Genomic DNA, 55,977 nt, shown 5'->3' with positions numbered 1-55,977 from the left:
TCAACTTTGTCGGTAATCAGCGCCAAACGACGTATAGCCAGGTATCGACCGGGTTCCAGATTCGCTCGGGCGTGCCGCTGACCGAATATGTCCAATTGGCCGCGCGGTATGGCCTGTCTTACGATCAGGTTGGCCTCGACCAGAACTCCTATTTCTCGCCGGATCCGGTCAGCGGCGTGCTCTCGTGCGACCCAATCAAGGCCGGGCGCTATTTGTGCGACGCAATCGGCAACCGCGTGACGTCATCGGTTGGTTACTCGCTTATCTATGACAGCCTTAACAGCCGTCTTCGTCCGACGGCTGGACAGCGCGCGATCGTCAGCCAGGATTTCGCCGGTCTTGGCGGCGACGTGAAATATATCCGCACCAAGTTCGAAGGGTCGAAATTCGTCAATATCGGGAGCGGCTTCATTGCGTCGCTGAACGTTGAAGGTGGCTATATCCGCTCGCTGGAGAAGAGCCGCGGCGTCGGGGTCGACAAGGTTCGTATTACCGACCGTTTCTACCTCGGCGAGCCAGATTTCCGCGGGTTCGACATCCGCGGCGTCGGCCCGCGCGTCCAGCGCATCAATTATACGACCGACGCGGCCGGGAACCAGACGCTGCTCACGGACCGAAACCAGTTCGTTGACGACGCGTTGGGCGGGCGGGCCTATTATCTCAGCAAACTCGAGCTGGAAATTCCGCTGCCATCGGGCGCGCGCGAATTGGGCTTGCGGCCATCGATCTATGTTCAGGCGGGTGCGCTGTTCGGCATCACTCGTCCGCTGCCCACGATCGGAATCTGTTCGGGTACCACCACCGCCAACTGCTTCCCGACCATTAACGGCGTCGTCCAGCCGCTGGTGACCCCGGTCCTCGCAAGCAACGGCCAGCCCTTCTACACCGTGCCTAACATCGACGCGACCAACCCGGGTCAGATAACAACCTGCCCGGTCGGCTACGCCTCCACGGTCGGTGGGTCTTGCGTCGGCACTTCGGTCAACACAGTCTATACAAATTCGACCGCGCCGTTCCTCGAGCGCTTTGCCGGTGATTCGCCGCGGCCGCGCATTTCGGTCGGTGGCGGCGTCAACTGGAACTCGCCATTCGGGCCGTTGCGCATCGATCTTGCCTATGCCTTGCTCAAGGACAAAGGCGACGACACCAAACTTCTCACTTTCAACGTAGGGACACAGTTCTAATGAAGACGTATCAGACATTCCTGCTCGGCTGTGCAGTGATTGCGCCCGCTTTTCTGATCGCGGGCACGGCCCAGGCACAGGTCGGCGGCGTGGCGATTTCCGATCCGGAAACCGTGATCCTGACCGCAAAGGCGCTTGATGCCGCCAATCAGACGATCGGCACGACCTACAAGACGCAGTTGGACCAGGCCAACGCTCGCCAGACCGCTTTGCAGGCCGAGCTTGCAACGATCGGCGCGCCGCTCGACCTGAACAAGGACAAGCGTCTGTCGGATGATGAGATCGCTGCGGCGCAGCGTTCTAACAGTCCGATCCTCGCCAAGCTCGAAGCCGCGCAGAAGGCTGGACAGGCCGACGCGACACGCCTGAGCGGGCCGGCAACGCTCGCGCAGGCCTACGCGATCGAGCAGATTTCGCAGCGCTATTCGGCTGCGGTGAAGACCGTCGTCGATGCCAAGAAGATCAGCCTGTTGCTGTCGGCCGGCACGGTTCAATTTAACGCGCCTGCGGTCGATGTGACCAACGACATCCGAGCGGCGCTGGATGCCGCGGCGCCGACCGTGCCGGTCACCCCGCCAGCCGGCTATCAGCCGAGCCAGCAGACGCTGCAGTTGCAGCAGCAATTCCAGCAGCTCGTCTATCTGGCGGCTGTGCGTCGTGCGCAGGCACAGGCTGCTGGCGGCGCGCCGGCTGCACCGGGCGCTAAGCCTGCGCCTGCCAAGCCACCCGTTGGCCGCTGAGCCGTCGCTGGTGAGCGAGACTGAGGACCGTGGCGCGCTTGGCCCGCTCGATATCGGGCGGGTCATGGCGGCGCTGCCGCATCGCTATCCGATGCTGTTGGTCGACCGGGTCGAGGAACTTATCCTCGACCGGTCGATCACTGCGATCAAGGCGGTGACGATCAACGAGCAGTTTTTCCAAGGGCATTTCCCGGGGCGTCCGATCATGCCCGGCGTGCTGATCGTCGAGGCGATGGCGCAGGCGGCGGGAATCCTGGCGGTCGAATCGCTCGGGCTCGCGGGTTCCGGCAAGCTCGTCTACTTCATGGCGATCGACGGGGCGAAGTTCCGCAAGCCGGTCGAGCCTGGCGTGCTGCTGAAGCTTGAGGTCGAATTCGTGCAGAAGCGTTCTAGCGTCTGCAAATTTGCTGGGCGCGCCACGATCGACGATCAACTCGCCGCCGAGGCGAACTTTACCGCGATGATCGCCGATCCGCCCAAGGCGGGTTGAGACGGACAAGAGTTGCGTGATGCGCGGCCCTCTGATAAGGGCCGCGCCTTCGCTGCTGGTCGGTAACCAGCGGCTTTTCGGAGAATTAGACGTGAAAAAAGGCATTCACCCCGATTATCACACCATCACGGTGCAGATGACCGACGGCACGCAGTTCCAGACCCGCACCACGTGGGGCAAGGAAGGCGATCTCATGACGCTCGACATCGATCCGCTGGCGCATCCGGCTTGGACCGGCGGGCGTGGCACGATGCTCGATGCTGGCGGTCAGGTCGCACGCTTCAACAAGCGTTTCGGCGCAATGTCGTCGATCGGCAAGAAGTAAGCATCTCGCGCGTCGTTAACGGCGCGTTAGCGATAGCGGCCTAGGATTTCCTTCTCGCGAGATGCGCGGGAAGGGATATCCCATGATCGCCGCTGAATTCGAACCCGCTCCCAAACCCGATCGTCGCCGCAGTCGGCGCACGCCGACTTCGCTCGACGCGAAGCTGGGCAGGGGCGGGCTCGATCGCGCCTTGTGCAAGGTGACCAACGTGTCGCTGCACGGCGCCAGACTCCACACCTATTCGCCGCTGGAGAAGGGCGCGTCGATCTGGCTGACCTTGCCCCGGCTGGGTCATGTCATGGCGACGATCGTCTGGGCCGACGATTTCGAAGCCGGTTGCCAGTTCGAATATCCGCTCGACGATGCGGCCTTCGCGAAGCTCGTGGGCGCGAACGCCGAGCTCGAATAGGCTGGTCGTTTTGGCGGAGAGAGTGTCCGCAGAGCTTCGATGCCCGCACGCGTCCGTAGAGGATCGTTACAGGCCAGTAAAGTCCCGCTTTTACGCCGATTATCCTACCTTACTAGGCTATCTTCTGCCCGCCCATGTCCGTGTGGGTTAGCTCAAAGCCAATACAGAACGTGGACACGAGCGTGGACATAATGGTAGGGCGTGGACATGGCCAGTTCGCTTCATCGCCTTACTGCTCGGCAAGTGGAAACGACGAAAAAGCCCGGACGGCTTGCCGATGGCGGCGGCCTCTACCTGCGCATCACCGCCGCCGGAACGCGCACCTGGGTGTTTCGAACGACTAACAACGGCAAACAGGAGGAGTTGGCGCTTGGCCTGTTTTCGGTCGTTTCCCTGGCCGCAGCGCGCCAGCGTGCGGCGTCGATCAGGCAGCGCCTTGCCGACGGCCAGTCGCTCAGGCTGGCGGCCGACAAGGACGGCGGTGCAAGCCTCTCGTCGGCTGGCCTCGCAAGCCCCGCGCCTGTGACGTTCGGCGCCTTCGCCGAGGCCTACATCGTCAGCGTCGAAGATGGCTGGAAGAACGCGGTCCATCGGCAGCAATGGCGGCAGAGCCTACGCGACCACGCTGCCGCGCTTTCGAAAAAACCGGTCCATGAAATTGACACGCCAGACGTGCAGGCGGTGCTTTCGCCGATCTGGTTGACTAAGGCGGAAACGGCCAAGCGCCTGCGCGGCCGTATCGAGAAGGTTCTGGACGCAGCCAAAGCGCAGGGTCTGCGATCCCAGGACTCGGCCAACCCAGCGGCCTGGAAAGGTCACCTGGCGGTCCTGCTGCCATCGCAGAAAAACGTGCGACGCGGCCACCATGCAGCGCTACCTTGGGAGGAGGCACCATCGTTCTGGGCGCAGCTGCGGGCGCGGGAGGCGCTCGCGGCGCGCTGCCTCGAATTCGTGATCCTCACCGCCGCACGCTCTGGCGAAGCGCTCGGGGCGGTTTGGGGCGAGATCAACCTCGACACTGCGATCTGGCTCGTTCCCGGGCAGCGAATGAAGGGCGGCAAGGCCCATAGCGTTCCCCTATCAGCCGCTGCGGTCGAGCTGCTTGGGAGACTGCGGTCGGTTGAGTCCGCGCCTGATCAGCGGGTCTTCGCGGTGGGGGGCGTCGCCCGGTCCAACATGGCGATGGCAATGTTGCTGCGCCGGATGGGCCGAGGCGATCTGACGACCCACGGCTTTCGATCGACCTTCCGCGACTGGTGTGGGGACGATACCGACTTCCCTCGCGAGTTGATCGAGCACGCGTTAGCGCATGGCATTCCGAACAAGGTCGAGGCTTCATATCGGTGCCGGACCGCAATCGAGCGTCGACGCGAATTGATGGAGGCCTGGGCACGGTACTTGGGCGCGTACGACGGGCCCTCATGAGGGGATAGCCCGCCGCCGCGGCGTCGATCAGGGCAGACGAAATCGCACGACACGGGCATCCTTCCAGCCGCCGATGACCCTCTTGGCACCATCGCGGCCCTTTTCGTCTTTGCCGCAATGCCAATGGCCGTAGTCAGGGAGTTTCTCGAAGGTCGCCCAATCGAAACCTTCCTTCTTCTGCCCGGTCGTCACCCAGAGCTCCCGCGTTCCGTTCTTCAGGAGCCTGATAAAGGCGGGAGCGTTCTCGAGCTCGGCCTTACCCATGGCCGGATCCACCTCGTTGATGTTCAGCACGTCGTGACGGGAGGCCAGTTCGGTCAGGATCGACCGAGCGGTCGGCAACTTCGGCCGAGTGCTCATATATCCCTTGAAGATACGCCAGACTGACGGAGGCTTCCGGTCGCTCGGAGGTAACACATTTAGTCGTTCAGCCATTCCACCTGCGGTGTAAACGAGCGCGAAAGGGTGAATGACGTCGTCGGGCAGTTGCTCGGTGCGGAACGTTTTGTTTGCTCGTTTGCAAAACCGGCGAAAATCTTTGTTTGAACCGCACCGGGATTGTCGGAGGCTCCAACTCCTGAGAATGCGGAGCCTGTATGAGCAAGACAACGAACAAGTTTTCACCCGGGCTTCGCGCCCGAGCGGCGCGGATGATATTGGATCACGAGGGCGATTATCCTTCGCGCTGGTCGGCTGTGGTGTCGGTCGCCGATAAGATCGGCGACATCGTCAGCGGCGGTCAGATCCGAACGCGCGCAATTGTGATGCAGCAGAAAACAGGCGACCAGTTCAGTTCGAACTGTTGCCGGACGCCCGGGCCAGTCTGCTGGCATGGCTTGAACGCCGGGGTGGCACTGTGGACGACTACGTCTTCCCGAGCCGGATCGATCACCGTGGGCATCTCAGCACCCGCCAGTATGCTCGGCGTGTCGATGAATGGCGCGCCGCAGTTGGCTTAATGCGAAGCGAATATGGCACACACTCGCTTCGGCAAACCAAGACGTCGATCATTTACAGGGCGACCGGCAACCTTCGCTCGGTCCAGATACTTCTCGGTCATAGCAAAATCGAGAATACGGTGCGTTATCTCGGGATCGACGTGGAGGACGCGCTGGCCCTTGCAGAAAACACTGAAATTTGAGTGATCGGCTCCCCGTTGGCGCCGAGGACCCGATATTACCCTGGCCGGCATGGGAACGGCGGTGATCCGAGGTCTGCCACTGACGCTCAACGTTGTGAGACCGCCCCGATCACGAACACCTGGATTTACGTGTCCGCATTGAAACTACTGACGCGTAAGAAAGTACTCTCCGTTAGCTGCGGAACGCTTGCCGGACTGCATCGCTGCGCGAGTTGACTTCAAGTTTACGGTAGATCGCCTTGACGTGGGTGCCGACTGTGTGGGGTGAGATACTCAGCGCGCGTGCGGCTTCCTTGTAGCTCTTGCCCTCAGCAAATGCGCGCAGCAATTCGGTCTCGCGCTGAGTGAGCCGGGCATCTGCATCACCCGCAGGCTCGGCTTGCGATGAAGGTGTAGGAGCGCGCAGCAGATCTAGCAAATAGACTGCCGCCGCCGGACTGACCGGCGCGCCGCCATCCAGTGTGATCCCGATGCCATCAAGGATTTGCTGCGGCGTGCTGTCCTTGAGCAGGTAGCCATCTGCACCCGCAGAAAGGGCCTTCACCACCGTTTCGCGGTCCCCGAAGGAACTGATGATCAGCACCTTGGCCGCGCACCCCGCCTTGATTTCGGGCACCAGATCATAGCCGTTCCCGTCGGGCAGGCCGATATCCATCAGGAACAGATCGGGTGCCAGGGTGATCAGCCTGCGGCCTGTTGCAAGGTCCGGGGCTATGGCGATCACATCGTACCCTTCCGCCATTCCCATGATCTGCATGAAATAGCGACGCACCGCCGGCTCATCCTCGATGATTGCGATGCGGACGGGCGCGCTGGGCGAAGGTGTCGTCATGCCGAAAATCTATCAGCCGCACGCATAGGCGCACATCCTATACCGGGAGCAAAATCATGGGATGCGGACATCAGGCAGGCTGGAGCAGGCCAAGCGTGATGCGCGTGCCTTTGCCGGGTTCGGATTGCACCGCATAATCGGCCCCCAATGCCCTTGCGCGGACACGCATATTGGCGAGGCCGCGGCCCGCATCCCCCGCTTCCGCGCCGCCGGAGCCATTATCGGCAATGGTGATAGCGACCGCGCCATCGGTATGAGCCGCTACCTCGACCGCGATCTCGCTCCCACCCGAATGTTTGAGCGCGTTGGTGACCGCTTCCTGCATGATCCGGAAAACCTGCAACACATCGCGCGGGCCAAGATCGGGGGCATCCAGCGTGGCGGGCTGGTGCCAGCGGAAGGCAAAGCCCGCCGCTTCGATCCGTGGTTGGATGCGTGCGCGGAAAGTGGCGAGCGCGGATTCGAGGGATTCGCCCACCGAATCCATCGAGTCCACCATCAGACGCATCTCGTCGATCACGCTTTGCAGACCTTCGGCAACCTTGGGCGGATCGGCCTCGCCCAGCCTTGCGGTCAGCATCATCGTCATCAACTGGCTGCCGAGGCCATCATGCAGATCGCGCATGATCCGGCGGCGTTCCTCGTCATGGGCCTGCGCGCGCACCAGTGCCTGTTCGCGCAAACCCGCCTCGGCCAGTTCGGATTCGCGCCGTGTGACCTTCTCTTGAAGCATCGCATTCAACGCTCCTTGCGACTGGAACAGCCGAAAATTGCGGGTGAGGAACGCCGCTGTCATCGCCAGCAACAAGAAGACGGCGGAATTTCCGACATTGTCCCCCGGCAATTGCAGTTCGGGAAACCATTCCAAAGCGGCATCCATCAGCAATGCTGCCGCAATTACCGTCATCAGGGCACTTTCCAGCAGGCGATCCTCAGCTTGTGTGGCAAAGTGCCAGGCGAGCCGCGCAACCACCGCCATCGCCGACGCGCCCAGATACCACACCCAGATCATGGCTGGCACATCGAAGCCTTCGGGCATGGGCACGCGATAGATATGCCAGGCGATTACCGCCATCGCAGCCACATAGACAGCTATCGTAATCGGTTGCAGCCATGGCACGGGCCGGCCCGTCCAGCTATCGACGAAACACAGCATCGCAGCCGGGATCAACTGGTAGATCGCAAAGAACGCTACCATTCGGCCCCAACCATCGATCGGCGGATCAAGCCACAGATAATAGCCCGCATTGGCCACAAATCCGGCACACAGCAGACTGAGCCAGGCAGCAAAGCGCCAGTCGTCCGATCGAAACATCATAATCGTCGCAATCAGGCCGAGCAGGCCGAGCAACCCGCCAGTGAGAAGGTAGAAGGACGACGCGAGGAACAATTGGCGAGCGGTATACTGTTCTAGGGCGGCGTAAACGGCGATTTTGGGTTCGTACACATCGGTATAGGGAAACCCGTCGCGCAAGGTGCTGATTCCGACGAAGTCGCCCCCCGTTTCCGAGATGATCGCGCCCCCTGATTCCGAGATGATGTCGCCCCCCGGAAGCGGGGCCTTGTCGGCAATGATCGTTGTTGTTTCGTTCGGTGCTTACGTCAAGCGATCTGGCTGGTTTTCGCACGCCGCATGCTATCGCCATCGAGGTCGAGCCGATGGGCGTTGTGGACGAGGCGATCGAGGATCGCGTCGGCATAGGTCGGATCCGCGATCACCTGATGCCAACTGGCGATGGGCAGCTGGCTGGTAACGATCGTCGAGCGCCGCCCGTAGCGTTCTTCGAGGATCTCGAGCAGATCGTGGCGCGCGAGTGCGTCGAGCGGCTCCAGGCCCCAGTCGTCGAGGATGAGTAGCTGCACGCCGCCGAGCTTTCGCAGCAAGCGTTCGTGACGACCATCCCCGCGGGCAAGCGCGAGGCTGGTGAACAGCTTGGGGACGCGCTGATAGAGCACCGAGCGATCGTCGCGGCAGGCCTTGTGACCAAGCGCGCAGGCAAGCCAGCTCTTACCGACCCCGGTGGGTCCGGTGATGACCAGATTGTCGTGGGCGGCGATCCAGTCGCCGACCACGAGCTTCACGACCAGCGCGCGGTCGAGCCCGCGGGGTTTGCGATAATCGATGTCCTCGGGCGAGGCCTGATGGCGCAGCTTGGCGAACCGCAGCCTGGCGGCAAGCTTGCGATCGTGACGGACGCCCCATTCGCGATCGAGGAGGAGTGCCAGCCATTCGGGATGGGTAAGCCGATCCGCTTCGGCATTGGTGGCAAGTTCGTCGAACGCCCTGGCCATACCGGCCAGGCCCATTTCGTTCAGCCGATCAAGCGTCGGATGTGCGAGCATCGTCGTGTTCCTTTCAGTGATAATAGCGTGAGCCCCGGATGTTGGGATGATCGACCGGCGGGCTCTCAACCGGAGGCGATGACGGGATCTGGTCGAGGTTCTTGTCGAGGATCGATCTGACCGAGCCGTAGGTGAGCGCACCGATATCGAGCGCGCGCGAACAAGCCGCTTCGATCCGCTTGGCACCGAAGCTGCGCGTCATGCGCATGATGCCCATACAGGCCCGGAAGCCCTGCTCGGGATGGCGCCGTTCAACGAGGATCTTCTCGCACAGCAATGCCGTACATGGCCCGATCGCGGTCGCATCGCGCGCGATCCGCTCTACTGTCCAGTCGGCAAAGCGCCGGTGCGACGAGGGCATATGCTCCGGGATCGTGGTATGGCGGCCATTGCCCGAGCCGCGCATGTGCGCGGCGATCCGCTCGCCCTTGTGGAACAGCTCGATGGTCGCCGCGGTGATCCGCGCTTCGATCGGCTCGCGTGCGAAGCGGTATGGGACGGAGTAATAATGCCGCTCGATCTCGACGTGATAATCGAGTCCTGCGCGCCTGCGCCGCCATTCGGCGTAGACATAGGGCTCGGCTGGCAGCGGCTTCAGCGCGGGCCGGTCGATCTCTTCGAACAACTGACGACGCGTCTGCCCAACCCGGCGCAGCACGCGCCGATCGTTCAACTCGGCAAGCAACCCGGCGATCGCGGCGTTCAGTTCGGCCAGGCTGTAGAAGATCCGACGCCGAAGGCGTCCGAACAGCCAGCGCTCGACGATCAGCACGGCAGCTTCGACCTTTGCCTTATCGCGCGGGCGGCGCGGCCGCGTCGGCAGCACCGTGCTGTAGTAATGCGCCGCCATCTCGGCATAGCTGCGGTTGACCTGCGGATCGTAAAGACAAGCCTTGATCACCGCGACCTTCGCATTGTCGGGCACGAACAGCGCCGGCGCACCGCCGAACATTGCGAGCGCGCGCGTGTGCGCCGCCAGCCAGTCGGGCAGCGTCTCGGTCCAGCTTCCCTCGGCATAGGTCAGGCTGGACGCCCCCAGCACCGCCACGAAGATATGCGCGTCACGCACTTCGCCCGTCAGTCGGTCGATCACCACCGCGATCTTGTCGCCCGCATAATCGACGAACAGCTTGTCACCCGGCGCATGGTTCTGACGCATCGTAACCGGCAGCTTCATCGCCCAGCCGCGATACAGGTCGCAGAATCGGCTGTAGCGATAGCCGGTCGGATGCTCGGCGATATACTCGTCCCACAACACCTGCAGCGTGACATGCTTGCGCTTCAGCTCGCGATGAACTTGCGCCCAGTCGGGTTCGGGACAGCGGCGGTGGCCGGTCTTCTTGCCCGCATCGCGGTAGAGTGATGCCTCCAGCGCAGCATCGCCGAGCGTCTCGTCCAGCGGCCATCTCAGTCCCGCATCCGCGACACGCTTCAAGGTCGCCCGCACCGTCGAGGGCACCGCACCCACGCGCAGCGATATCGCCTTGTATCCCAGCTCCTGTTCGAACCGGTATCTCATCATCTCGCGGACACGTCGCATACTCACCCTTCCCGCCGGCATCATTCACTCCTTCGGACAGACCCAAAGGAGCGACGATAACCCTGCCGGCGATCCCGGTCCGACCCACCCCGCAAGGGGGCGACATCATCTCGGAATCCGGGGGCGACTATTTCTCGGAATCCGGGGGCGGCATTATTTCGGAATGAGGGGGCGGCTTGCCTCGGAATCAGCACGCAAGGTTATGAAGGTCAGTGTGTTTGCGCCCGGCTTGAGCAACCCCGAAGGCATCCGCACCAGGGTTCGGACCTGTCCGTGAAAACTGCGATTGCCCGGCTCCATGCGCCCGCGCACGACAATCGGCGATCCATTCAGAGCAAGCTTGAAGTTGTCAGTCTGCAAGTTGGGGAAAATCCCCAATCCATCTGCCGGCACGCGATCAAGCACGAAGGTCATTTTAACCGCAAACACGGCCGTGTCGCAGCAATATGTCCACGGCAGCTCGACCGGTTCGAAACGTGCGTTTGCCGCCTCTGCAAAATTTGGCGCGGCCAGCCGAGCAACCGCGACATCGCGCACGTTTACAAGGTCCGGTTCCTTGCCCGGATCCGCATGGAACAGGGGCCGGTCGATAGCCAGCCAGTAGATCGCTTGCACCAGCAACACGGCGGCCAGCAGCTTGCCCAGCTGAGCCCAGTTAAATCCACCCATTTTGTTTATGACACGGCCCCCCGATTGTGGGCCTGCAATGGCGCAAAGCCATTTATCTGAAAAGAGGCCAAATCAGGCAGCGGCCAATATTAGGAGTAATAAGCGGATACGCGCCTGTCACAATTCGTCGGGCGGCTGGGTCGCATCCCATGATATGGGAGCCATGGCGCATGGGATGCCGCCCCGCCGCCCATCCTCCTAATCCTGTTGCCAACAAGGGTAACCGCAACAGGGAGAATGACTGATGACCCGCAATGAAAGCCGCCGCCGCCTGCTGATCGCCGGCGCACTCAGCCTCACCAACATCGCACTGGTCGCCAGCCTTGCGCTGGCAGGCCTCAGCGCCCCCGCCAACGCGCAGGGGCAGAACCAGGACATCGTCGAAAAGCCGAACCGCGCGGTGGCCTGCCCGTCGGGTTGGCGCACGCCGAATGGCAACACCGCGCTGTGCGAACCGATGGGCAGCACTTCGCCCAAGATATACTCCAAGAAGGAAAAGGACAGCTGCGCGGACGGTTACTTCGAGGTCAACCGCGTGTGGTGCTCGACCAAGAAGTAGTGATCGTGGGGCTGGCCGTCGGCTGCCCAAGATTTCTACCAACTAGTTCGGGCACTGCACTCCGGTTGCGGCGCTCGATCCAGATCCGCGGGGTCAATTGCGACCCGGTCCCGTGGAACACTTGCGGGGGCGCTGCCGCGATGCGGCGCCCTTGCATTTTTATTCTGATGCAAATCAGACAAGCAGCGCGATCCCAGAACTACCGGAGCCATCTGTGATTACGTTTCAATCAGGGGAAAATTCGATGCGTTCACTTTCATCAATGACCATGCTCGCAGCCGCCGGGCTTATGATATTCGCCGGTGCTTCGCTGGCGGTCGCGCCTCCGGCACACGCTCAGGGGCGCAATAACGGCACCGTTTCAATGCCAACAGGCGGCTGTCCGTCTGGCTGGTTCCCCGACAGTGCGCCCAGAACCTGCAAGCCCGCTGCGGCGGGGTCATCATCAACGCCCGCCATCTATGTCCGCACCAACACAAGGACGGAATGTGCGCCCGGATATTGGGTCGATAATCAGAATAACGCCGTCTGCACCACCCGCAAATATGTCAAAGGGCCAAGCGCCGAAGCCGAGCGCGGCACAGGCGGCAGGATTAAAAAGCCTGATGGCATGATGCGATGCCCGACCGGCTGGCGCACCACTGAAGAATTCACCCATTGCTACACCGAGACCAAAAACGCGCCCATCGCGCGGCCAAAAGGGGCTAAGCCTTGCGCTGCGGGCGAACTCAGCGATTGGGGCACCTGGTGCATCTCGAATTACGAAAACCTGACCTACGACGATGCTAGGCGAGCAGGCGTTGCCGATTTCAACAAGACCTATGTTTTTGCGCTGAAGAACGGGCGCGATGCCGCGGCGGTCCCCGACGATTCGATTTCGCCCGAAGCAGAAGCCTTCTTCCAGAGTGTAGGGCGCGCTCCAGCGGCCGATAGCGCATCAGGTGATGCCTCGTCTTCTGGTAGCCAACCCGCCGCCGCGCAGGCAGCCGAATGTGTCACCGGATCGGAAGTCGGCGTAGCTGTCGGCGGCGCGCTGGGCGGACGCACCGGTGCAGCCCTTGGCGGCGCGCTGGGCGGTCTTGGCAAGAAGAAGAAAAAGAACGGCTGCTGAAACAATGCCAGTGCCTGACGAGCGCTTGCGCCGGTCAGGCACTGGCACCGGGAGAAAATCGATGAAATCTTCAATATCTTGGCTGGCTATAGCACCGCTGGCTTTTGCGACGCCTGCTTTTTGCATGCCTGCCGCAACGGAGCTGACCTATTCCTTCCCCGGCGCCGGAACCATCGAACGCGAACCGGTGCCGTTTGTCCAATTGGGATTTGGCGGCGCTGTGGATATGGTCACAGTGTCAATCATCGAGCCCGATAACACGCAAACCGAACTCTACAACGCGGCCACCGACCTTGTTCCCATGAAAACAAACGCGATGTTCGCGATCACTTTGCCCACATCATTGGACGCGCCGGGCAACTATCGCATCAGCTACACCATCACTGTGCCGGGCAAAGGCACCACCGCCGAAACGAAAAGCGGCGCGTTCAGCTTCACAATTGACCTGCCCCGGCAGCCTGCTGCGGACACCCCCGAACAGGGTAAAACAAGCAAAGCGGACTGACACGCCGACAATCGCGACCCGGTGCCCGGTTCATAAGCTTGGCCATGCATCGCAAAAGAAGAGACATATGTTAAAGAAAATGATTCCGATCGTGACAGTTAGTTTGATCGCAGCTCCTGTTCTGGCGCAACCGCGATATTCGGGCGGAAACGAACCGGTCACGCTCAGCGCGTCTGAAACCGATCCGTGCAGCTACGGCGTCATCGTGGAACTTGCGCCTGAGACCACGATCAGCGTGTATCCGGGCGCCAGCGAGGAACTAGAAGCCATTGGCGAACTGGCAGAAGCCACCCCCGTCTGGGTCTGTGAAACCAGCAATGACGAACAAATGGTCGGGATCATCTATGCGACATACCACGGCGAGGACTGCGAAGTATCGTCCCCGGTCGCAGAAGATACCGACTATTTTGGGCCATGCGATTCCGGCTGGGTGATGGCACAGGATGTCGAACTGCTGGCTGGCTGAAGCCGGGACGAAGCGATTGCGGCCCATGCGGAGGCAGCGGGCTCGAAAAGGTTGCCTCTCACGACTGTATTCTTGCTCGTCAGTCGTTCGCCCGGGGGAACGCAACGGAGCCAAGGGGGCAAGCGCATGGCGGCCGCGAACGGCAGGAACAAACCTGCTCCCAATAATACGCATGAGCCAGGTTCATTATTGCGAGCGGAATGACGGCTTCGGGAGGCATCGGACACACAGTTCAGCATTCCAGAACGACCGAGTCTGGTCGATTGCTGCCGGCTGTTCGTGGGACGAAGCCGTCGTTCCCGGCTCGCTGATCGGATGACGGCTTTCGGCTGGAGCAGACGCTCCAGCGCTGCATGGGTGCCATCCTCGAATGACTAATTTCGGGTCGCGTCCCTAATCGCGGCTACCAGGGCTCGAGCCGCAGTAACCTGCCGCACTTAATCGACCTCAGCCGATTTGCGTAAAAGCATGGATTCAGAAAAAAACTGCCATCGGGACGGGCCAACAACCGATCCTCTTTAATGCTTGCATAGAGCCAGAGAGCCATTTGACGCCGAAAGTGGCTGACATATCGCAGTGCGCCTGAGGAGCTATATTGCTCTTCAACCCTGCATGGATCGAAAATGCATCGCACGGTCGACAAGGTCAGTCATGTGGTGCGCCGCATGGGTGGTGAGCGGATGCTGCGTGAAACCGGGTCGGGGGGATATATAGTCCGCCATCTGCCGCGCCATCTGCAACTGGATGTCCGACCCGTCTGCAAGCACAGCGATCAGGATATTTTCAAGCGCGATCAGCCGGATACGCAGTTGCACGATTTCGGTGTTCGTAAGATCAGGTGTATCTGAGGGAGCCGGGGGTCGCGGCGGAGCAATCGAGCCGCCTTCGTTCTCCCACCGCGAAAGCGCCTGCCGACGGATTTCGACTGGGTCTGGGCTGGAAACCGCCGTGGGTGCTGGCATCTTACGCCTTCAGCCGGATATCGTCGGCATGCGCGGGATAGGGCGCGGTCTTGCCGGGATCGAAGGGCTGGCCGCCCAGCTTGCTGGCAAAGCCGTGATTTACGTCGCGATGATGCGCCTCATCGGCGCGGACCAGCAGGACGACGTCACGCAACGTCGCATCGTCGGCCATCTTCCAGTAATGCTTGGCAATCGCTGGAGCCGCGACGTTGGGTGAGCGGCCCTCGTCGATCTCCTGCAGGTAAAGGGTGTAGCTGATCACCGCTTCTTCTTCGAAATAGCCGACCACGCGGTGCGCGGTGCGTGACGAGATCAGATAGAGGACCGAGAACAGCAGCAGGAAGATCCACTGCGCCATCAGGATGACCAGCCGCTCGAACAGCGTCGGCTTGGCAATTTCGATGAAGGTCATCAGGTGCATCCGCTCGTTTTCTGCCTCCTCCATCAGGGTGCGGATCCAACCTTCGTCATCCTTCATGCGGCGTAGGCTGGTGAGATGGGTGAACATCGCGCCGACCATGCCGGGTACCGCAGCGACCGTCTCGAGAACGATGGCGCGGTGGCCATAGCGCTTGGCGAAGAAGGTGTCGGCGGTGAAGCGCAGCAGCTTGGTGAAGCCGAGCGCGAACCTGTCCGAAAGCCCGTCTGGGGCGTGATGGATCACCGGCTGGGCATCGTGCTCGTCGGCGAGCGCCCGCCGGTCGGGAGTGAGGATGGAATTGACCATATTCGGTCCTTTCGGGGGACGCGGGGGCTGAAGCTTGGGAGGAGCCGGACGACGAGGGGTAGTTCCGGGAGAAATGCCTGATTCATCGCCTGACGGGCACGCAGCGCCAGTGGCAGCATATGACGGCGATGATAAAACGTGGTGGGTGGATGGCTGATTGCAAAGCGATGTTAGGCGCCTTGCGACCAGCCGAACACAGACTGAACGTCAGTGCGTCGACACAGAACCTCCCATAACCATGCTGGCGCCTTCGACATACAGCGCCGCTTCCTTGCCGATCAGGATCTCGGCGAGCGCCCAATAAGCTTCGCCCGAGGCCGACAGCACCTCGTCGGTGGCTGCCTCGCCCAGAATGTCGCGGATCGCAGGCCGCAGCGCATCGGCCACCATCGGATAATGCTCGGGCTTGACGCCAGTCTCGACACGCCGCGCCGCCATCCGCAGCACCGGGCCGGTCAAGGCTTCAAGCTTGTCGATGTTCTGCGCATAGGCAAGGATGGCGGCAGCAAGGCGGCGGGGCTGTTCCCCGCTTTCCTGCGCGGCCTCGTCGAACCTCGCCTTGACCGCAGGATCGACGAACAGCCGCTCGTACATCCGCTGGGTGATCTCCACGCCATGCTGCTGCAGTGCTGACGCGGTGGAATTGACGATTGCCCTGGTTTCGGCGCTCAATATTCGGCTCATTCTTATATCTTCCTCGTGGATATTCGATGGCGAAGCCGCATGCGTGCGGGCACTGGCGATTGTTGGTTCAGAACAGGCCGTGGCTGCCACCAACGGCGCCCACCAGCGTGATCACGGCCAGCGCGACCAGAATGTGGTGGACGCGCTGCATGCGCATGAAATCGACCTGCGGCGTCTGCGATTTTGCCAGGCGGCGGTGCAGGAACAAAGGCTCGACAACGAACAGCATCAGCGAGAAGACTGCCCACAACGTGACCATCGCATGCATCCACCAGAAGTGCGGATCGGCGAAACGGGCCCACATCTCGCCCCGGTGCACCATCCAGAAACCGCTCGTGCCTGCGAGCAGCACTCAAAGCTTTGCCTGCCCGGCGAAGCGTCCCTCGATCGCATGAAATTTGCCCAGCTGGTCGGTGGCGCGTTCGCTGTGCTGGATGGCCGGCATTACCACCCAAGTGACAAAGCCGACGCCGCCGATCCAGAACAGCACCGCCACGACATGGACAATCCGCGCGAGGGCAAAATCATCCATCGGTAGGCTCGGACGTTGCGACATCATCGAGCACCGGCTCCGCCCGGTAGAACTCGACCTGCAGCGACATCTTGCCCAGCGGCACCACGTAATGCGTGGCCATCGGCGCAATCGACGCAGGGTTGTCCGGCGTAACCAGAATCTCGCGATGCGGCTCGGTGAAGATCAGGCGCACCTCCCCAGTCAGGACGCGCAACAGGCCCCAGGCCCCGTCCTTGGTGCGATGCTCGTTGCGCAGCTTTTCGGGCAGCGATTGCTCGTCGAACACAGGCGAGGATGCATACGGGGTTAGCGTCATGATTTCGTCTCCAGGCGTGCGGGCGTCGGCTTGTCGGTGCGCAAGGCTTCCAGTCCGCCGCGCTCGGTCAGAACCCCGGTCAGCAGGCTGTCGGCAATCCGGTGCGCCGATATCCGGAACCGTTCGGCAGCCGCAGGGCTCGAAACGTTCAGTGCAACAGTCTCATCCCACAACACCAGCCAGCGGGCGAAATGCGCCTTGGTCAGAAGGCCCAGCGCAATATGTTTCTGCATGGGCCTGCCATTGAAGCGGCCCGGTTCGATCATGATCGATGCCCAGAAATCCTTCATCCGCGGCAGATGCTGCGACCAGTCGGCGACGTGGTTGCCAAAGATTGGTCCGAGCAGATCGTCACCCTGTACGCGGGCATAGAAGCGATCAACCAGCGCGCCGATGAGAAAATCGTCGACTCCATCGTCGGCAGCCTGCGCGCGTTTGGTTGCACGCACTTGCTCTGCCTGCGCTGTCACGGTCATCGCGTCCTGCCTGAAAAGATGCATTCGATTTGCATCGTTTATCCTGACTAGCGCTTAATAGCCATAATTCATATGCATGTATTATGAGGTTGTCGCTTCACGCCGATTATGCCCTGCGCACGCTGATGTATCTTGCGGTTCACGATGGCCACAGGTCGATCGGGGAGATCGCGCGGGCCTATGCAATATCCAAGAACCACCTGATGAAGGTGGCGCAGCGCCTGGTGACGGAAGGTTTTGTCGAGGCCGTGCGCGGTCGGTCGGGCGGGCTGCAACTGGCGCGAGCCCCCTCTCAGATCAACGTCGGGCAGGTCGCGCGCGCGCTGGAAGAAACCCGCAGCTTTGTCGAATGCTTCAACCCGGCTACCAACAGCTGCGTGATCACGCCCGCGTGCCAGATGCGCCACGTCCTTGCCGGTGGCCTTGAAGCATTCTTCCGCCACCTTGATCGTTATTCGCTCGCGGACCTCACCAAAGACCCCTCGGCAGTGCGGGAGAGCTTGCTAACACCAAGTGCAGACCCCCAACGCGAATAGCGATTACCGATACGAGCAATGCGCGTGAAGCGACCATCCGAGATCGAACCTTGCTGTGCCCTTGTCTGAACGCGATGAGGCTGAACCCAGCCACTGGTGGCTTATGGGTTCAACGATAAGGTCGGTAAATCTGTAATCTTCGGGCGACTTGCCGACCTCCCGTTTCAAAGGGCCTTATCGGCAGCTCCTGGCAGTATTGGACGTTTCGGTCGGCGTATTTGAACGACCGGCTTTGGTCGACACCCGCCGATAGTCTCGCCGCCGCGAGGACCCATAGCCGGTCATTCATGCTGTCCTCGCCGCTCCCCGTCTTCGGACATTGGCTCACGATTGCTGAGGCGTCAGCTAAGCCCCTTCTCGGCGGCTGGTACGATCCCGTCACCGCCTCGCCCGCATCGACCACCGCCACCACGCGGTGGACGATCAGCCCGCCGGTATCGGGCACCAGCGCGATGTCGAGCGCGAGAACGCAATATCCCGACAGGTTCCTGTAGCGCGCAAAGGCAAAGCCCACCCCGCGGTTGTACCCACGCGCACGTCAGCAGAATGGCGCCGGTCACATGGGGTGACGGTGCGGTCACGCGCCGGTCACGACGGGGCTGTCGGCGCGGCGCTTTGCGATACCGGCATGATCTCGATGATCTGATCGCCCGCCTCGATCCTTTCAGCACCTTCTTCCCAGAAGCCGATCGGCACGCCTCGTCGCAGCAACCGCACGCCAAGGCCTGGCCCGATCGCGCGCAGCGGCTTGCCGACTTCGGCAGCGGTGGCGACGCGTTCGTGGAGCGCGACGCGGCCATCGGCTGCGGCGAGATCACGGATATAGTCCACCGCGCCGCAATGCGTCGACGACCGCGCCAGCAAATGCCCACCCAGGCTCACCGGGTTGATGATTGACGTTGCACCAGCCTGGCTCAGCAGATCCTCATTCTCCACCGCGCGAACGCTCGCACTGATCGGGATCGAGGGGTTGAGCTGGCGCGCGCTCAGCACCACCAGCGCCGCGGTATCGTCGCGCCCGGGCGACACGAGCAGCGCGGTCGCGCAATCGACACAGGCAGCCTCGAGCGTCGCATTGTGCGTCGCATCGCCTTCGAGTGCCGTCACGCCGAGATCATAAGCGGCGGCCACCCGCGCAGGATCGGCATCAACGACGACGATCTTGCGGGGATCGACACCCTGGCGGATCAGCTCGATCACCGCCGCCTCGCCGCCCGAGCCGAAGCCGCAGACGATGTAATGCTCGTTGAGAGTGCCCTTGATCATGTGCGTTCGTATCCGATCCCAAGTCTTTTGAAAGACGAAGGAGTAGGCGGTACCCAGAAAAATTAGCCAGATGAAGATGCGGATCGGCGTCACCACGAGCGTATCGAACATCCGCGCCTGCTGCGTGACGGGGACGATGTCGCCGTAGCCGACGGTGGTGATCGTCACTGCCGTGAAATACAGCACATCAAGAAACGAGATTTGCCCGTCGAGATTGTCGCGCAGGCCATCCCGGTCGAACCAATGCCCCGCCACCGCAATCCCCATCAGCCCAAGCGCGAGCCCTGCGCGCAGCAGCAGCGACTGCCACACGCTGAGGGAACCGCGCCGCACCAGTGACAGCGGAGCCTCGGCGCTTGCCCCGGGATGGACTTGCCGGGCTGTCAGGGGGCGGTGTCGCTTCGATGCCGACACAGCGTCTTTGCGTAATTTATTGATCGGTTTGTCCCTGTGTTGCTTTAGCTGCGCCCCGCCAACCGATTCTGAATGACTTTCAGCGGGTTTCAAGCGCTCGATTTAAAATCCAGTTCCGCAAGGAAGGTGGGTCGATTTCCCTGCGCCCGCACCATTGTGAGCTGCTGCCGGTCCCATGGACACCGAGTTAGGCTACATGAGCCTGCTTCGCGAAGCCCACGGGGCTGAGATAACCCAAGGTCGAGTGGCTGCGCGTGGGATTGTAGAAGCGTTCGATGTAATCGAACACGTCCTGCCTTGCCTGATTGCGCGTGCGGTAGGTTTTGCGCGCGATCCGTTCGGTCTTCAGCGAGGAGAAGAAGCTCTCCATCGCAGCGTTGTCCCAGACATTGCCGGAGCGGCTCATCGAGCATGTGACCCCGTTGTCGGCCATCAGTCGCTGGAACTGCTCGCTGGTATATTGGCTGCCCTGGTCCGAGTGGTGCAGCAGCGCATCGGGCTTGCCACGCCGCCAGATCGCCATGACCAGCGCGTCGGTGACGAGCTGCGCCGTCATCGTGTCGCTCATCGACCAGCCGACCACCCGCCTTGAGAACAGGTCGATCACCGCGGCTGCGTACAGCCATCCTTCGGCGGTCCAGATGTAAGTGAAGTCGGCAACCCACTTCTGGTTGGGCGCGTCGGCGTTGAACTGCCGATCGAGCACATTGCCGGCAATAACCGAGCGCACACCATCGTCCTTGGGAAGGCCCCGGCGGCGCGGGCGTGCCATCAACCCGTGCAGGCGCATCAGCCGCTCGACACGATGCAGGCCACAGACGAGGCCTTCGGCCAAGAGATCGTGCCAGACGCGACGCGCACCATAAGTCCGGTAGCTGGAGATGAAGCTGGCGCGGATCTTCCCTGCATACTCTTCATCGCTGCGCGACCGGGCGCTCGGCGCCCGCACAAGCCAGGCGTGGAAGCCACTGCGCGAGACATCGAGCGCCTCGCAAATCCACGACACCGGCCAGATCCCCTCGATGCTTTGCAATGAACCCGAACCTCATATCGAGTCCCTCGCAAAGTAGGCCGCGGCTTTTTTTAGGATGTCGCGTTCGGCCTTCATCCGGGCCAACTCGCGGCGCAGCCGCTCAATCTCCTGCTGCTCCGGCTTCATCTGGCCGTTGCCGGGGAATGCCGATTGGGGATCGGCTTCCGCTTCGCGGACCCATTTGCGCAGCACGTTCTCGTGCAGGTCCAGGTCGCGGGCAGCCTGGGCCACCGCCACGCCCCGATCGCGGACCAACTTCACCGCCTCGAGTTTGAACTCTCGGCTGAACTTCCGTCGTTGCATTTACACCCTCCGGTTCCGAAAACACCTTATCTCGGTGTCCACGAAACCGGCAGCAGCTCATGTCGAGTATCGCATCAGCCAAAAGCCCCTTCAGCTTGCGCGTCAACCCTGTTGGCTTATCTGGAGTTGGCGCCCACCCGTTCAGGTGCCGGAACCCTGGGATGTCCCTAAGGATGCCCTGACCGTTTGTCGCTGCGTACCAAGTCCAGCGATCCCCAGCTCCATGACGTCGCCTATTTCGAGATAACGTGGCGGAACTTGTCCCATGCCCACGCCCGGGGGAGTGCCGGTCGAAATGACGTCGCCAGGCTGCAGGCTCATGAACTGCGAGATGTAGCTGACGATGAAAGCGGGTTTGAACACCATCGTTGTTGTACTCCCGTTTTGAAAGCGCTGCCCGTTCACTTCAAGCCACATGGAATGATTGTCGACGTCGCCGAAATCGTCGGGGGTGACGAGCCACGGCCCGATCGGGCCGAACGTGTCGCAGCTTTTTCCCTTGGTCCATTGCCCGTGACGCTCGGTCTGGAAAGCGCGCTCGGACAAATCGTTGCAGATGCAGTAACCAGCGATCGCGCGCTGCGCCTCGTCTTCGTCGGCGTAGCGCACCTCCTGGCCGATCACGAGGGCGAGCTCGACTTCCCAGTCCATCTTCGTGCTGCCGCGCGGCTTGAGGACGTCGTCGTTAGGGCCGTGCACGGCGCTGGTCGCCTTCATGAAGATGATCGGCTCCGGCGGTACGACCGCATTGGTTTCGGCCGCATGGTCGCTGTAGTTCAAGCCGACACAGATGAACTTGCCGACTTGCCCGACGCATGCGCCGAGGCGCGGATCGCCCGCGACCAAGGGAAACGTGCGCGGGTCGAGCGCGGCGATCGCCGCCAGCCGCTGCGGCAGCAAATTCGCCCCCGACACATCGGAGATGTGCGACGATAGGTCCCGGATGCGCCCATTCGCATCAAGCATCCCAGGTCGTTCCTGCCCCTTTGGACCATAGCGTAGCAGTTTCATGTCAATCGTCCTATCAGCTGTTCGACCAGCCGCCGTCGATGACGTGGCATTGGCCGGTGGTGAAGGCGGAGGCATCGCTTGCCAGATACAAGGCGAGCGCCGCAATTTCTTCCGGGCGGCCAATCCGACCCATCGGCTGGCGCGCGACGAAGGAGGCCATCGCGGCGTCATAATCGCCGGTTGCCGCAAGCCGTGCATCGAGCGAAGGCGATTGGACGGTGCCAGGGCAGATCGCGTTGCAACGGATGCCCTGTGCAACGAAGTCGGCGGCGACGGATTTGGTGAGACCGATCAGCCCCGCCTTGGTCGCCCCATAGGCGAAGCGGTTGGGAACGCCGAGAATCGAGCTGGCGACGGACGCGACGTTTACGATCGATCCTCCTTTGCCCGCGATCATCGCCGGCAAGAACGCGCGGATGAGGCGCATGGCGGACGTAAGGTTGAGCGCGACCGCGAAGTCCCAGTCCGCGTCGCTACAGTCCAGGATCGATCCGTTGTGGACCACGCCGACACAGTTGAAAAGGATATCGACGCGACCCAATTCCGCCGCCAGCGCCAGCACCGCCGCGCCATCGGTCACATCGAGGTGGCGAATTTCGCACCCGTCCAGCGTGGCCAGCGCGTCGCGGTTGATATCGAGCGCGATCACGCGCGCGCCGGCGTCGCGGAAAGCTTCCGCGACGGAGCGGCCGATGCCATGCGCGGCCGCGGTGACGAGGGCGGTATTGTGGGACAGATCGTGGATCATGACTGGCCTTCCTGCGGATCAGCGTGCTGCGGTGGGAAGACAGGATGGGCCGGTGGGGCCGAAATTCTTGTAGGTCAGGATGAACTCCTGATGGCCCAGCACTTCAGACCGGGTCGCATCGCCCGCAGCCACTGTCAGGACGCTCTCGTAGATTTCTGCGCCCAGCTGATCGAGCGACGCCTTGCCCTCGATGATCCGGCCGGCATCAATGTCCATGTCGTCAGACAGTTTGGCAAAGGTCTCGGGATTTCCGCAGATCTTTATCACCGGCGATATGGCCGAGCCGACCACCGATCCGCGACCGGTGGTAAAAAGGATCAAATGGCATCCGCTGGCGATCATCTCGACAATCTCTGCATTGTCGGAAATATTCGGAAAACCGAACCGCACTTCGCCGTCGGGCACGACGTCGAGCAGAAACAACCCCCCGGTGGGCGGCACTTCGCCAGGCCTGATCAAACCGGAGATTGGCGAGCCCCCGGACTTGGAATAGGCCCCAAGCGACTTCTCCTCGAGCGTGGTCAGACCACCGTCGGCATTGCCAGGGGCGAAGCTGCCGTAGCCAAGCGTGCTGTAGTAACGCGCCGCCTTATCGACCGCGCCCTCGAGCTCGTGGCCAAGATCCGTGGTGAGCGCGCGTGCGGCCATGATGTGTTCGCACCCGATTAATTCGCCGGTTTCCTCGAAAATGCAGGTCGCTCCCTCCTCCACGAGGCGGTCGAAACAGCGTCCGACTGCAGGGTTGGCGGAAATCCCGCTGGTGCCGTCGGAGCCGCCGCAAATCGTGCCGACGACCAGCTCGGATACCCGCATCGGCACGCGCGGGGTGCGTTCGACAATCGACCGGAGGTCTGCAATCGTTGCCAGCCCCGCTGCGATCGTCGCGGCGGTGCCACCGCTTTCCTGGATCACCAGGGTCTCGACCGGACGGCCGCTTGCCGCCACCGCGTCGGCCAGCTCGCTACGATTGAACGCCTCGCAACCGAGCGACACCAGCAGCACCCCGCCGACATTGGGATGGGTCGCCAATTGCTTCATCATCTTCAGCGCGTAGGTGTTGGGATAGCAGCCCGGAAACCCGATCAGCTGAACCGACGGATCATCCGCACGGTCGACGATGCGGCGCGCGACATGATGCGCGCACTCGACCAGATAGGCCACGATTACAACGTTGCGCACGCCCTTGCGCCCGTCGGCACGAAGATAGCCCTGCAACCGCTTCTTTTGTAGATCGATCATTGTGTCTCTTCGCGCAGATTGGCGGTTTGGCGGGTATGGCTGTCGAGGTAATCGCTACGCATGTTGTGGCCATGAACATGCCCGCCGGTGGGGACCGCCACCGTTACCGACCCGATCGGAGCGCCGTATTTCACCACGCTTTCCCCCGGGGCGAGCGGTCGCCGGGCAATCTTGTGGCCGACCCCGATCGGCTCGCGCAGCGTCTCGCAAACGCCATCGATCTGCACCGCCAGCCCCGGTTCGCAGTGCCGACAGCAGACGAGCACGTTGTCGAGCGGGTGGATCAGGATGAATGCTGGCTCAACTAAGGGCATAGAGCCTCCGCGCATTGCCGCCGAAAATTGCGTCCTGATCGGCGGCGGACAAATGTGACAGCAGATCGCGACACTGCGCGTGCCACGCGCCATACTCGCCCGCGAGCAGCACGACCGGCCAATCGCTTCCCCACAGCAAGCGATCCGGGCCGAAGCATGCCAGCAGATGATCGACATAGCGGCCGATCCGCGAAATGCCGGTATCGCCGCCGGCTTCGGTCCACAGGCCGGAAAGTTTGCAGCAAACCTGCGTCTTGCGCGCAATCCGGGCCATGGCGGCGGCCCAGTCGTCGAACGCCGCAGCCGCGATTTGCGGTTTGGCGCCATGGTCGATGACCGCCGACAGGCGCGGATAGCGGTGCAGCAAGCGCGCGAGGATCGGCAAATGCTGTGGCCGGATCAACGCGTCGAAGACGAGCCCACACTGGACCATCATGTCAAAGACCGGCGCCAGATGCGCTTGGAGCATCCAGTGATCGTCGGCGATCCCCTGGATCATCGGCCGCAGCCCTTTTAACCGCGGATTGCCTGCAAGTCGGGCGACATTGGCGCTGGCGTCGGGTCGGTCGAAGTCGACCCAACCGACGACGCCCTTCACGAACGTATGGCGCGCGGCGACTTCCAGCAGGAATTGCGTTTCCGCGGTCGTCGGCGTGGCCTGGACGAGGATCGACCCGTCCACGCCCATCGCGGCGAGCAACGGGCCCAGGTCAGCCGCATCGAAGTCGCGATAGATCAGCGCCAGATCCGGCGTGGGCCATGCATAATCGCCGCGATCGAGCGACCAGAAATGCTGATGGGAATCGATCTGCACGGTTCAGGCGCCACCGCGCGGAACGGGCGTATGCGCGGCGATCAGCTCATGTGCCTTCATGTCTTCCCAGAATGCCGCGGGAATGGCTTCCTGGAACAGCGCGATCGTCTCGGCCACGCGACCCGCGCTGCCGACGCCCGCGATCACCGACGCGACGACGGGATGCGCGAGGGGGAACTGCAAGGCCGCCGCCGCGAGTGTAACACCATGCCGGTCGGCGATCGCCTCGATCCGCTGCGTTCGGGCAATGATCGCGGGTGGCGCGGGCGCGTAATTGTAATGCATCTCGCCGCCGCCCCGCGTGCCCGTTGCGAGAATGCCGGAATTATACGCGCCGCCCAGAATGATCAATGCGCCATGCTCGCTGCATTTGGGGAAGAAGCGGTCGAGCGGATCCTGCTCGAGCAGCGTATATCGTCCCGCCAGCAGAAAGCAGTCGAACCGCCCGATCTGCATCGCCGCGTCGCAAACTTCCCATTCGTTCACCCCCAGGCCCACCGCGGATATGTCGCCGGCGGCGCGGAGTTCATCGAGGGCGCGATATCCGCCCTCCGCAAGGTCGCGGAAATGCCGGTCGTTGTCTGCGCCATGCGTCATACGGCCAATGTCGTGGACCAGCAGGATGTCGATGCGCGAAAGGCCGAGGCGATGCAGACTGGCCTCATACGATCGCATTACGCCGTCATAGCTATAGTCGAAGCGCGGTGTGAATGGCATTGGTGAGGCGAACCCCATGCGCATCTCCGATCCATCGGCGCGCGCGATCGGGTCGAGCAAGCGCCCGACCTTGCTGGACAGCAGGAATTCGTGCCGCGGCCGCGCGCGCAAGGCGTCGCCGACCCGCCGTTCCGACAGTCCGAAGCCGTAAAATGGCGCTGTATCGTAATAGCGCAGTCCGGCGTCCCACCCGGCGTCGAGCACGGCACGGGCCTCGCCGTCGCTTATCTGGCGATAAAGATTACCCAAGGGCGCGCAGCCCAGCCCCAATGCGCGCGCACCGTGATGCTGGTGCCAACTCGTACCCGGAACCAAGTTCACTCTCTCCCGCATAAGCCATATACGCAAATAGATTTCATATGTGCAAGTTTATAGTAAGCGCGCTTGAATTTGAGCGCTTTGCCCATCAGAGGACGGCCTTGTGAGGAACCCAAGGAAGGTGCGCGACGAAATGGACACCGGGAGCAAGCCGCCCACCAAACGCAAGCTCTACTCGGCACCGGCGCTGGAAAAGGGCTTGGATATCCTCGAGCTGCTTGCAGTTACGCCCGACAGCGTAGGCCTGAGCGAGCTGGCCGCGAAGCTGGGTCGATCGGTGGGCGAGATCTTCCGCATGCTCGCCGTGCTCGAACAGCGTCAATACGTTGCCGCTCAGGAAAGTTCGGACAAGTTTCAGTTAACGATGAAGCTCTTTCAGCTTTCCCACATGCATCTGCCGATCAACATGTTGGTCAACGCCGCGGCAGCACCGATGCGGCGATTGTCGCAGCATACCGGGCAATCCTGCCATTTGGCCATCCTCGACGACGCCGTTATCCGGATCATCGCGCGCCAGGAGAGCTTTGCCGATCTCAGCTTCAGCGTGCGCGTCGGAACTCAGGCACCGGTTTTCCAATCGTGTTCGGGCAATATTCTTTACGCTTTCGCGGACGCGCGCGTGCGCGAGTCGCTACGGCGGAGTGCCGGCGAAAATGCGGGCGTCGCTCTCGACCAGGACGCCACCGACACGCGTGCCGCGACGATCCGGCGACAGGGCTATTACGAGGTGACGAGCGCAAAAACCGTGGGCATTACCGATATCGGCTATCCTGTGTTCGATCACAGCGGCGCGATCACGGCGGTATTGGCGATCCCTTATCTCGATCAGGTCGATGCGGACCGCGCAGCGGGACTGGCGCGCGCCCACGCCGAGCTCGCGCTGGCCGCGCGCGAGATCTCGGAGCGGCTCGGCGCCAAATCGAACTGCTGATCGCGGCGTTGCAAATCGGCGCGCTATCGGCCCCAATGTCGCGTGGGAACCGGCGCGCCATAGCTGGCCACGGGTGCGCCAGCATCCGGTGCTAGGAAAGCGAGAATACTGCCCGACGCTCCGAACGCCCGATCATCGACCGACAGCCCGTGAGCGGCAGTGGTGATGAAAAGCGTCCGCCCCTCATCGCCGCCAAAAGCGCAGCTCGTGGGGCGCGGGCAGGGGGTCTCGAGCCAGCCGAGTTGTTCCCCGTTGCTCGCGAGGATCGCGATCCCCGCGCCGTCCCACATCGCGCACCAGATGCGACCCTTGGCGTCGATCGCCAATCCGTCCGGTTTCCCAGGGATGCCCGCGAAATCTTGCACGATGCTGCGATTCGACAGTTCGCCTGATGCCACGTCGAAATCGTAGCGGTAGAGCAGTCGCGGCACGGTATCGACGAGGTAGAAGGTCGCGCCGTTGGGGCTCCAGCCGAGGCCGTTGCACACGTCGAAGCCCGAAGCCATCACACGCAGGTCACCTGCGGCATCGAGGCGATACAGCGAGCCCTTGCCGAGCGTTCCATCGCTGGAGCGCGAACCCACCCAGAACCGCCCGGCAGGATCGCACTTTCCATCGTTGAAATGCGTGCCGTCCATGGCGGGCACTTTAAATCGCCGCAACTCGGCGGCGGCGTCGCCGAGCCAGAGCTCGCGCTCAAGGGCGGCCAGCAGGCCTCCGCTCGCCGTCGCGCTCGCCGAGCCGATTTTGGCGACGACGAGGGTTTCGCGATTTTCTCCGGTATCGGGGTCGAGGATGTTTACAGACGGTCTCACGATATCGACCCATACCAGCGTCGCCGTCGCCGCGATCCAGTGCGGTGACTCAGCCAGACCCGCTTTCACTGGCCACGCGTGCAGTAAGGGGAGGGACTCGAGACGCGTCGACATTCTAAGCCTATCTACGATCATTTCGTTGCTATAAACGATACACGCTGATAGCGAAATATCCAGCTGTGCGGAAGTTGCGGCAAGCCAACGAGCGATGGGAGAGGGAATTGGTGGGCAGCGCACGCGTAACGACGGCCGGGTTCAGGTGGATCATCGTCGCAATGTTGGCGCTCGCCGCCGTGCTCAATTACGTCGATCGCCAGACTTTGGCGCTGATGGCCGGCGCCGTCCAGCGCGACCTGGTGATCGACGACCAAGGCTATGCCGCGGTCGTCAACGCCTTTCTCGTCGCCTATATGCTCGGTGGACTGGTCGCCGCCTTTGTCGTGGATCGGCTTGGCGCGCGCTGGGGCATGATCCTCTTCGTCGGCTGGTGGTCGCTCGCCAGCGCAGGCACTGGCCTCGCGCAGAGCGTTTTTCATCTGGGCGTCAGTCGCTTCGCGCTTGGCCTCGGAGAGGCGGGCAATTGGGTGGCCTCGCCAAAGCTGGTGCGGGAGTGGTTCCCGAAGAAAGAGCGCGCGCTCGCGATCGGGCTATATTCCTCCGCGGCCCATTTCGGAGCGGCGATCTCGCCCGCGCTGATGGCGGTTCTGTTCCTGACGGTCGGCTGGCGCCTCACGTTCGTCCTCTGCGGCTTGGCCGGGCTCCTCTGGCTGGGGGGATGGCTACTGCTGTACCGGCCGAACACTGCCTTGCCAGTCTATGCGGCCGATGCGGCGGCTGACGCCGAGCCCGTTGCCACACAGGCCGAGCCGATCGATGAATCGGGTTGGCGCGGCTGGGCTGCGGTGATGCGTACCCGTGGCGTATGGTGGTACGCGCTGGCGGCGGCGCTGACCAACCCCGTGTGGTTCTTCTATCTCTTCTGGTTTCCCAAATATCTGACCGAAGAGCGCGGACTTAGTATCGCGGAGATGGGGCGTACCACATGGATCGTCTACGCCGCAGCAGGCTTTGGCGCGGTTGGCGGCGGCCTGCTGTCCGGGCGAATCGTACGCCGCGGCGTCAAGCCGGCACTCGCGCGCGTCATGGTCATGGCGCTGGTCGCGCTCGTCGCGCCGCTTGGCGCGCTCAACGCACTGCAACCGAGCGTAACAGTCAGCCTCGCACTCGGGGCAATTGTCGCCTTCTGTCACACCGCCTGGGTTACCAACCAGACCGCGCTTCCGGTCGATCTGTATCCGACGCGCCATATTGGGAAGGTGATGGGGATCGGCGGAATTGCCTCGGGTCTCGCGACGATCGCATCGACCTATATGGTAGGCCAATTGGTCGCGGTGCTCACGTATCGGCCGATGTTTCTGGTCATCGCGGTGGCCTATCCACTGGGGGTGGTGGCCGCCTATTTCGCGACGACGGGGCGATCGATGGTCGACCGGGAGAGCGGGATATGAACCGTGAAAGCTTCATCGCGGTCGAATGGGGCACCGCGAAAATCCGTGCGCGTCTGCTCACGGCCACGGGCGATATCGTGGATCAGGTGATCGAAGAGGTGCGGCTGGTCGATCTGGATCGCGCGGCGCAGGTGGCCAGAGTCGCGCACCTGCGGCAGCGGTGGCCCAGCGCGTCGGAGACGCTGTGGCTGGCCGGAATGGTCGGATCGCCAATCGGCCTGGAATCGGTCCCGCACCTGCCCTGTCCCGCGACGCCGGCGCAACTCGCCCGGCACGCGCGCCAGACCATGATTGCAGGCACGCCGTTGCGGATCCTGCCCGGATTATCCTGCACGTCGCGGTTCGGCGACTATGACGTCATGCGGGGCGAGGAAGTCGCTGCAGCAGGCCTGATCGGTCACTGCGACTTGGTCGACGCCGTCCTCCTGTCAGTACCCGGTATGCACGGGAAGTGGATCGAAATGGGCCGGGCGCGGATCGAGCGATTTCACACGTCGATGACGGCCGAGCTTCACGCCCTCATTGCGGAGCGCAGTATCCTTGCCCCATTGACCCAGGCCGCACCGCACGATGGCGACGCCTTCCGCGCCGGGCTTACGCTTGCGGCAGACGGCGGAAGTCCTGCCCGGCTCCTGTTCTCGGCGCGCTCGCGGGTGCTGGCCCAGCATCTGACCGAGGAAGACGCGGCCTCTTTCATCTGGGGCGTCCTGATCGGCAGCGATGTGCGCGAAAATCTTCCCGGGCCAGGCGACGCTGCGCGACAATATTTCGTCACGGGAGGCGGCCATGCGGCGCCCCTGTTTCGTGCCGCGCTCGCCCACCTCGGCGCGAAGGTGGAGGTGATCGACAACGACCATCTCACTGCGCACGGCTTTGCCACGATCCGGCAATTTTCGGCTGAAGGAAACACGTTCGATGACTGAACGACTCAAGGGGCATGTTGCCGTCGTCACGGGCGCGGCCGGCGGCATCGGCGGCGCGATTGCGCGGCGCTTCGCAGGGGAGGGTAGTCGCGTGGTCGCGCTCGACAGAAAGGCTTCGGCCGATGGCGACATGACCCTGCTTTGCGACCTGGGGGAAGACGCCTCGGTCGAGGCGGCAGCTCGTGCGGTGAGCGAAGCGGGCCTGTGGCCGACGATCGTCGTCCATGCCGCGGCGATCGGGGCGGGCAGCGCTACGCTGGATACCGATAGCGATTTCCTGGCCCGGATGATGAACGTCAATGTCGGCGGGGCTCTTCGTCTGGCAAAGGCGTTTGGACCTGGCATGTGCGAACGTCGGCGCGGCGCGTTCCTGTTCATCTCTTCGATCAACTCAACCTTTGCGACACCCGGGCTCGCGGCCTATGCCGCATCGAAGGCCGCGCTGGACAGTTTCACCAAGACGCTGGCGCTCGAACTCGCGCCCGACGCGGTGCGCGTGAACGCGATCCGCCCCGCGTCGATCGATACGCCCTTGCTGCGCGGCGGTTTCGACTCGCGCCCCGATCCCGACGTCGCCCGCCGGGCAAACATCGCACGACATCCGCTGGGCCGGTGGGGCACCCCTGACGACGTAGCAGCGCTAGCGCTCTTCCTATGTTCGGACGAGGCATCCTGGATCACCGGAGTCGATTATCTCATCGATGGCGGGGCCAGCATCGCTCGACGCTGACCCAGACTGCGAAAATAAAAAGGCATTTCAAATGTGGTGCACTTGACAGTGTAGCTAAGTGTGCAACAACGGCCCAACCCAAAGCACTGCTTCAAAAGCAATCGGGGAGAGGGAAAGTCATGAAATCGAACATTCTGCTGAGTGGTGTTTGTCTCGGCGCCTTGCTTGCCGGCGCACCGGCTTTCGCACAGACACAACCTGCAGCGCCAAGCACGAGCACGGACGTCAGCCAGTCGCGCGACACCCCCGATGCGCAGGCGGATACCGCCGGCGCCGACATCGTCGTGACGGGCTATCGCCGGAGCCTGGCGGAAGCGCTCGACGCCAAGCGCAACACGGATCAGTTCCAGGAATCGATCGTTGCCACGGATGTCGCAAAGCTCCCAGACAACACGATTGCCGAGTCGCTGCAGCGTGTCTCAGGCGTCCAGATTCGCCGTGCTTTGGGCGAAGGTACGAGCGTTTCGATCCGCGGGCTTCGCCAGAACCGCACGGAAATCAACGGTCGTACGCTGGTTAATCCCAACGGTCGCGGGCTCGGCATCGCTGCCGTGGCGGATTCGGATTATGGCCCGTTGTCGCTGTTTCCCTCGGAATTGATCGGACGGCTCGATGTCATCAAGCTGCAGGGTGCCGAGCGCGCGGACGGGTCGCTCAGCGGGACGGTCGACATCATCACGCGCAAGCCGTTCGACAAGAAAGGCCAGCTGATCGCAGTGTCGGGCTCGGGCGTCTATTCGGATCAGGACAAGCGCTGGGGATATGACGGGTCGGCGCTCTATTCGAATACCTTCGCCGACGACACGTTCGGGATCCTGGTCAACGCGACCTATTCGAACAAGCCGGTCAACGAGGATTCGTTCAATTCCTTCACGGGCTACACCCCGCTGACGAGCTCGTTCAACACCGTGGCCAACCCCAAGGCCAATGACCCGAACGGCGACGGCAACCCGGCACTTTACATCGCGGATTTGCGGTATCAGCGGCTGCGGGAGCGTCGCGAGCGGATCGGCGGCAACGGCGCTTTCCAGTGGCGCCCGTCCGACAGTCTCGAACTCTATGGCGACGTCGCCTATTCCCACCTCAATACCAACCGGACCCGCGACTGGTTCTCCGTGCCTCTGAGCACGGTCGCCGGTGACTATACGACCTACAAAGTGTCCACGAACGAAATCCTTACATCGGGGACGATCAATCAGGTCGCGCAGGGCAATGCAGAGGCACTCAAGGTCAAAAGCGATACCGTGAGCAGCGCGCTCGGTTTCAAGTGGAGCACCAATGACGGGCGCTTCTCGGTAAGGCCGGAAGTAAACTATTCGCGCGCCACGATGGACGTCTCGCAGACATATGTGCGCGTGACGTCGCTGAACAAATATCTGTTCAATTTTGACGTCGGCGGTGGCGGCATTCCTACGCTGAACGGACCGGCCGCGCTGAATGCGGCCGACCCAGCGCAATTCCGCTATTCCAACATCTTCGACAATTTCAATCGCAACACGGCTCAGGAAACGGCCGGCAGGATCGATTTTACCTTCAAGACCCTCAACGCCTTCCTGTCGCAAATCGACGCCGGCATGCGGTACTCCGCGCTGAATACCACGCGTGACACGATTCAACGGCAGGTTGCCTTCAGCGGAGCGACGCCTGCACAGACGTTCCCCGTGGCGAGCGGGCCCGCCGTGTACGGCGTGAGGAGCTACCCCGATCTGCTCCTCGGGGGGGCGCCTGCCATCGCGACCAAATATGTCGCGGCGTTGTCGTCGAGCCTGCCATTCGGCACGGCGTGCGAGACCATCGCGCCCAACAGCGGCCTGTGTCCTGCGCGGTTCGTCGATCCACTGCAGTCGTTCCGGATCTCCGAGAAGACAATGGCGGCCTATGTGAAGGTCGGGTTCGCAGCGCAACTCGGTGCTATGCCGCTGACCGGCAACGTAGGGCTGCGCTACACCGAAACCGACCGGGCGGCGAATGGCGCGATCAAGCGTGCGAGCGGCCTCGCCGACCCCCTGGTGGTCAAGACGCGCTTCGCTAACTGGCTGCCAAGCGCAGTGGCCAAGCTCGAACTGACGAACAAGCTCGTTTTCCGACTTGGTTATGCCAAGGTCTTGGGCTTGCCGGACTCGATCGATCTGTCGCCCGATCTCACCTTGAACCGCCTGACGCCCTATAACGGAAACGCCGGCAATCCCGCATTGCAGCCGCTCCGCGCGGACCAATATGACGCCGCGCTGGAATGGTATTTCGCGCGGGGCTCTGCGCTGACGGTCGGTGCGTTCTATAAAGATGTATCAACGTTCATTTACAGTCGCGCCAATTATGAGATTCCGACCGGAGAAGTCGCGCCACCGGATTCGCCGCTCGGGTATTTGATCACACGCCCATTCAATGGAACTGGCGGTAAGGTTAAGGGCGTGGAGGTTTTGTTTCAAACGCCATTCTACTTCCTGCCCGCACCGCTCGATGGGTTCGGTGTGGTAGCGAACTTCTCCTATATCGACAGCACGACCTCGTTGCTCGATAGACAGCGCAATTCTCTCCCATTTCAGGGACTTTCGAAAATAAACTACAATATTGTTGCTTACTTTGAGAAATATGGTTTTGGCGCGCGGGTTGCTTACAATTATCGTGACAAATATTTCGATAGCGTAGGTCCTGGAAGCACGGCAATCTATTATGCACCGTATCGGACGATCGATGCATCCATTCGCTATGAACTCAAGAATTTCACCATCTTTGCCGATGCGTCAAATCTGAACAATGAAGTTCAGCGGCGCTATGTTGAATCGTCCGAAGCAACTTCCTTCTATGGGGTGCAGGGACGACGATTCTCGGTCGGCTTCAACGCCAGATTCTAACGCGCCGGCCTTTTAGGGTGTGAATTATCGCGAGGGATCGAAGTTCGGACTTCGATTCCTCCCCCTTTCAATATTGGCGCTGCCCAAAAAAAATGCTGACGGGAATCATACATGAGTAACGCGATAGGTGGCGTTTTTCCGGTGCTGCCGACGGTCTTTGATGAAGCCGGCGAGATTGACCTCGACGGGCTTGGCAATGTCATCGAGTTTGCGCTTGCGTGCGGCGTTGACGGGTTGGTCTTCCCCGGGCTGGCCAGCGAGTATGACATGCTTTCACTCGAAGAGCGCGAGGCGTTGATCGGCTTTGTCGGCGCTCGGGTGGCCGGACGCGCGAACTTCGTGGTCGGCGCAAGCGGCGACGATGTTGCGACAAGCATACGCTTGGCGACGGCGGGCGCCGGCGCGGGAGCGGTGGCCGCTATGGTCATGACTCCAAAGGCGATCGGTCCCGACACCGGGTTGCTCGGCGCGTTCTACAGCGCGTTGGGTCGGCAGGCCGTGCTCCCGCTCATGGTGCAGAACGCCCCCGTGCCCATGGGCTTGGGTCTCGATACCGCGCAGCTGCGCGCGGTGGTCGAGGCGACCGATTCGATCCGCTGGGTCAAGGAAGAGAATATGCCGTGCGGCCAGCGGATCAGCGAAATGCTCGCCGATCCGCCGGCGCATTTGCTCGGTGTTTTTGGCGGTGCGGGCGGTCGCTACATCACTGACGAACTTGCGCGCGGCGCAATCGGAACGATGCCCGCGGTCGAGACGCCGGAGATTCATGTCGCATTGATGCGCGCGCACCGTGCCGGCAATGAAGAAGCGGTGCGCGATCTGTACGAAGCGGTGCTCCCGATCCTCATGATGCAGGCCGTGTTCCGTTGGCGACTGACCAAGGAAGTGCTTCGGCGGCGCGGCGTGATCGACAGCGCCTTTACGCGCGCAGCGGGTCCGCGATTTGATCCGGGTGACCATGCCGAATTGAGCCGGATCCTGTCGCGGCTCGAGCCGCTTTTGGGGGGGGCAGCGGTTACGTCGCTGTCCGCACCTTCGGTTCAGACCGCCACGCGGTAATCGAGCGCCGGATCGGTAAGGCCTAGTTCGGGGCCGCGGTCCTTACCGGCCTCGCGGATCTGCCGGGCGGCGTCGTGCAGCGCCTGCAGCATGTCGGGCATTGCCGCGGTCGGTATCCATCCCGAAAGCCCGATCGCAGCATAGACGGGCGTCCCGATCGTGATCGCCACGGTATGCTGTTCGAGTTCGTCCTTCACGCGAAGCCGGGCATAGCCCGCAGTACGGATTTCCTCGAGCGCGTCGAGCAGGTCGGCCAATGACGCATACCCGGGAATGTCGTGGCCAGCATAGGTTTCCTCCACCTCGAGATCGTCCAGCGCTGCGAGCAAGGCCATGCCGATCCCGCCGCGTGTTGCGGGATAGAGGCCGATGCGCCCCAGCGCGTCGGTCTCGGGCATGTTCGGCGGCGCATGGAAAAGATAGCTGACATTGTCGCGCCACAGGACGCCCATCGCAACGGTGTGCCCGAAGCGGCGCAATTGCTCGAGCGCCGGCAAGGCGCGGCGAAGCAGGCCTGAAGCAAACAAGCTTTGGGCCGCAAGCACCGTCATCCCCGATCCGGGACGGTATTTGCGGTCGCTGGTTTGCCGGGCAATGCCGAGATAGGTCAGTGTCTTGAGGAGTCGGTTGACCCGCGTGGTTTCCAAATCGACCCGACGCGCCAATTCTCGGCAGCCAACGGGCTCGGTCGATGTCGCAAGCGCCTGCAGCACGGTGATTCCGTCGATGAGGCTTTGGTTCGGCTGAGCTCCCGCTTTGACGCGCCGGGCCGTTTCTCGCATTCCATAGTCGCCTTGTTGCTGGTTCAGCCGCATCAATATCATGGGCATCAACGCTTCGCTATCGAGCACCAGACCGTTGCTGATATCGGGCTGCGGGAAGTTTGTCGAATTCGTCCGCAGGGACGTTGCTATTAAAGCTTTGTATGATAAGCCCTGGGCCAAGGCGGATGCCGTTGGAGAGGGAGCAGGACTATGTCGTTGGACAGCCGTATTGCCAGGTTGGATGTCTTCGCCGTTACCATTCCGCAAGACACGACCTATCTCGGCAGCCTCGGACCGGGCGAGCAGGTCAACAGCGCTGGATATTTCGTTCGTACCGGAAACCGAACGATTTATCCGGCCACGATGCGCTCCGCGGTGGTGCGCGTAACACTCGACTCCGGAGAAGAGGGGTGGGGCGAAACCTATGGACTCGTTGCCCCGGGCGTCATCCACGCGCTGCTTTTGGACATCGTCCAGCCGATCATCGCGGGCCGATCTCCGTTCGACGTGCAGGCGATCTGGGAGGACCTGTACGATCTGATGCGCGTGCGCGGCTATGTCGGCGGCTTCTGGCTCGATGCGCTTGCCGCGGTCGATATCGCACTGTGGGACTTGATGGGCAAACTGACCGGTCTCCCGCTGCACCAGCTGCTCGGCGGGAAGCATCGCGATCGGATTCCTGCCTATGTGTCGGGCCTGCCCGCGCCGTCCATCCCGGAGAAGGTCGCGCTTGCAAAAAGCTTCGTCGACAAAGGATACAACGCGATAAAAATCGCCGCTTCGGTCAGCTACGATGGGGTCGAGCGCGAGATTGCGGCGCTGCGCGATGGGCTCGGGCCCGACATCGCGCTGATGCTCGACTGCCATTGGATGTACACGCCTGCGGAGGCGATCGCGCTGCTCGATCGTCTGGCCCCGTACAATCTGTATTTTCTCGAAGCGCCGTGCAAGCCCGAGGACGTCACCGGCCTCGCCGACATCGCCGCCCACGCCACCGTACCGATCGCGGCCGGCGAGGAGTGGCGGACCGTCTATGACGCCCGCTCGCGCCTTGAGGCCCGCGCCGTGTCGATCGTGCAGCCGGAGATGGGGCATACCGGGGTCACGCAGTTCATGCGGATGGCGCACTTGACGCAAGGGCACCACGCCAAGGTGATCCCGCATGCCACGATCGGCGCGGGCATCTTTGCCGCCGCGAGCTTGCATGCGTCCGCCGCCGTGTTGAACCTGCCCTATCACGAATTCCAGCACAGCATCTTCCCGCATTCAGCCAAGCTGATGGATGGCCGACTGGAATGTGCGGAAGGCTATTTCGCACTGCCCGAAGGCCCGGGGCTCGGCATTACGCCCAACGCCGTATTTTGGGAGAATGCGCAAAGGCTCGGATGACCGTCTGCGCTCAGGCGGGTCATGATATCGGCCGGGGGGCGTCCCGGCGGTCGATACTGAGCGGCGAGCGGTCCGTCGCGAGTTTGATCGTAATGTCTGCCCGCCCCGGCATCTCCAAAAGGATGTGGCGCGTGAGCCGTTCGAAATGCGCCACGAACCGTGTAACTTGGGTATTCGACATGAGCGCGGCAGGGCCGGCATGGTGTCGGCCAAGGTCCGCCTCCTGTTCGATCCGCCAGTCAGGCACCACGTCGAACCCAGGCGCCGCCAGCAGTACCAGACGGTCGATCCGGGCAAACAGCGCGGCATATTCGGTCGCGAGCGCATCATTGACGAAGCGCCGCCAAATTCCGTTGGGGTCCTCGGAATACTCCAGCGCGTTGACCGGCGCAGCGAGGGCGGTGGCGGGCTGTGCGCGTGCGCCGACGCACCATCCCTCGAGCAGAAGCACGCGGGTATCCGCCGACGCACCACCCCACGATGCCCGCAGCGCACGATCATCCATGGCCTTGTCGAAACGCGGGAGTGCGGTGCGCTCTCCGTTCCGCAGGGCGCTCAGGATATTGAGGCCCAAGGCAATATCATGCGTGCCGGGTACGCCGCGCGTCGCGAGCATCGGATGCACGCGGCGCGCCAAAGCAGACCGTTCGGCCTTCGTCAGATACAGGTCGTCGAGCGACAGGACCGACACGCCCGCGATCCGCGCCGCCAGCCCGTCGGCGACGGTCGATTTGCCGCTGCCCTGCGCGCCGCACAGGCCGTAGATCAGCGGCCCGGGGCCGCTGTGGCGCGCCAGGACAGCGCGAAGATCTGTCTCAAGCAAGTCGATCAGCGCGGTCGAGCTAGGCAACACAGTTCGGCGGTACGAGTCCGGCAAAATGCGCCTCCAGATTGGCCGCCGCCTGCAGTCCCATCGCGGTGGGCGTTTCGACCGTCGCGCTGCCGAGATGCGGCAAGAGAACGATATTTTCGAGCTTGAGCAACGCCGGGGTCAGCTTCGGCTCCTGCTCGTAGACATCCAGACCGGCGGCAGCGAGGTGACCGTCGCGCAACGCGCGCGCGAGCGCGGCTTCGTCGACGACACTCCCGCGCGCGGTGTTGATGAGCACGGAACCACGCTTCATTGCCGACAGAATCCGTGCATCGATAAGATGCCGAGTCGCCGCGCCCCCCGGGAGGTGCAGCGACAGGATATCGACCTGTCCTGCCAAAGCCTCCAGCGTTTCATCATAGGCTGCGCCCAGCTTCTGCTCGATGGCGCGCTCGGCGCGTGTGCGGCTGAAGTACCGGATGGTCATGCCGAACGCGGCGGCACGCGCCGCCATCGCTTGCGCAATGCGTCCGAAGCCGACGAGGCCCAGCGTCTTGCCAGCCAGCGCCTGGCCCATCATGTGCGTGGGCCGCCAGCCGTCCCAGCGCCCGGCGCGCAGCTCGCGCTCCCCCTCGCCGGCGCGGCGCATTGCCATCAGCATCAGCAGCATCGCAACGTCCGCGGTTGCATCGGTCAGCGCGTCGGGTGTGTTCGTCACAACGATCTTTCGGTCGCGCGCAGCGGCAAGATCGATATGATCGGTCCCCGCGCCAAAATTGGCGATGATGCCGACGGTGCGGCCGGGTGTGGCGAGGAGTTCGGCGTCAATCCGGTCGGTGATGGTGGGGCAGATCGCGTCGTACTGCACCATCGCCGCGGCTAGCGCAGCGGGTTCGAGCGGGACGTCGGTCGCGTTGAACGTGACGTCGAACACTCTCGCGAGGTGCGCCTCGACCGTATCCGGCAGGCGCCGTGTGACCAGCAGGCACGGCCTCATCGATCACCTCGCACGAACGGGCTTGTCGCCTCGAAATGCTTCGATCCGAGCGCCGCGGGCATGCCGTGCCCGCAGCGATCACGCGTGTCGGGGCGCCCAATCCCAGCCACATCGTTCATGCGCACGGTGAACCGCCCGACCCGATCGACCAGGTCCTGCCATCCACTCGTAGATGATCGATCGCTGCGAAGTCCCATTCGATGCCGAGTCCGGGTGCCGAGGAAGGGTAGGCGCGGCCATGTTCGATCCGCATTCCGCTCGAGGTCAACGATTCAAGCTGCGGGATATATTCGATCCAGCGCCCCTGCGGAGTGGCGCAAGCAAGCGCGACATGAAGCTCCATCAGAAAATGCGGACAAACCGCGACGTTGAACGGCTCGGCGAGATGCGCGACCTTCAGCCACGGCGTGATCCCCCCGATCCGGGCGACATCGACTTGCACCAGGGAGCATGCGCCATGCTGTAGATACTCGCGGAAATGCTGCAGGCTGTAGATCGATTCTCCTACCGCGACCGGAAGGGTGGTCGCGTTGGACAGGCGGACATGCCCCCCCATGTCTTCGGCCGGCAGCGGTTCCTCGAACCAGGCCAGGTCGAACGGTTCGTAAAGCCGGGCGCGGCGGATTGCCTCGTCGACGGCAAAGGCCTGATTGGCGTCGACCATGATCTCGAAATCGTCGCCGACGGCGCCGCGGACGGCGTCGAGCCGGCGCACGTCTTCCTTCGGTGGACGGCCTACCTTGATCTTGGCGCCGCCAAAGCCGCGCGCCTTGACCGCCAGCGCATCCTCGACGAGCGCGCCGGCCGCGATATGAAGCCAGCCACCTTCGGTGGAATAGAGCGGCAGCGACGGCTGCGCGCCGCCCGCCTCCAAATGCAGCGGGCGAGCGCTGCGGATGCATTTGAGATCCCACAAGGCGGTGTCGATCGCTGCGAGCGCAAGTGCCGTGATCGCCCCGACCGCAGTTGCGTGGGTATGAAAGAACAGGTCGCGCCAGATCGCTTCGATCGCATCGGGATCACGCCCGATCAGGCGTGGCGCGAGGTGGCGGACGATCAGATCGACAATCGCATGGCCGCCGGTGCCGATCGTATAGCTATACCCGGTGCCGACCGCGCCATCGTCGGCATAGATCCGCACGAACGGAGTCTCCTGCGATACAAAGGATTGAATGGCATCGGTCCGCATCACCTGCGGTTTTAGATCGACCATCAGCACTTCGACCCGATCAATCCTGCTCATGCAAGGCCCCGTGATCGCCTAGGATCGTACGGTCGATCGCTGCGATTGTAGTCACGCCGGTCAGTGCCATCCCCACTCTCATCTCCCGTGCGATCATGTCGAGCAGTCGGCTGACACCGGCTTCTCCGGCTGCCGCGAGTGCATATGCCCAGGCCCGGCCGAGCAGCACGCCATCCGCGCCGAGCGCAAGCATCCGCAGCACGTCGAGCCCGCTGCGCACGCCCGAATCCGCCAATATGGTCAGCTCCCCGCGCACCGCCTCGGCGATGGCGGGGAGCATCGAAGCGGTCGACGCCGCGCCGTCAAGCTGTCGGCCGCCGTGATTGGAAACCACAATGCCGTCCGCGCCGAGGGCGCGGGCTTCGGTCGCATCGCCGGCGTCGAGCACCCCCTTGATAATCAACGGTCCATCCCATTGCTCGCGGATCCAGCCAAGGTCGCGCCAAGTGATCGATGGATCGAAGTTCGCGCCCAGCCATCCCATATAATCGCCGAGTCCGTTGTTTCGGCCGAGCACCGAAGCCAAATTGCCAAGGGTGTGCGGTCGACCGTTAAGCCCGACATCCCATGCCCAGCCGGGACGGCCGATCACCTGCATCATCCGCTTCAGCCCCGCATGGGAGCCCGACATGCCCGATCGCGCGTCGCGGTAGCGGATCCCCGGCACCATCATGTCAACCGTGAAGACCAACGCGCCGCAGCCCGCAGCGCTAGCCCGCGCGAGAAGCTCGCGCATGACGCCACGGTCGCGGATCACATAGAGCTGAAACCACGGCGCGCCGCCGTCGCGCGCCACTTCAGCAATATCGCAGATCGAAACGGTGGACAGGCATAACGGGATGCCCGCTGAACGCGCGGCACGCGCGGCCTGGACCTCGCCCCGCTTCGCCAGCATGCCGCCGATTCCGACCGGCCCCAGCACCACCGGCATGGCCTGACGCTGCCCGAATAATTGTGCCTCGAGCGAAACGCTCGACACGTCCTGCAGCACACGCTGGCGCAGCACCGTCTTTTCAAGGTCGGCGCGATTGCGTCGCATCGTCACTTCTTCGTTCGATCCACCATCGACATAGTCGAACAGGAAGCGCGGAAGGCGCCGGCGTGCGGCCTCCCGGAAATCGAGCGGCGAGGAAAGGATCATGCGGTTGCTCCGCTCCGGCCGCAGAGCAACCTTTGCCACGTCGGGCAAAGACGACAGGGCGCGTTCGAAGACTTAAAGAACAGGATTCCAATTAGCAAAATCCGGTTCCTCACGTTTTAAAAGTTCGGGGGGGGGGGGGGGCGTGATGGGTCTAGGAGGAGTCCGACTGGAACGGCGCAATGCGTCAGAACGACCCGGCCACTTAGTTCAGCTGGACAAACTGAACGTCATCGACCCTGAGCCATTGATTAGCTGTCCCGGTCGAGCTGAACGCCACGGTCGCCTGATGGTTTGTTACCGCAATATTGTCGAGCGTCACCAGCGTCCAGGCACTCGTCGCCGGGATGTCGAAGCGTCGTTCCGTACCGCCATAGTTGAGCGCCCGCATCACAGCCGTGCTTTGCCCACCGGAGCTCTTGACGCGCGCGGTCAGGCGGTAGGTCCCGTTGGGAAGAAATTTCAGATTCTGCTTGGTCGTCACGACGAAGTTCGCGGCCGCGGTTTGGATCAGCGAGCGCGTACCGTTGTAGACGTCGTCGGACACGAGATAGCTCGCGGGCTTGTCGTAGGTTTCAATCCATGCCGGAGGGTTCCAGGCCTGGAAAAGACTTACCGGCGTCGCATCGAAAGCGCCGTTCCCGACAAGATTGGCTCCGAGCTGCGGCTTATTATAATATCTGAAATAATCGAATTGCGAATAGCCCGGCAGGACCGACGTATTGCTGGCGTTGGCCGTGCGCAGCGCGGTGAGCCAGAAGGTCTGCGGTGTATACACATAGCCATTGGTCGTGTTGTCGATTGTGAGCTTCAGGTCGCCGTTGACGTAGAATTTCGTGAAGGCTGTGGTGTATTCAAACCCGTACACGTTCCAGTCGCCGAAATTGACACCGAGCGATGCTCCATTGCCGTAGGGCCGGCGGTGCGCGGTGGTCGAGGTCGACTGCTTATAGTCGCCCATCCCCATGCTGTCGGGCGAGTCGTGTTCGAAACCGTCGATCTCGTAAAGCTGGTTCTGCTCAGGCTGCAGGCCCGCATCGATATCCTGATTGATCCGCGGATCTCCCCCGGCGCCGCTGATATCGCGACGAATGCCCATCGACCAGAAGGAAGAGTGCAGGCCGGTCGTGGCGTTGAAGAGCTTCGCCCGGATCTCGTAATAACCGTACCCGAAGGTGTTGCGCGACATGATGCCGCCACCTGTATAGTCGGGCGCACCATCGCCGTTCACGTCCTCGTAGCCGAACTTCAGATTGAGCGCGGATCCGTCGAGCGACACGTTCTGCGAACGGACATAGCCGCCCGCATAAGGAGCGGCGATGCGGTAGTACCAGTCGTCTGTATTCAAGGTCGCGGCGTTGAATTCGTCGGCATAGGCGAGGGTATAGCCCACCGGCGCGCTCGCCACCGCCGCATCTGCCACCGCCCCTCGCGCGGATATGGACACAGCTGCGGGGAGCGCAGGCGATGCGTCGGCGACCGCAGTAGCGGGCGCGCCGGATATAACCGCGACGGCGCTGGAGGGTGCAGGCGACGCGTCCTCCAAGACGACAGCCGCAACGGCGGCAGCGACGAAGGCGAACAACGATCCGGATACGAACAGCGTCTTCTTCATGAGTCCTCTTCATGCGCCCGCGTCAATCGAGTGGCTGCAGTGCGATTGTGATGCTTATTCAGCAATAATGCAATTCATAAGTGCACATGGATTTCGCATATGCAAAATATCTGGTATGACGCTTGGGCGTGGAATGCGGTGGATTGGCGCGCGCGCCGAACAGGCGAAGGAACGGACGATGAGAATGTTGCGCCAAACGGAGATTATGTCTGAAGTAGCGTTTGCCGATCAGCGACGCGCCGGGGGCGTAATGGAAGCCCAAAGGTCGATCGCATGACCCAACGACTGTGCTTCGCACTCGACCTTGTCGATGACGCCGCAATGATCGCCGAGTATGAAGCGTGGCACGCGCCGGGCGGCGTGTGGCCTGAGATTATCGCCGACATTCGCGCATCGGGCGTCCTCGACATGGAAATCTGGCGCACGGGTACCCGGATGTTCATGCTCATGACGGTCAGCGAAGACTATCCCCGCGCGCGTCCACCGCAGCCGCGTGAGCCCGAGTGGCAGAAACTGATGTGGAAGTTTCAAAAGCCGCTGCCAATGGCTGCGGTCGGCGAGAAATGGATTGAAATGAAGCGCATTTTCTCGCTCGAAGAACCGTAGCGCTCTGACGATCAGGATCGGATGCGGGCTATACTTGAAGCACAAGGCCGCAGAATGAAATTGCTTGCAGACTGATAGCGGGTCGTCGCGGTCGCGACGCTCGATTACTTTCCAAGGCGTAGCGGCGACGATGATCCAGATATTCGATCTGGTATCCTTGGGCCATTTCAATACTGCTTTTTCAGAGCTAGGAAGAGGCATCGAGAGGGCTGTCACGACGGGGTGCCAGGCCGTCTGTCGTCTTGAATCATCATCACGCCGAGGCTGGCCTTGAAGATTTCGATGTACCGCATAAAACCATATAGGTTATAAGAACGGGTCAACAAGGAGATCCTGACGCTGCCGATCGGGGAGCTCATCGCGTTCCTCGTGATGCGCGTCCTGGGCGTGAACGCCAACATCATGTCGTTGGGCGGGATCGCCATCGCGATGGGCCCGGTGGTCGATGCAGCCGTCGTGATGATCGAGAACGCCCACAAGCATCTCGAACGCTGGGCGCACGACCTTCCCGGCGAAACCCTGTCGGGCGAGGCGCGCTGGCGGGTGATCACAACGGCGGCGAGCGAGGTCGGGCCAGCGGTGTTTCTCAGCCTGCTGATCATGACCTTCTCGTTCATGCCCCTGTTCAATCTCCAGGGGCATGAAGGCCGGTTGGTCGCGCCGCTCGCCTTCACCAAGACCTATACGATGGCGGGCGCGGCTTTGCTGTCGGTGACCCTCGTGCCGATGTTAATGGGCTGGCTGATCCGCGGCCGTATCCCGGCCGAGAGCAGCAATCCGATGAACCGCTGGCTAACCGCGATCTATCGCCCCGCGTTCGACTGGGTGATGCTGCGGCCCAGAGCTACGCTTGTGATTGCGGCCTTCGTCTTCGCCACAACGGCCCCGCCGCTCGGCCAGCTCGGCGGCTAGTTCATGCCGCAGATGAACGAGGGCGACTTGCTCTATATGCCTTCGGCGCTCCCGGGCATCTCGACCGCGCAGGCGTTGCGCCTGCTCCATCAGACCGACCGGCTGATCAAGACGGTGCCTGAAGTCGCGTCGGTGTTTGGCAACGCCGACCGCGCCGAGACCGCGACAGATCCGGCGCCGCTCGAGATGTTGGATACCTTCCAAAACCGATCTTCCAAAAGTGATTGATTTCTCTCGCGAGTCAACTGCCCGTCATGTTGGTTCCCGATCGACCGACCTGCACATCGGGCATCGAAACGCCGAAATGGGACCTGTAGTGGGACCGAAATCCCCCGCGGGTGCATTCATGAATTAAATCAATACTTTACAGGAGCAATTGGCGGAGAGAGTGGGATTCGAACCCACGGTGAGCTTGCACCCACGGCGGTTTTCAAGACCGCTGCCTTAAACCACTCGGCCATCTCTCCGCGCTGGCTTCGCATAGCCAGCGAACGGCGACTTGTGCAAGGTTTGTGGTGCGTGACAGGGCTTTGGGGGTTCATGTCGGCGGGCGGCTGTGCCACTAATGCCGCATGGTGGGCACGAAAAATCTCGTACGGCGGATCCGGATAGCGGCGCTTGCTGTGGTTGGGGCGCTTTCGCTAGGCGGACCAGCGCTTGCGCAGGATGAGGCTGGATTTCAAAGCTATCTGCTGACGTTACGCGCGCAGGCCGACGCGAAGGGGGTCAGCCGCGCGACGCTTGACGCGGTGATGCCGACCTTGACGCTCAACCAGCGCGTCGTCGATTTGGACAGGCAGCAGCCAGGCGCCAACCCGAACGCCCCCATCCCCGATTTCGCGCCCTATAAAGCGCAACATCTCAGCGCGGCGCTGATCGCGAGCGGGCGGAACGCCTATCTCTCCGCGCGACCGCGCTTGCAGCGGATCGAGGCGCAGACCGGCGTGCCCGAATCAATCATGGTTGCGATATGGGGCCATGAGACGAGCTATGGCCGGGTGATGGGTGGGTTCGATCTGCCGCGCGCGCTGGCGTCGCTGGCGTATGAGGGGCGACGGCGTAGTCTGTTCGCCGACGAATTCATCGCGTCCTTGCAAATGATGGACCGCGGGGTCGCGCGATCGCAACTGATCGGCAGTTGGGCAGGCGCGACCGGCGGGTCGCAATTCCTGCCCTCGGTCTATCTGCGTCTGGCACGCGACGGCGATGGCGATGGGCGCGCCGATATCTGGAGCAGCCAAGCCGATACGCTCGCGTCGATCGGAAACTATTTCGCCAATGCCGGGTGGCGGCCGGGGCAGCCGTGGGGCATGGCCGTGTCGGTACCGCCGACGTTCGATCGCAGCCAGATCACCAACCGGTTGCTGTCGCCGCGCTGCGTGAAGGTGTTCGCGCGGCACAGCGGTTGGAAGACCATGGCCGAATGGCGTGCGCTTGGCATTGCGGCGCTGACGCGCGGCTGGCCTGGTGATGCCGAGCTGGCGACGTTGATCGAGCCCGACGGTCCGGGCAAGACGGCCTATCTGCTGACGGGGAATTACCGCGTGATCCTGGACTATAATTGTTCCAATTTTTACGCGCTGTCGGTGGGGTTGCTCGCCGATGCGGTCGAGCAATAGCGTGGTGATCCTGCTCGGACTCCTGCTCGCCAGTGGCGGTTTTGGCGCTGAAGCGGCCACCGCGGCGCAGCGCGGCACCGCGGGCGACCGCGCGCCGATGAAGCCCGAGCTTTGGTCGGGCCCCGCGACGGTGCAAATCCAGCGTCCCTCCGATCTGCCGCCCGAGGTTGCGGATACGCGCGGCCCGCGCGGGACCTCTGGCGAGGCGCATGACGATGGCGTCGGCTACGCAACGATGATGGCGGAGCTGCCCGAGGCACGGTGGAGCAACGTCGCGGTCGGCGTCGGCTATGCGGGGCTGGCCCCCGGCACGCTGGTCGAACTCACAGCCCTCGATAGCGGGCGGACGATCGTGGCGCTGGTGGTCGGGCGCGAAACGGGCGGTGCGCTGGTTGCGCTGTCGCCGGGTGCCGCACAGGCGCTCGGCGTCGGCGATCGTGCGCCGGTCCGTGTGCGGAGCGTGGTCACCAGCCCGCAGGACGAGATGGCGTTGCGCTCCGGGCGTGCTGCCGCGCCCCGGCTCGACGCGCCGCCGGCGTTGCTGACCGCCTTGCGCCGTAAACTCCCCGTACGGGCCGCCCCGCAGCGCGCCACGACACCAGCCCGCGCGCCGACCCGCCCGCCGGCGCGCGCAACGGCACCCGCGCCAGCCCCGGCGCCAGCCGCCCCGCCGTCGCAACGCGCCACCGGCGGCTTCTACGTCCAGGTGGCCGCACTGTCTTCCGCGGCGCGCGCGACCGCATTGGCACGCGACCTGGGCGGCCGCGTCGCTGCATCGGGCGGGCTTTACCGCGTCCAACTCGGCCCGTTCACCAGTTCCGCCGAAGCCGCCCGCGCGCGTGACGGGGTGGCTCGACGCGGCTATGGCGCTGCACGAATCCTTCACTCCGACTGACAAGATCGAGATCGAACCCAATGTCCTTGCGCAACAAAGTCCTCGCCGCCGCCACCGTCGCGATCGCCGCCACGTGCCCCGCCGTCGCTGCGCCGGACTATCAGACTCCTGCGCCCGTCGCCTATCTCCAGGATCTTTCGTCGGGCGCGATCCTCTATGCCAAGGATGCCGATCGGCGGATGCCGCCCGCTTCGATGGCGAAGATGATGACGGTCTATGTCGCGTTCGACATGATCAAGTCGGGCGAATTGAAGCTCGACCAGAAATTCCCGGTCCGGCCAGAGACATGGCGCGCGTGGCACAGCCAGGGCTCGACCATGTTCCTCGGCGTCGGTGAGGAACCCACTGTTAGCGATCTGCTGAAGGGCATCGTCACGCTTTCCGGCAACGATGCCTGCGTCGTGCTGGCCGAAGGCATTTCGGGCACCGAAAGCGCCTTTACCGACCGGATGAATCGGGCGGGGGTAAAGCTCGGCCTGACCAACAGCCATTTCGGGACGTCGAACGGCTGGCCCGACGAGGGGCGCACCTATGTCACCGCACGCGATCTGGCAAAGCTGGCGAGCGCTACGATCAAGGATCATCCCGATCTCTATAAGCGCTTCTATTCGCTCCGCAGCTTCACCTGGGGTAAGACGCTGGGTGATGCCAAGCCGATCGACCAGGCCAATCGCGATCCCTTGCTCGGGCGAGTCGCTGGGGCCGATGGCCTGAAGACCGGCCATACCGAGGAAGCGGGCTTCGGCTTCACCGGCTCGGCCGAGCAAAGCGGCCGCCGCCTGGTGATGGTGATGGCGGGGCTCGGGACGTCGGGTCAGCGCGCCGAGGAATCGGTCAAGTTCATGGAATGGGGCTTCCGCGCGTGGCAGGCCAAGCCGATCCTGGCCAAGGGCAAGCAAATCGAGACCGCCGAAGTCCAGCTCGGCAGCGCAAGCACCGTAGGCTTGGTCGCGCCGACCAATCTGACCGCGACGATGCCCGCCGGTGCGGTGCCCGAAATGCGCCTCACCGTCAGCTATGACGGCCCGATCAAGGCACCGATCAAGGCCGGGCAGCATATTGCCGATCTGATCGTCACCACGCCCGATCTGCCGCCGCAGCGTCTGCCGCTCGTCGCCGCCAATGACGTAGACGAAGCGGGCTTCTTCGGCCGCGCCTGGGCCGGGCTGATGGGCCTGTTCGGCGCTTGAGCCGGTGGCGGTAACCGGGCGCTTCATCTCGCTTGAGGGCGGGGAGGGGGCTGGCAAATCGACTCAGGCGCGCTTGCTCGTCGCTTCGCTGGCTGAGCGCGGGATCGATGCGCTGGTCACCCGCGAACCGGGCGGCAGCGAGGGTGCCGAGGCGATCCGCACGCTCCTCATGCAGGGGGACGTGACGCGGTGGAGTGCGCATAGCGAAGCGTTGCTGTTCGCCGCCGCGCGTGCCGATCATGTCGAAAAAACGATCCGCCCCGCGCTCGGGGCCGGGCGCTGGGTGATTTGCGACCGCTTTCTCGACAGCAGCCGCGCCTATCAGGGCGTCGCGGGCGGTATCGACGATTCAGCGGTGCTCGCGCTCCACGCCTTCGGGTCGCGCGGGATGTTGCCCGACCGGACGTTGGTGCTCGAACTCGCGCCTGACCAAGGCAGGCTACGCGCAGCGGGCCGCGATGGCGAAGCGGCCGATCGCTTCGCGGCGCGGGGCGATGCGTTCCACGCCGATGTCGCCGCCGCCTTCCGCCGCTTTGCGACGCACGAGCCCGATCGCTTCCGGCTGATCGATGCGGGGGGCGACGTGGATGCGGTCGCCGCCGCGGTGTTCGCCGCGGTGGCCGATCTTCTGCCATGACCCTGCCGATCGGAAACGACGCCGCGCACGCCGCGTTCGCTGCGGCGATGACAAGCGGATCGCTGCACCACGCCTGGCTGTTCGCCGGGCCGGAGGGGATCGGCAAGGCAAGTTTCGCGCGTGCGGCGGCGCTGCGCTTGCTGGCGGATGGGGCAGGGGCGGTGCTGCCGCCCGGCTTCGACGTTCCCGAGGAGAATGCGCAACGCAAGCTCGTCGCCGCCGGATCGCACCCCGATTATCGCGAACTGACGCGTCAGCCGAAGGAAGGCGACAAGACCGGGCTCGATCTCGCGCGCTCGATCCCGATCGCGCAGGTCCGCGCGCTGGGGTCAATGTTCGCGACGCGCCCGTCGATGTCGGAGCGCCGGGTCGTCATCATCGATGCGGTCGACGATCTGGAGCGCCCCGGTGCCTCCAACGCGTTGCTCAAGAACCTCGAAGAGCCGCCGCAAGGCACGATCTTCCTGTTGATCAGCCATGCGCCGGGACGCTTGCTGCCGACGATCCGCTCGCGCTGCCGGCAATTGCGTTTCGATCCGCTGAGCGAGGACGCCATGACGTCGGTGTTGCGCGAGCGCATACCCACGGCCGATGCGGCAGAGGTCGGCGCGTTGATCCGTATCGCCAACGGATCGCCGGGGCGGGCTCTTGGCTTTGCCGGCCTCGATCTGGCCGCACTCGACAGCGCGCTCTCCGCGATTGCGCAAAGCGGCGACCCCGACAACCGTCGTCGGGTAAAACTCGCCAAGAGCCTCGCGCTCAAGGCCGCACAGCCGCGTTATGAAGCGTTTCTGGAGCGGGCACCGGCCTTCATCGCCGCCGCCGCGCCGACGTTGCACGGTGAGCGGCTCCGCACGGCGCTTGACGGCTATGACGCAGCGCGCACTCTCGCGGCGACGGCCCGCGCACTGACGCTCGATGCGCAGGCGACGGTCTATGAGATGGCCGGGATCGTCGCGCGGCTCGCGCGCTAAATCCGCGGCGGCAAGGCTTCAATTGGCGGGTGCGATGCTCTAGGACGCCGCGATGACCGAGCCATTCTATATCACCACCGCGATCAATTATCCCAACGGGCGGCCGCATATCGGCCATGCCTATGAAGCGATTGCCGCCGACACAATCGCGCGCTTTCAACGCCAGGCCGGACGCGAGGTGCGCTTTCAGACCGGCACCGACGAACATGGTCTGAAAATGACCCAGGCGGCGCGCGACCGCGGGATCGAAACGCGCGCTTTGGCCGACGAAATGTCAGGCTATTTTAAAGAGATGGCGGCGGCTTTGAATATCAGCCATGACCGCTTTATCCGCACCACCGATGCTGATCACTATGCCGCCAGCCAAGCGATCTGGCAGGCAATGGCCGATGCGGGCGATCTCTATCTCGACCGCTATGAAGGCTGGTACTCCGTCCGCGACGAAGCCTTTTACGACGAAAAGGAACTCGTCGGCGGGGAAGGGGGAAAGCTCTCACCGCAGGGCACGCCCGTGGTGTGGACTGCCGAGGAAACCTGGTTCTTCCGCCTGTCGAAGTATCAGCAGCCCTTGCTCGACCATTATGTCGCCAACCCCGATTTCATCCGGCCCGACAGCCGCCGCAACGAAGTGATCCGCTTCGTTGAGGGCGGGCTCAACGACCTATCGGTGTCGCGAACGAGCTTCGACTGGGGCGTGCCGGTGCCGGGCAGCCCGGGGCACGTTATGTATGTCTGGGTCGATGCGCTGACCAATTACATCACCGGGCTCGGCTATCCTGATCTCGATGGCGATTTCGCGCGCTTCTGGCCGGCCAATTTGCACATGATCGGCAAGGACATCGTGCGCTTTCACGCCGTTTACTGGCCGGCCTTCCTGATGTCGGCGAAGCTGGCGCTGCCAAAATCGGTGTTCGGCCATGGCTTCGTGCTGGCGCGCGATGGCGCCAAGATGGGCAAGTCAGCGGGCAATGCCGCCGATCCGCTCGCGCTGGCCGAGGCTTACGGCGTCGACGCGCTGCGCTACTTCCTGCTGCGCGACATCAGTTTCGGGCAGGACGGGAGCTACTCACCCGAAGCGATCGTCACCCGCGCGAACGCCGATCTGGCGAACAGCTTCGGCAATCTGGCGCAACGGACGCTGAGCCAGATTTTCAAGAATTGCGACCGCTGGCTCCCTGCTATTCACGGCCATAGCGAGGCCGATAGAGCGCTGTTCGATCTGGTCGAAAAGACCGTGCGCGACGTCATGCCGCGCGCCTATGACGAACTGGCGCTATCGCATGCGACCGAGGCGTGGATTCAGGCGGTGTTCGCCTGCAACGCCTATATCGACGAACAGGCGCCGTGGGCCCTCAAGAAGACCGACACCAAGCGGATGGAGACCGTGCTCGCGACGCTCTACATCTGCATCGCGCAGTTGGCGGTGGCAATTGCGCCGGTCATCCCGGCCAGTGCCGCTAAGCTGCTCGACGCGATGGGCATCGATCCTGCGCTCCGCACACCCACCGCGATTGGCTCGCACTGGTATTCGCCGCTCGCCGAGGGCGGGTATCGAATTGAGCAGCCAGTCGCGCTGTTTCCGCGGCTGGAGCAGCCGACGGAGGTTGCCGCATGACCTTTATCGACAGCCATTGTCATTTGAGTTACAAAGGGTTGGCCGAACAACAGCAGGATGTGCTGGAACGCGCGAGACGCGCCGGGGTCGGCACGATGCTGACCATTTCGACGCGCGAGAGCGAGTGGGATGACGTCATCGCCATCGCCGAGCGAGAGCCCGATGTGTGGGCAACCGTCGGGATCCACCCGCATGAAGCGGACAAACATCCCGATGTCGGCACCATCCGCCTGGTCGAGCGTGCGCAGCATCCGCGCGTCGTCGGGATTGGCGAAAGCGGGCTCGACTATTTCTACGATCACAGCGACCGCGACCGCCAGCGCGCCAGCTTCCGCGCGCACATCGCCGCGGCACGCGAGACCCAATTGCCGATCGTCGTCCACACGCGCGATGCGGAGGAAGACACGGCCGATATCCTCCGCGAGGAAATGGGGAAGGGTGCCTTTCCCGGCGTAATCCACTGCTTCACCGCGAGTGGCGCATTTGCCGACATCGCGCTCGAGTTAGGCTTTTACATTTCCATTTCCGGCATCGTGACCTTTAAGAACGCCAAGGATTTGCAGGAAACCGCCGCCAGGCTGCCGCTCGATCGGCTGCTCATCGAGACCGACGCGCCGTTCCTTGCACCCGTGCCACATCGCGGCAAGGTCGGCGAGCCAGCCTTCGTCGCCGACACCGCCGCCTTTCTGGCGAAATTGCGCGGCGTGCCGCTCGATACGCTCGCCGCCGCCACGGCCGCAAATTTTCACGCGCTGTTTACCAAGACGCTGGCATGAAGGTGCGGATCCTGGGCTCGGGTACATCATCCGGCGTACCTCGGATCGGCAACGATTGGGGCGCATGTGACCCCAGCGAACCGCGCAATCGGCGCCTGCGTGCGGCGATCCTGGTCGAGAGCGCGACGACGCGTATCCTGGTCGATACGGGACCGGATATGCGCGAGCAGCTCTTGGCGGCGAATGTGTCCACGCTCGATGCGGTGATCTGGACGCACGATCATGCCGATCACACCCACGGCATCGACGATCTGCGTCAGGTGTTTCATGCGATGGGCCACCCGGTGCGGGGCATCGCCCGGCCGGAGCTCAAAGCGACATTGATGCAGCGCTTTCGCTATGTCTTTCACGGTTGGGACGGTTACCCGCCGACGGTAGCGATCGAGAATCTTCCCGATGCGATCACCGTGGGCGACATTTCCGTGCGGGTCGCCGATCAGCCGCACGGGCCGTTCCAGTCCGCTGGGCTCCGTTTCGAGAATGGGGGCAAGGCGATCGGATATGCGACCGATCTCAATGCGATGACGCCCGACATGACGGATATTTATCAAGGTCTGGATATCTGGATCGTCGACGCGTTGCGACGGCAGCCACATCCGTCGCATGCGCATTTGTCAACCACGCTCGGGTGGATCGAACAGTTCGAGCCACGTCGGGCGGTGCTCACTCATATGGACCAATCGATGGATTATGCGACGCTGGTTGCCGAGCTGCCGCCGGGCGTGGAACCGGGCTATGACGGGCTGGAACTGACCGTATGAACGACAATGGCTTCAACGCGCTGTACCTTGCACTGATGATGATTTTGCCGGTCAGCGCGCTTGCCGCACGCCGGTTGCCGATCGCGGATGTGTTGAAGATGGCGCTGGCATGGGCCGCGATCTTCGGCGTGATGTTCCTGTTGGTCATGCTGTGGCAGGATGCATTTGGTGGCGGCGGTCCTGCCGGGGGTACGAGCGCATGAACAGCAATATATTTAACATAATACATATTATCGGACTTGTGGCGATGCCCATTCCGGCGGCCATCTCACGATGATCGACCGTCTGGTTGCAATAATGGCGCGGCTCCGCGATCCAACCACGGGTTGCAAATGGGATGTCGCACAGGACTTCGCGAGCATCGCGCCGTATACGATCGAGGAAGCCTATGAAGTCGCCGACGCGATCGCGCGCGCCGACATGGCCGATCTCAAGGAGGAACTCGGCGACCTTTTGCTCCAGGTCGTGTTCCATGCGCGCATGGCCGAGGAAGCCGATCACTTTGCCCTGCCCGACGTGGTCGCGGCGATCAGCGACAAGATGGAACGGCGTCACCCGCATATCTTTGGTGACGCTACGAATGGCGGCCACCAGCTCTGGGAACACATCAAGGCCGAAGAGCGCGCCGCCAAGGGCAAAGCGGATGCACCAACGGGCGCGCTCGATGGCGTTGCGCTCGGGCTCCCCGCCCTGCTGCGCGCCGAAAAGCTGCAGAAACGGGCGGCCCGCGTCGGCTTCGATTGGCCGGATGCGACGGGCGCGCGCGCGAAGATCGATGAGGAACTGGCCGAAGTCGAAGCCGCCGCAACTACCGCGGAGATCGAAGAAGAGATTGGAGATCTGCTGTTCTCGGTGGTCAATTGGGCGCGCAAGCTGGGTGTCGATCCGGAGGCGGCGTTGCGCGGCGCGAATGCGAAATTCGAGCGGCGGTTTCAGGCGATGGAGGCGGCCGATTCACATTTCGCCGCGCGCACCTTGGACGAGAAGGAAGCGCTGTGGCGGAGCGTGAAGACCACTAAACCGTGAAGCGGTTTCTCTTCGTCTGCAGTCAAAACCGCTTGCGGAGCCCGACCGCGGAGCAGATTTTCGCCGGACATCCCGGCATCGAAGTCGATTCTGCCGGCACCAATCATGACGCGGAAAATCCACTGACGGGCGAGTTGGTCGCGTGGGCCGATGCGATCTTCGTGATGGAGCGGGCACACCGCACCAAGGTCCAACGCCACTTTCGCAGGCATCTGCGAGGTCAGCCCATCGTCTGTCTTGATATACCGGACGATTATGCGTTCATGGAAGACAATTTGATCCAGCTTTTGCAAGTCAGGATGGCCACACACCTCCCGCACGCCACCCTCTAATCTCCGCGCTGACTAAACCGCGCATATTCGCGTTCGTCCATTCGGACGTCGTACACCGCGCTATCGCCGTCGACCGTCTGCCCCAGCACTTCGCCATGCGAATGCAGCCACGCCGCCCCCGCGCCATCGCCAGCGTCGAGCGTGATCGTATAGCGTCGATGCGTCGCGGTCAGTAGCGCCGCGACGGTGTCGAGGAGTTCGGGAACCCCTTCCCCGCTCAGCGCCGACAGCGCGACGACGTCCTCGCGCCGCGCCGCTTCACCGAGCAGTTCCGCGCGCTCGTCCTCATCGAGCAAGTCGAGCTTGTTCCACGCCTCGATCCGCGGAACCGAGAGATCGACGCCAATGTCGCGCAGCACCGATTCGACGTCGTCGCGCTGGGCGATCGTGTCGGGATGCGCGATGTCGCGGACGTGGATCAGCAGATCGGCCGAGACCACCTCCTCGAGCGTCGCCTTGAACGCCGCAACCAATTGCGTCGGCAATTCGGACACGAAGCCGACCGTGTCGGACAGGATCGCCTTGTCGATGCCTGGGAGCGCAATCTGACGGAGCGTCGGGTCCAGCGTGGCGAAGAGCAGATCCTCCGCCATGACGTCAGCCCCAGTCATCCGGTTGAAAAGCGTGGACTTTCCGGCGTTGGTGTAGCCGACCAACGCAATCACCGGCCACGGCGCGCGCTGGCGCCGGTCGCGGTGCAGGCCGCGCGTGCGGGCGACTTGTTCGAGCTCCTTCTTCAACCGCGCCATACGGTCGCGGATCAAGCGCCGGTCGGCCTCGATCTGCGTTTCGCCCGGGCCGCCAAGGAAGCCGAAGCCGCCGCGCTGGCGTTCTAAGTGGGTCCAGCTGCGCACCAGCCGCCCCGCCTGATAATCGAGATGCGCAAGCTCGACCTGCAGCCGCCCCTCGGCCGTCGCGGCGCGCTCCCCGAAAATTTCGAGGATCAGGCCGGTCCGGTCGATCACCTTGGCCGACAGCGCCTTCTCCAGATTGCGCTGCTGCACCGGGGTCAGGCTGGCGTCGAACACGACCAGTTCGGCCTCGACCATGCGCACCGTCGCGGCGAGCGCCTCGAGCTGGCCCTTGCCGATCAGCGTCGAGGGCTGAAGCGCGCGGACCTTGATCGCGACGCGCTCCACGACTTCGACATGGATCGCCATCGCGAGCCCTGCCGTCTCGGCCAGCCGTCCCTCCGCATCGCGTGTCGATGCGCCGGTATCGGGATAGACGACGACGGCCTTTGCACCGCGCGCTACGTCGTCATGGTCACGTTCAAATCCAGTGGTCAATCGTCGTCCGAACCTGCTGTTTCATCAGCCAAATTGAGGGGGTGCGCGGGCTGGATCGTCGAGACCGCATGTTTGTAGACGAGTTGCGCCATGCCGTCGCGTTGGAGCAGCATGCAGAACAGATCGAATGCCGCGATCTGCCCCTGCAGCATTACGCCGTTGACGAGGAACATCGTCACATTGTCCTCCGACTTGCGCACCGCGTTGAGGAAAATTTCCTGGAGCAGCGGCGCCTTCTTCTGCGCCTCGCCCACGGCATTGATGATCGCGTCGATATCGACCGTGTTCGACGGCATGATCGTCGAAATCGCGTGCTTGTAAATCAGTTGTGACTGGCCGTCGCGGCGCAGCAGGACCGAGAAATTGTCGAACCAGGTGACGATGCCCTGGAGCTTCACGCCCTTGACCAGGAACATCGTGATCGGGGTTTTCGAAC

Annotated in this window: 58 protein-coding genes, 1 tRNA gene and 5 pseudogenes (2 of these 64 cut by a window edge); 34 read left to right on the top strand and 30 right to left on the bottom strand. The window is 62.9% G+C overall.

Annotated features, from left to right (window positions below):
• The 6 genes from bamA to HMP06_RS05520 all read left to right on the top strand — a co-directional run.
• Window positions 1–1,184 carry the 3' end of an outer membrane protein assembly factor BamA gene (bamA, locus tag HMP06_RS05545; RefSeq protein ID WP_443026498.1) on the top strand. It extends 1,591 nt beyond the left edge of the window, so the window shows 1,184 of its 2,775 coding nt (coding positions 1,592–2,775); the start codon falls outside the window, past its left edge; the stop codon is at window positions 1,182–1,184.
• A complete protein-coding gene (locus HMP06_RS05540; RefSeq protein WP_176496201.1) occupies window positions 1,184–1,924 on the top strand; it encodes an OmpH family outer membrane protein in 741 nt (246 codons plus the stop codon). Before bamA ends, HMP06_RS05540 begins: the two co-directional genes overlap by 1 nt.
• A 10-nt stretch (window positions 1,925–1,934) precedes the next feature.
• Window positions 1,935–2,414 (top strand): 3-hydroxyacyl-ACP dehydratase FabZ, encoded by a 480-nt coding sequence (gene fabZ / locus HMP06_RS05535; RefSeq protein ID WP_176496200.1) that lies wholly within the window; start codon window positions 1,935–1,937, stop codon window positions 2,412–2,414.
• A 91-nt stretch (window positions 2,415–2,505) separates the two neighbouring features.
• Window positions 2,506–2,739, top strand: coding sequence for a 50S ribosomal protein L31 (gene rpmE, locus HMP06_RS05530; protein ID WP_010186706.1), 234 nt, complete (start codon window positions 2,506–2,508; stop codon window positions 2,737–2,739).
• Between the two features lie 82 nt (window positions 2,740–2,821).
• Complete coding sequence (locus tag HMP06_RS05525) at window positions 2,822–3,148, top strand: PilZ domain-containing protein (RefSeq protein ID WP_176496199.1); 327 nt, start codon at window positions 2,822–2,824, stop codon at window positions 3,146–3,148.
• Window positions 3,149–3,355: 207 nt separating this feature from the next.
• Entirely contained in the window at window positions 3,356–4,573 is a 1,218-nt protein-coding gene (locus HMP06_RS05520) for a tyrosine-type recombinase/integrase (protein ID WP_176496198.1), read from the top strand.
• 27 nt (window positions 4,574–4,600) lie between these two features.
• On the opposite strand, the gene HMP06_RS05515 is transcribed toward HMP06_RS05520, so the two are convergent.
• On the bottom strand, window positions 4,601–4,933 hold the full coding sequence (locus HMP06_RS05515; RefSeq protein WP_176496197.1) for a hypothetical protein: 333 nt from the start codon (window positions 4,931–4,933) through the stop codon (window positions 4,601–4,603).
• 236 nt (window positions 4,934–5,169) lie between these two features.
• Between HMP06_RS05515 and HMP06_RS17885 the strand changes: the two are divergent.
• Together HMP06_RS17885 and HMP06_RS05505 are read left to right on the top strand one after the other, a co-directional pair.
• Window positions 5,170–5,295 (top strand): annotated as a pseudogene (locus HMP06_RS17885) (IS3 family transposase); the annotation flags it as partial.
• Window positions 5,287–5,714: pseudogene (locus HMP06_RS05505) on the top strand (tyrosine-type recombinase/integrase); the annotation flags it as partial. The pseudogenes HMP06_RS17885 and HMP06_RS05505, both read left to right, overlap by 9 nt.
• 172 nt (window positions 5,715–5,886) lie before the next feature.
• Here the strand turns inward: HMP06_RS05505 and HMP06_RS05500 are convergent.
• The 5 genes from HMP06_RS05500 to HMP06_RS05480 all read right to left on the bottom strand — a co-directional run bounded on the left by HMP06_RS05500 (window position 5,887) and on the right by HMP06_RS05480 (window position 11,098).
• Window positions 5,887–6,546, bottom strand: coding sequence for a response regulator (locus tag HMP06_RS05500; RefSeq protein WP_176496196.1), 660 nt, complete (start codon window positions 6,544–6,546; stop codon window positions 5,887–5,889).
• 70 nt (window positions 6,547–6,616) lie between these two features.
• Window positions 6,617–8,020, bottom strand: a complete 1,404-nt coding sequence (locus HMP06_RS05495) for a sensor histidine kinase (RefSeq protein ID WP_176496195.1) — start codon at window positions 8,018–8,020, stop codon at window positions 6,617–6,619.
• 128 nt (window positions 8,021–8,148) lie between these two features.
• A complete protein-coding gene (gene istB / locus HMP06_RS05490) occupies window positions 8,149–8,889 on the bottom strand; it encodes an IS21-like element helper ATPase IstB (RefSeq protein WP_176495471.1) in 741 nt (246 codons plus the stop codon).
• 13 nt (window positions 8,890–8,902) lie between these two features.
• Window positions 8,903–10,429: an IS21 family transposase gene (gene istA / locus HMP06_RS05485; protein ID WP_176496194.1), complete on the bottom strand. Its 1,527-nt coding sequence runs from the start codon at window positions 10,427–10,429 to the stop codon at window positions 8,903–8,905.
• Between the two features lie 153 nt (window positions 10,430–10,582).
• Window positions 10,583–11,098 (bottom strand): hypothetical protein, encoded by a 516-nt coding sequence (locus tag HMP06_RS05480; RefSeq protein WP_176496193.1) that lies wholly within the window; start codon window positions 11,096–11,098, stop codon window positions 10,583–10,585.
• 244 nt (window positions 11,099–11,342) lie between these two features.
• Between HMP06_RS05480 and HMP06_RS05475 the strand changes: the two genes are divergently transcribed.
• The 4 genes from HMP06_RS05475 (at window position 11,343) to HMP06_RS05460 (ending at window position 13,739) form a co-directional block, all read left to right on the top strand.
• Window positions 11,343–11,657 carry a hypothetical protein gene (locus HMP06_RS05475; protein ID WP_176496192.1) on the top strand — a complete coding sequence of 105 codons (315 nt, stop codon included), beginning with the start codon at window positions 11,343–11,345 and terminating at the stop codon, window positions 11,655–11,657.
• 262 nt (window positions 11,658–11,919) lie between these two features.
• Window positions 11,920–12,768 carry a hypothetical protein gene (locus HMP06_RS05470; RefSeq protein WP_176496191.1) on the top strand — a complete coding sequence of 283 codons (849 nt, stop codon included), beginning with the start codon at window positions 11,920–11,922 and terminating at the stop codon, window positions 12,766–12,768.
• A 61-nt stretch (window positions 12,769–12,829) separates the two neighbouring features.
• Entirely contained in the window at window positions 12,830–13,273 is a 444-nt protein-coding gene (locus tag HMP06_RS05465; RefSeq protein ID WP_176496190.1) for a copper resistance protein CopC, read from the top strand.
• Window positions 13,274–13,340: 67 nt separating this feature from the next.
• Entirely contained in the window at window positions 13,341–13,739 is a 399-nt protein-coding gene (locus HMP06_RS05460; RefSeq protein WP_176496189.1) for a hypothetical protein, read from the top strand.
• A gap of 602 nt (window positions 13,740–14,341) precedes the next feature.
• On the opposite strand, the gene HMP06_RS17805 is transcribed toward HMP06_RS05460, so the two are convergent.
• The 6 genes and pseudogenes from HMP06_RS17805 to HMP06_RS05430 all read right to left on the bottom strand — a co-directional run bounded on the left by HMP06_RS17805 (window position 14,342) and on the right by HMP06_RS05430 (window position 17,418).
• Window positions 14,342–14,554 (bottom strand): hypothetical protein, encoded by a 213-nt coding sequence (locus tag HMP06_RS17805; RefSeq protein ID WP_197940726.1) that lies wholly within the window; start codon window positions 14,552–14,554, stop codon window positions 14,342–14,344.
• Window positions 14,555–14,702: 148 nt separating this feature from the next.
• Window positions 14,703–15,428, bottom strand: a complete 726-nt coding sequence (locus tag HMP06_RS05450) for an alternative oxidase (protein WP_176496187.1) — start codon at window positions 15,426–15,428, stop codon at window positions 14,703–14,705.
• A gap of 207 nt (window positions 15,429–15,635) precedes the next feature.
• A complete protein-coding gene (locus HMP06_RS05445) occupies window positions 15,636–16,112 on the bottom strand; it encodes a globin domain-containing protein (RefSeq protein WP_176498373.1) in 477 nt (158 codons plus the stop codon).
• A gap of 67 nt (window positions 16,113–16,179) precedes the next feature.
• Window positions 16,180–16,644: pseudogene (locus tag HMP06_RS05440) on the bottom strand (hypothetical protein).
• Window positions 16,637–16,942, bottom strand: coding sequence for a DUF1971 domain-containing protein (locus HMP06_RS05435; RefSeq protein ID WP_176496186.1), 306 nt, complete (start codon window positions 16,940–16,942; stop codon window positions 16,637–16,639). The pseudogene HMP06_RS05440 and the gene HMP06_RS05435 overlap by 8 nt, the downstream one beginning before the upstream one ends.
• A complete protein-coding gene (locus tag HMP06_RS05430; RefSeq protein WP_176496185.1) occupies window positions 16,939–17,418 on the bottom strand; it encodes a group III truncated hemoglobin in 480 nt (159 codons plus the stop codon). The genes HMP06_RS05435 and HMP06_RS05430 overlap by 4 nt, the downstream gene beginning before the upstream one ends.
• 83 nt (window positions 17,419–17,501) lie before the next feature.
• Here HMP06_RS05430 and HMP06_RS05425 point away from each other — a divergent pair, with 83 nt between their 5' ends.
• On the top strand, window positions 17,502–17,954 hold the full coding sequence (locus tag HMP06_RS05425; protein ID WP_176496184.1) for an RrF2 family transcriptional regulator: 453 nt from the start codon (window positions 17,502–17,504) through the stop codon (window positions 17,952–17,954).
• A gap of 287 nt (window positions 17,955–18,241) precedes the next feature.
• Entirely contained in the window at window positions 18,242–18,448 is a 207-nt protein-coding gene (locus HMP06_RS17880) for a hypothetical protein (protein WP_232089874.1), read from the top strand.
• 94 nt (window positions 18,449–18,542) lie between these two features.
• On the opposite strand, the gene HMP06_RS05415 is transcribed toward HMP06_RS17880, so the two are convergent.
• The 8 genes and pseudogenes from HMP06_RS05415 to HMP06_RS05380 all read right to left on the bottom strand — a co-directional run bounded on the left by HMP06_RS05415 (window position 18,543) and on the right by HMP06_RS05380 (window position 26,134).
• Window positions 18,543–19,553 (bottom strand): potassium channel family protein, encoded by a 1,011-nt coding sequence (locus HMP06_RS05415; protein ID WP_232089873.1) that lies wholly within the window; start codon window positions 19,551–19,553, stop codon window positions 18,543–18,545.
• 268 nt (window positions 19,554–19,821) lie between these two features.
• Window positions 19,822–20,970, bottom strand: a pseudogene (locus tag HMP06_RS05410) (IS3 family transposase).
• A gap of 141 nt (window positions 20,971–21,111) precedes the next feature.
• The gene (locus tag HMP06_RS05405; protein ID WP_176496182.1) at window positions 21,112–21,981 is read right to left on the bottom strand and encodes a fumarylacetoacetate hydrolase family protein; all 870 of its coding nucleotides are present in this window, start codon (window positions 21,979–21,981) and stop codon (window positions 21,112–21,114) included.
• Window positions 21,982–21,994: 13 nt separating this feature from the next.
• Entirely contained in the window at window positions 21,995–22,729 is a 735-nt protein-coding gene (locus HMP06_RS05400; protein ID WP_176496181.1) for an SDR family oxidoreductase, read from the bottom strand.
• An 18-nt stretch (window positions 22,730–22,747) separates the two neighbouring features.
• The gene (locus tag HMP06_RS05395; RefSeq protein ID WP_176496180.1) at window positions 22,748–23,968 is read right to left on the bottom strand and encodes a UxaA family hydrolase; all 1,221 of its coding nucleotides are present in this window, start codon (window positions 23,966–23,968) and stop codon (window positions 22,748–22,750) included.
• Window positions 23,965–24,282, bottom strand: coding sequence for a UxaA family hydrolase (locus HMP06_RS05390; RefSeq protein ID WP_176496179.1), 318 nt, complete (start codon window positions 24,280–24,282; stop codon window positions 23,965–23,967). Before HMP06_RS05390 ends, HMP06_RS05395 begins: the two co-directional genes overlap by 4 nt.
• Entirely contained in the window at window positions 24,269–25,096 is an 828-nt protein-coding gene (locus HMP06_RS05385) for an amidohydrolase family protein (protein WP_176496178.1), read from the bottom strand. Before HMP06_RS05385 ends, HMP06_RS05390 begins: the two co-directional genes overlap by 14 nt.
• 3 nt (window positions 25,097–25,099) lie before the next feature.
• A complete protein-coding gene (locus tag HMP06_RS05380) occupies window positions 25,100–26,134 on the bottom strand; it encodes an aldo/keto reductase (RefSeq protein ID WP_269473404.1) in 1,035 nt (344 codons plus the stop codon).
• A gap of 118 nt (window positions 26,135–26,252) precedes the next feature.
• Between HMP06_RS05380 and HMP06_RS05375 the strand changes: the two genes are divergently transcribed.
• Window positions 26,253–27,062 (top strand): IclR family transcriptional regulator, encoded by an 810-nt coding sequence (locus HMP06_RS05375; protein WP_176496176.1) that lies wholly within the window; start codon window positions 26,253–26,255, stop codon window positions 27,060–27,062.
• A 23-nt stretch (window positions 27,063–27,085) separates the two neighbouring features.
• Here HMP06_RS05375 and HMP06_RS05370 read toward each other — a convergent pair whose 3' ends face one another.
• A complete protein-coding gene (locus tag HMP06_RS05370; RefSeq protein ID WP_176496175.1) occupies window positions 27,086–27,991 on the bottom strand; it encodes an SMP-30/gluconolactonase/LRE family protein in 906 nt (301 codons plus the stop codon).
• A gap of 161 nt (window positions 27,992–28,152) precedes the next feature.
• Here HMP06_RS05370 and HMP06_RS05365 point away from each other — a divergent pair, with 161 nt between their 5' ends.
• The 5 genes from HMP06_RS05365 to HMP06_RS05345 all read left to right on the top strand — a co-directional run bounded on the left by HMP06_RS05365 (window position 28,153) and on the right by HMP06_RS05345 (window position 34,952).
• A complete protein-coding gene (locus HMP06_RS05365; RefSeq protein ID WP_176496174.1) occupies window positions 28,153–29,385 on the top strand; it encodes an MFS transporter in 1,233 nt (410 codons plus the stop codon).
• Window positions 29,382–30,308 carry a 2-dehydro-3-deoxygalactonokinase gene (locus HMP06_RS05360; protein WP_176496173.1) on the top strand — a complete coding sequence of 309 codons (927 nt, stop codon included), beginning with the start codon at window positions 29,382–29,384 and terminating at the stop codon, window positions 30,306–30,308. The genes HMP06_RS05365 and HMP06_RS05360 overlap by 4 nt, the downstream gene beginning before the upstream one ends.
• Window positions 30,301–31,038 (top strand): SDR family NAD(P)-dependent oxidoreductase, encoded by a 738-nt coding sequence (locus HMP06_RS05355; RefSeq protein WP_176496172.1) that lies wholly within the window; start codon window positions 30,301–30,303, stop codon window positions 31,036–31,038. The genes HMP06_RS05360 and HMP06_RS05355 overlap by 8 nt, the downstream gene beginning before the upstream one ends.
• Complete coding sequence (locus HMP06_RS05350; protein WP_176496171.1) at window positions 30,963–33,893, top strand: TonB-dependent receptor; 2,931 nt, start codon at window positions 30,963–30,965, stop codon at window positions 33,891–33,893. The genes HMP06_RS05355 and HMP06_RS05350 overlap by 76 nt, the downstream gene beginning before the upstream one ends.
• Window positions 33,894–34,004: 111 nt before the next feature.
• A complete protein-coding gene (locus tag HMP06_RS05345; RefSeq protein WP_176496170.1) occupies window positions 34,005–34,952 on the top strand; it encodes a dihydrodipicolinate synthase family protein in 948 nt (315 codons plus the stop codon).
• Here HMP06_RS05345 and HMP06_RS05340 read toward each other — a convergent pair.
• Window positions 34,934–35,896, bottom strand: a complete 963-nt coding sequence (locus tag HMP06_RS05340) for an IclR family transcriptional regulator (protein WP_232089871.1) — start codon at window positions 35,894–35,896, stop codon at window positions 34,934–34,936. The two genes, HMP06_RS05345 and HMP06_RS05340, sit on opposite strands and share 19 nt — an antisense overlap.
• 30 nt (window positions 35,897–35,926) lie before the next feature.
• Here HMP06_RS05340 and HMP06_RS05335 point away from each other — a divergent pair, with 30 nt between their 5' ends.
• Window positions 35,927–37,105: a mandelate racemase/muconate lactonizing enzyme family protein gene (locus HMP06_RS05335; RefSeq protein ID WP_176496169.1), complete on the top strand. Its 1,179-nt coding sequence runs from the start codon at window positions 35,927–35,929 to the stop codon at window positions 37,103–37,105.
• A gap of 19 nt (window positions 37,106–37,124) precedes the next feature.
• On the opposite strand, the gene HMP06_RS05330 is transcribed toward HMP06_RS05335, so the two are convergent.
• From HMP06_RS05330 to HMP06_RS05310, 5 genes are all read right to left on the bottom strand, one after another.
• Window positions 37,125–37,958 (bottom strand): kinase, encoded by an 834-nt coding sequence (locus HMP06_RS05330; RefSeq protein ID WP_443026497.1) that lies wholly within the window; start codon window positions 37,956–37,958, stop codon window positions 37,125–37,127.
• A complete protein-coding gene (locus HMP06_RS05325; protein ID WP_176496168.1) occupies window positions 37,948–38,913 on the bottom strand; it encodes a 2-hydroxyacid dehydrogenase in 966 nt (321 codons plus the stop codon). Before HMP06_RS05325 ends, HMP06_RS05330 begins: the two co-directional genes overlap by 11 nt.
• Before the next feature lie 115 nt (window positions 38,914–39,028).
• Complete coding sequence (locus HMP06_RS05320; RefSeq protein ID WP_176496167.1) at window positions 39,029–40,156, bottom strand: mandelate racemase/muconate lactonizing enzyme family protein; 1,128 nt, start codon at window positions 40,154–40,156, stop codon at window positions 39,029–39,031.
• Entirely contained in the window at window positions 40,143–41,297 is a 1,155-nt protein-coding gene (gene lldD / locus HMP06_RS05315; RefSeq protein ID WP_176496166.1) for an FMN-dependent L-lactate dehydrogenase LldD, read from the bottom strand. Before lldD ends, HMP06_RS05320 begins: the two co-directional genes overlap by 14 nt.
• 202 nt (window positions 41,298–41,499) lie before the next feature.
• Window positions 41,500–42,909 (bottom strand): glycoside hydrolase family 16 protein, encoded by a 1,410-nt coding sequence (locus HMP06_RS05310; RefSeq protein ID WP_176496165.1) that lies wholly within the window; start codon window positions 42,907–42,909, stop codon window positions 41,500–41,502.
• Window positions 42,910–43,182: 273 nt separating this feature from the next.
• Here HMP06_RS05310 and HMP06_RS05305 point away from each other — a divergent pair, with 273 nt between their 5' ends.
• Window positions 43,183–43,515, top strand: a complete 333-nt coding sequence (locus tag HMP06_RS05305; protein WP_176496164.1) for an L-rhamnose mutarotase — start codon at window positions 43,183–43,185, stop codon at window positions 43,513–43,515.
• 330 nt (window positions 43,516–43,845) lie between these two features.
• Window positions 43,846–44,625 (top strand): annotated as a pseudogene (locus HMP06_RS05300) (efflux RND transporter permease subunit); the annotation flags it as partial.
• Between the two features lie 179 nt (window positions 44,626–44,804).
• Here the strand turns inward: HMP06_RS05300 and HMP06_RS05295 are convergent.
• Window positions 44,805–44,894 (bottom strand) — tRNA-Ser (locus HMP06_RS05295).
• Between the two features lie 105 nt (window positions 44,895–44,999).
• Here HMP06_RS05295 and HMP06_RS05290 point away from each other — a divergent pair.
• From HMP06_RS05290 to HMP06_RS05240, 11 genes are all read left to right on the top strand, one after another.
• Window positions 45,000–46,046 (top strand): lytic murein transglycosylase, encoded by a 1,047-nt coding sequence (locus HMP06_RS05290; RefSeq protein WP_176496163.1) that lies wholly within the window; start codon window positions 45,000–45,002, stop codon window positions 46,044–46,046.
• Complete coding sequence (locus HMP06_RS05285; protein ID WP_176496162.1) at window positions 46,030–46,941, top strand: SPOR domain-containing protein; 912 nt, start codon at window positions 46,030–46,032, stop codon at window positions 46,939–46,941. The genes HMP06_RS05290 and HMP06_RS05285 overlap by 17 nt, the downstream gene beginning before the upstream one ends.
• A gap of 20 nt (window positions 46,942–46,961) precedes the next feature.
• The gene (locus HMP06_RS05280) at window positions 46,962–48,131 is read left to right on the top strand and encodes a D-alanyl-D-alanine carboxypeptidase family protein (RefSeq protein WP_176496161.1); all 1,170 of its coding nucleotides are present in this window, start codon (window positions 46,962–46,964) and stop codon (window positions 48,129–48,131) included.
• Window positions 48,132–48,135: 4 nt separating this feature from the next.
• Window positions 48,136–48,768 (top strand): dTMP kinase, encoded by a 633-nt coding sequence (tmk, locus tag HMP06_RS05275; protein WP_176496160.1) that lies wholly within the window; start codon window positions 48,136–48,138, stop codon window positions 48,766–48,768.
• Complete coding sequence (locus HMP06_RS05270; protein WP_176496159.1) at window positions 48,765–49,742, top strand: AAA family ATPase; 978 nt, start codon at window positions 48,765–48,767, stop codon at window positions 49,740–49,742. The genes tmk and HMP06_RS05270 overlap by 4 nt, the downstream gene beginning before the upstream one ends.
• 52 nt (window positions 49,743–49,794) lie before the next feature.
• Window positions 49,795–51,357, top strand: coding sequence for a methionine--tRNA ligase (metG, locus tag HMP06_RS05265; protein ID WP_176496158.1), 1,563 nt, complete (start codon window positions 49,795–49,797; stop codon window positions 51,355–51,357).
• Window positions 51,354–52,133 (top strand): TatD family hydrolase, encoded by a 780-nt coding sequence (locus tag HMP06_RS05260; protein ID WP_176496157.1) that lies wholly within the window; start codon window positions 51,354–51,356, stop codon window positions 52,131–52,133. The genes metG and HMP06_RS05260 overlap by 4 nt, the downstream gene beginning before the upstream one ends.
• Window positions 52,130–52,894: an MBL fold metallo-hydrolase gene (locus HMP06_RS05255; RefSeq protein WP_176496156.1), complete on the top strand. Its 765-nt coding sequence runs from the start codon at window positions 52,130–52,132 to the stop codon at window positions 52,892–52,894. Before HMP06_RS05260 ends, HMP06_RS05255 begins: the two co-directional genes overlap by 4 nt.
• Window positions 52,891–53,097: a hypothetical protein gene (locus tag HMP06_RS05250; protein ID WP_176496155.1), complete on the top strand. Its 207-nt coding sequence runs from the start codon at window positions 52,891–52,893 to the stop codon at window positions 53,095–53,097. Before HMP06_RS05255 ends, HMP06_RS05250 begins: the two co-directional genes overlap by 4 nt.
• 70 nt (window positions 53,098–53,167) lie before the next feature.
• Window positions 53,168–53,920 (top strand): nucleoside triphosphate pyrophosphohydrolase, encoded by a 753-nt coding sequence (gene mazG / locus HMP06_RS05245; RefSeq protein ID WP_176496154.1) that lies wholly within the window; start codon window positions 53,168–53,170, stop codon window positions 53,918–53,920.
• On the top strand, window positions 53,917–54,252 hold the full coding sequence (locus HMP06_RS05240; RefSeq protein ID WP_176496153.1) for a low molecular weight protein tyrosine phosphatase family protein: 336 nt from the start codon (window positions 53,917–53,919) through the stop codon (window positions 54,250–54,252). The genes mazG and HMP06_RS05240 overlap by 4 nt, the downstream gene beginning before the upstream one ends.
• Here the strand turns inward: HMP06_RS05240 and hflX are convergent.
• Window positions 54,249–55,541 (bottom strand): GTPase HflX, encoded by a 1,293-nt coding sequence (gene hflX, locus HMP06_RS05235; RefSeq protein ID WP_176496152.1) that lies wholly within the window; start codon window positions 55,539–55,541, stop codon window positions 54,249–54,251. The two genes, HMP06_RS05240 and hflX, sit on opposite strands and share 4 nt — an antisense overlap.
• Window positions 55,538–55,977, bottom strand: the 3' portion of a protein-coding gene (gene hfq / locus HMP06_RS05230) for an RNA chaperone Hfq (protein ID WP_176496151.1). Its footprint extends 52 nt past the window's final position; only the last 440 of its 492 coding nucleotides appear in the window; its start codon lies beyond the right edge, outside the window — the gene reads right to left on this strand; its stop codon occupies window positions 55,538–55,540. The genes hflX and hfq overlap by 4 nt, the downstream gene beginning before the upstream one ends.

This window comes from Sphingomonas sp. HMP6, from assembly GCF_013374095.1.
In the GTDB taxonomy this organism is placed as follows: Bacteria; Pseudomonadota; Alphaproteobacteria; order Sphingomonadales; family Sphingomonadaceae; genus Sphingomonas.
This window is presented reverse-complemented; position numbering and strand designations above follow the sequence as displayed.

Coding starts and splice junctions, on each gene's coding strand:
- HMP06_RS05540 (WP_176496201.1), top strand. CDS start 1,184: ATGAAGACGTATCAGACATTCCTGCTCGGCTGTGCAGTGATTGCGCCC.
- HMP06_RS05280 (WP_176496161.1), top strand. CDS start 46,962: ATGTCCTTGCGCAACAAAGTCCTCGCCGCCGCCACCGTCGCGATCGCC.
- HMP06_RS05305 (WP_176496164.1), top strand. CDS start 43,183: ATGACCCAACGACTGTGCTTCGCACTCGACCTTGTCGATGACGCCGCA.
- HMP06_RS05400 (WP_176496181.1), bottom strand. CDS start 22,729: ATGATCCACGATCTGTCCCACAATACCGCCCTCGTCACCGCGGCCGCG.
- HMP06_RS17880 (WP_232089874.1), top strand. CDS start 18,242: ATGCTGTCCTCGCCGCTCCCCGTCTTCGGACATTGGCTCACGATTGCT.
- HMP06_RS05515 (WP_176496197.1), bottom strand. CDS start 4,933: ATGAGCACTCGGCCGAAGTTGCCGACCGCTCGGTCGATCCTGACCGAA.
- HMP06_RS05405 (WP_176496182.1), bottom strand. CDS start 21,981: ATGAAACTGCTACGCTATGGTCCAAAGGGGCAGGAACGACCTGGGATG.
- HMP06_RS05390 (WP_176496179.1), bottom strand. CDS start 24,282: ATGCCCTTAGTTGAGCCAGCATTCATCCTGATCCACCCGCTCGACAAC.
- HMP06_RS05270 (WP_176496159.1), top strand. CDS start 48,765: ATGACCCTGCCGATCGGAAACGACGCCGCGCACGCCGCGTTCGCTGCG.
- HMP06_RS05470 (WP_176496191.1), top strand. CDS start 11,920: ATGACCATGCTCGCAGCCGCCGGGCTTATGATATTCGCCGGTGCTTCG.
- HMP06_RS05475 (WP_176496192.1), top strand. CDS start 11,343: ATGACCCGCAATGAAAGCCGCCGCCGCCTGCTGATCGCCGGCGCACTC.
- HMP06_RS05320 (WP_176496167.1), bottom strand. CDS start 40,156: ATGAGCAGGATTGATCGGGTCGAAGTGCTGATGGTCGATCTAAAACCG.
- HMP06_RS05350 (WP_176496171.1), top strand. CDS start 30,963: ATGTTCGGACGAGGCATCCTGGATCACCGGAGTCGATTATCTCATCGA.
- mazG (WP_176496154.1), top strand. CDS start 53,168: ATGATCGACCGTCTGGTTGCAATAATGGCGCGGCTCCGCGATCCAACC.
- HMP06_RS05480 (WP_176496193.1), bottom strand. CDS start 11,098: ATGGGTGGATTTAACTGGGCTCAGCTGGGCAAGCTGCTGGCCGCCGTG.
- HMP06_RS05360 (WP_176496173.1), top strand. CDS start 29,382: ATGAACCGTGAAAGCTTCATCGCGGTCGAATGGGGCACCGCGAAAATC.
- HMP06_RS05345 (WP_176496170.1), top strand. CDS start 34,005: ATGAGTAACGCGATAGGTGGCGTTTTTCCGGTGCTGCCGACGGTCTTT.
- HMP06_RS05525 (WP_176496199.1), top strand. CDS start 2,822: ATGATCGCCGCTGAATTCGAACCCGCTCCCAAACCCGATCGTCGCCGC.
- HMP06_RS05460 (WP_176496189.1), top strand. CDS start 13,341: ATGTTAAAGAAAATGATTCCGATCGTGACAGTTAGTTTGATCGCAGCT.
- HMP06_RS05395 (WP_176496180.1), bottom strand. CDS start 23,968: ATGATCGATCTACAAAAGAAGCGGTTGCAGGGCTATCTTCGTGCCGAC.
- HMP06_RS05260 (WP_176496157.1), top strand. CDS start 51,354: ATGACCTTTATCGACAGCCATTGTCATTTGAGTTACAAAGGGTTGGCC.
- HMP06_RS05335 (WP_176496169.1), top strand. CDS start 35,927: ATGTCGTTGGACAGCCGTATTGCCAGGTTGGATGTCTTCGCCGTTACC.
- HMP06_RS05520 (WP_176496198.1), top strand. CDS start 3,356: ATGGCCAGTTCGCTTCATCGCCTTACTGCTCGGCAAGTGGAAACGACG.
- HMP06_RS05425 (WP_176496184.1), top strand. CDS start 17,502: ATGAGGTTGTCGCTTCACGCCGATTATGCCCTGCGCACGCTGATGTAT.
- metG (WP_176496158.1), top strand. CDS start 49,795: ATGACCGAGCCATTCTATATCACCACCGCGATCAATTATCCCAACGGG.
- HMP06_RS05250 (WP_176496155.1), top strand. CDS start 52,891: ATGAACGACAATGGCTTCAACGCGCTGTACCTTGCACTGATGATGATT.
- istA (WP_176496194.1), bottom strand. CDS start 10,429: ATGCGACGTGTCCGCGAGATGATGAGATACCGGTTCGAACAGGAGCTG.
- lldD (WP_176496166.1), bottom strand. CDS start 41,297: ATGATCCTTTCCTCGCCGCTCGATTTCCGGGAGGCCGCACGCCGGCGC.
- HMP06_RS05365 (WP_176496174.1), top strand. CDS start 28,153: ATGTTGGCGCTCGCCGCCGTGCTCAATTACGTCGATCGCCAGACTTTG.
- HMP06_RS05445 (WP_176498373.1), bottom strand. CDS start 16,112: ATGAGCCGAATATTGAGCGCCGAAACCAGGGCAATCGTCAATTCCACC.
- HMP06_RS05370 (WP_176496175.1), bottom strand. CDS start 27,991: ATGTCGACGCGTCTCGAGTCCCTCCCCTTACTGCACGCGTGGCCAGTG.
- HMP06_RS05355 (WP_176496172.1), top strand. CDS start 30,301: ATGACTGAACGACTCAAGGGGCATGTTGCCGTCGTCACGGGCGCGGCC.
- HMP06_RS05435 (WP_176496186.1), bottom strand. CDS start 16,942: ATGACGCTAACCCCGTATGCATCCTCGCCTGTGTTCGACGAGCAATCG.
- HMP06_RS05325 (WP_176496168.1), bottom strand. CDS start 38,913: ATGAGGCCGTGCCTGCTGGTCACACGGCGCCTGCCGGATACGGTCGAG.
- HMP06_RS05450 (WP_176496187.1), bottom strand. CDS start 15,428: ATGGTCAATTCCATCCTCACTCCCGACCGGCGGGCGCTCGCCGACGAG.
- HMP06_RS05285 (WP_176496162.1), top strand. CDS start 46,030: ATGCGGTCGAGCAATAGCGTGGTGATCCTGCTCGGACTCCTGCTCGCC.
- istB (WP_176495471.1), bottom strand. CDS start 8,889: ATGCTCGCACATCCGACGCTTGATCGGCTGAACGAAATGGGCCTGGCC.
- HMP06_RS05465 (WP_176496190.1), top strand. CDS start 12,830: ATGAAATCTTCAATATCTTGGCTGGCTATAGCACCGCTGGCTTTTGCG.
- HMP06_RS05255 (WP_176496156.1), top strand. CDS start 52,130: ATGAAGGTGCGGATCCTGGGCTCGGGTACATCATCCGGCGTACCTCGG.
- HMP06_RS05290 (WP_176496163.1), top strand. CDS start 45,000: ATGGTGGGCACGAAAAATCTCGTACGGCGGATCCGGATAGCGGCGCTT.
- HMP06_RS05310 (WP_176496165.1), bottom strand. CDS start 42,909: ATGAAGAAGACGCTGTTCGTATCCGGATCGTTGTTCGCCTTCGTCGCT.
- HMP06_RS05430 (WP_176496185.1), bottom strand. CDS start 17,418: ATGACCGTGACAGCGCAGGCAGAGCAAGTGCGTGCAACCAAACGCGCG.
- HMP06_RS05500 (WP_176496196.1), bottom strand. CDS start 6,546: ATGACGACACCTTCGCCCAGCGCGCCCGTCCGCATCGCAATCATCGAG.